General features: G+C 55.5%; 44 protein-coding genes and 1 pseudogene (1 of these 45 running past the window's edge). 22 read left to right on the top strand and 23 right to left on the bottom strand.

All coding sequences use genetic code 11. From position 1 onward, the window contains the following. Positions 1–851, top strand: the 3' end of a protein-coding gene (locus ALB80_RS19570) for a glycosyltransferase family 39 protein (protein ID WP_050605789.1). It extends 1,201 nt beyond the left edge of the window; 851 of the gene's 2,052 nt are visible here — the last part of the coding sequence; its start codon lies beyond the left edge, outside the window; the stop codon is at positions 849–851. A 10-nt stretch (positions 852–861) separates the two neighbouring features. Here the strand turns inward: ALB80_RS19570 and ALB80_RS19565 are convergent, their stop codons facing one another. From ALB80_RS19565 to rfbF, 6 genes are all read right to left on the bottom strand, one after another. Next, positions 862–2,898 (bottom strand): B12-binding domain-containing radical SAM protein, encoded by a 2,037-nt coding sequence (locus tag ALB80_RS19565; protein WP_050605788.1) that lies wholly within the window; start codon positions 2,896–2,898, stop codon positions 862–864. 104 nt (positions 2,899–3,002) lie between these two features. After that, entirely contained in the window at positions 3,003–3,404 is a 402-nt protein-coding gene (locus tag ALB80_RS19560) for a GtrA family protein (RefSeq protein WP_050605787.1), read from the bottom strand. Next, entirely contained in the window at positions 3,401–4,276 is an 876-nt protein-coding gene (locus ALB80_RS19555) for an NAD(P)-dependent oxidoreductase (protein ID WP_050605786.1), read from the bottom strand. Before ALB80_RS19555 ends, ALB80_RS19560 begins: the two co-directional genes overlap by 4 nt. Continuing rightward, the gene (locus tag ALB80_RS19550) at positions 4,276–5,517 is read right to left on the bottom strand and encodes a class I SAM-dependent methyltransferase (RefSeq protein ID WP_050605785.1); all 1,242 of its coding nucleotides are present in this window, start codon (positions 5,515–5,517) and stop codon (positions 4,276–4,278) included. Before ALB80_RS19550 ends, ALB80_RS19555 begins: the two co-directional genes overlap by 1 nt. After that, positions 5,514–6,608, bottom strand: a complete 1,095-nt coding sequence (rfbG, locus tag ALB80_RS19545; RefSeq protein ID WP_157054278.1) for a CDP-glucose 4,6-dehydratase — start codon at positions 6,606–6,608, stop codon at positions 5,514–5,516. Before rfbG ends, ALB80_RS19550 begins: the two co-directional genes overlap by 4 nt. Continuing rightward, positions 6,590–7,363: a glucose-1-phosphate cytidylyltransferase gene (gene rfbF / locus ALB80_RS19540; protein WP_050605783.1), complete on the bottom strand. Its 774-nt coding sequence runs from the start codon at positions 7,361–7,363 to the stop codon at positions 6,590–6,592. The genes rfbG and rfbF overlap by 19 nt, the downstream gene beginning before the upstream one ends. Before the next feature lie 671 nt (positions 7,364–8,034). On the opposite strand from rfbF, the gene ALB80_RS19530 reads away from it, so the two are divergent. The 3 genes from ALB80_RS19530 (at position 8,035) to ALB80_RS19520 (ending at position 12,683) form a co-directional block, all read left to right on the top strand. Next, positions 8,035–9,519 carry an NAD(P)/FAD-dependent oxidoreductase gene (locus ALB80_RS19530; RefSeq protein WP_253276932.1) on the top strand — a complete coding sequence of 495 codons (1,485 nt, stop codon included), beginning with the start codon at positions 8,035–8,037 and terminating at the stop codon, positions 9,517–9,519. A gap of 324 nt (positions 9,520–9,843) precedes the next feature. Beyond that, positions 9,844–11,808: a hypothetical protein gene (locus ALB80_RS19525; RefSeq protein ID WP_157054277.1), complete on the top strand. Its 1,965-nt coding sequence runs from the start codon at positions 9,844–9,846 to the stop codon at positions 11,806–11,808. A gap of 65 nt (positions 11,809–11,873) precedes the next feature. Next, positions 11,874–12,683, top strand: a complete 810-nt coding sequence (locus ALB80_RS19520; protein WP_050605779.1) for an FkbM family methyltransferase — start codon at positions 11,874–11,876, stop codon at positions 12,681–12,683. Between the two features lie 36 nt (positions 12,684–12,719). On the opposite strand, the gene ALB80_RS19515 is transcribed toward ALB80_RS19520, so the two are convergent. Continuing rightward, entirely contained in the window at positions 12,720–13,745 is a 1,026-nt protein-coding gene (locus tag ALB80_RS19515; RefSeq protein ID WP_050605778.1) for a glycosyltransferase family 2 protein, read from the bottom strand. After that, positions 13,742–15,250, bottom strand: a complete 1,509-nt coding sequence (locus ALB80_RS19510; protein ID WP_050605777.1) for a hypothetical protein — start codon at positions 15,248–15,250, stop codon at positions 13,742–13,744. Before ALB80_RS19510 ends, ALB80_RS19515 begins: the two co-directional genes overlap by 4 nt. A 917-nt stretch (positions 15,251–16,167) precedes the next feature. Between ALB80_RS19510 and ALB80_RS19505 the strand changes: the two genes are divergently transcribed. Further along, positions 16,168–16,701, top strand: a complete 534-nt coding sequence (locus tag ALB80_RS19505) for a VPLPA-CTERM sorting domain-containing protein (RefSeq protein ID WP_050605776.1) — start codon at positions 16,168–16,170, stop codon at positions 16,699–16,701. Positions 16,702–16,766: 65 nt separating this feature from the next. Here the strand turns inward: ALB80_RS19505 and ALB80_RS19500 are convergent, their stop codons facing one another. The 4 genes from ALB80_RS19500 to ALB80_RS19485 all read right to left on the bottom strand — a co-directional run bounded on the left by ALB80_RS19500 (position 16,767) and on the right by ALB80_RS19485 (position 21,038). Beyond that, positions 16,767–17,636 (bottom strand): glycosyltransferase family 2 protein, encoded by an 870-nt coding sequence (locus tag ALB80_RS19500; RefSeq protein WP_050605775.1) that lies wholly within the window; start codon positions 17,634–17,636, stop codon positions 16,767–16,769. Beyond that, complete coding sequence (locus tag ALB80_RS19495) at positions 17,617–18,444, bottom strand: CpsD/CapB family tyrosine-protein kinase (protein WP_050605774.1); 828 nt, start codon at positions 18,442–18,444, stop codon at positions 17,617–17,619. Before ALB80_RS19495 ends, ALB80_RS19500 begins: the two co-directional genes overlap by 20 nt. Positions 18,445–18,475: 31 nt before the next feature. Beyond that, positions 18,476–19,957 carry a lipopolysaccharide biosynthesis gene (locus tag ALB80_RS19490; protein WP_157054276.1) on the bottom strand — a complete coding sequence of 494 codons (1,482 nt, stop codon included), beginning with the start codon at positions 19,955–19,957 and terminating at the stop codon, positions 18,476–18,478. 61 nt (positions 19,958–20,018) lie between these two features. Then, the gene (locus ALB80_RS19485) at positions 20,019–21,038 is read right to left on the bottom strand and encodes an ExeA family protein (RefSeq protein ID WP_253276931.1); all 1,020 of its coding nucleotides are present in this window, start codon (positions 21,036–21,038) and stop codon (positions 20,019–20,021) included. A gap of 493 nt (positions 21,039–21,531) precedes the next feature. On the opposite strand from ALB80_RS19485, the gene ALB80_RS19480 reads away from it, so the two are divergent. The 5 genes from ALB80_RS19480 to xrtD all read left to right on the top strand — a co-directional run bounded on the left by ALB80_RS19480 (position 21,532) and on the right by xrtD (position 28,797). Beyond that, the gene (locus tag ALB80_RS19480) at positions 21,532–22,221 is read left to right on the top strand and encodes a sugar transferase (RefSeq protein WP_253276930.1); all 690 of its coding nucleotides are present in this window, start codon (positions 21,532–21,534) and stop codon (positions 22,219–22,221) included. Between the two features lie 67 nt (positions 22,222–22,288). After that, positions 22,289–24,748 (top strand): tetratricopeptide repeat protein, encoded by a 2,460-nt coding sequence (locus tag ALB80_RS19475; RefSeq protein WP_050605771.1) that lies wholly within the window; start codon positions 22,289–22,291, stop codon positions 24,746–24,748. Positions 24,749–24,861: 113 nt separating this feature from the next. Beyond that, positions 24,862–25,473 carry a polysaccharide biosynthesis/export family protein gene (locus ALB80_RS19470; RefSeq protein WP_050605770.1) on the top strand — a complete coding sequence of 204 codons (612 nt, stop codon included), beginning with the start codon at positions 24,862–24,864 and terminating at the stop codon, positions 25,471–25,473. Positions 25,474–25,713: 240 nt separating this feature from the next. Further along, complete coding sequence (locus tag ALB80_RS19465; protein ID WP_050605769.1) at positions 25,714–27,045, top strand: hypothetical protein; 1,332 nt, start codon at positions 25,714–25,716, stop codon at positions 27,043–27,045. Positions 27,046–27,177: 132 nt separating this feature from the next. Further along, complete coding sequence (xrtD, locus tag ALB80_RS19460) at positions 27,178–28,797, top strand: VPLPA-CTERM-specific exosortase XrtD (RefSeq protein WP_083445383.1); 1,620 nt, start codon at positions 27,178–27,180, stop codon at positions 28,795–28,797. Positions 28,798–29,047: 250 nt separating this feature from the next. On the opposite strand, the gene ALB80_RS19455 is transcribed toward xrtD, so the two are convergent. Beyond that, positions 29,048–30,298, bottom strand: coding sequence for a glycosyltransferase family 4 protein (locus ALB80_RS19455; protein WP_083445382.1), 1,251 nt, complete (start codon positions 30,296–30,298; stop codon positions 29,048–29,050). Further along, positions 30,291–31,553, bottom strand: coding sequence for a nucleotide sugar dehydrogenase (locus tag ALB80_RS19450; protein WP_050605768.1), 1,263 nt, complete (start codon positions 31,551–31,553; stop codon positions 30,291–30,293). The genes ALB80_RS19455 and ALB80_RS19450 overlap by 8 nt, the downstream gene beginning before the upstream one ends. Before the next feature lie 371 nt (positions 31,554–31,924). Between ALB80_RS19450 and ALB80_RS19445 the strand changes: the two genes are divergently transcribed. The 5 genes from ALB80_RS19445 to ALB80_RS19425 are packed head-to-tail and all read left to right on the top strand — an operon-like array spanning position 31,925 to position 37,235. Then, complete coding sequence (locus ALB80_RS19445; RefSeq protein WP_050605767.1) at positions 31,925–33,469, top strand: oligosaccharide flippase family protein; 1,545 nt, start codon at positions 31,925–31,927, stop codon at positions 33,467–33,469. A 56-nt stretch (positions 33,470–33,525) separates the two neighbouring features. Next, positions 33,526–34,590, top strand: a complete 1,065-nt coding sequence (locus ALB80_RS19440; RefSeq protein WP_050605766.1) for a glycosyltransferase family 2 protein — start codon at positions 33,526–33,528, stop codon at positions 34,588–34,590. Continuing rightward, on the top strand, positions 34,587–35,531 hold the full coding sequence (locus ALB80_RS19435) for a sulfotransferase (protein WP_050605765.1): 945 nt from the start codon (positions 34,587–34,589) through the stop codon (positions 35,529–35,531). Before ALB80_RS19440 ends, ALB80_RS19435 begins: the two co-directional genes overlap by 4 nt. After that, on the top strand, positions 35,531–36,553 hold the full coding sequence (locus ALB80_RS19430; protein WP_050605764.1) for a peptidoglycan bridge formation glycyltransferase FemA/FemB family protein: 1,023 nt from the start codon (positions 35,531–35,533) through the stop codon (positions 36,551–36,553). The genes ALB80_RS19435 and ALB80_RS19430 overlap by 1 nt, the downstream gene beginning before the upstream one ends. Before the next feature lies 1 nt (position 36,554). Beyond that, positions 36,555–37,235 (top strand): polysaccharide deacetylase family protein, encoded by a 681-nt coding sequence (locus ALB80_RS19425; protein ID WP_050605763.1) that lies wholly within the window; start codon positions 36,555–36,557, stop codon positions 37,233–37,235. Here the strand turns inward: ALB80_RS19425 and ALB80_RS19420 are convergent. Further along, positions 37,227–38,108: a sulfotransferase domain-containing protein gene (locus ALB80_RS19420; RefSeq protein WP_172677924.1), complete on the bottom strand. Its 882-nt coding sequence runs from the start codon at positions 38,106–38,108 to the stop codon at positions 37,227–37,229. The two genes, ALB80_RS19425 and ALB80_RS19420, sit on opposite strands and share 9 nt — an antisense overlap. A gap of 247 nt (positions 38,109–38,355) precedes the next feature. Next, positions 38,356–39,675 carry a hypothetical protein gene (locus tag ALB80_RS19415; RefSeq protein WP_050605761.1) on the bottom strand — a complete coding sequence of 440 codons (1,320 nt, stop codon included), beginning with the start codon at positions 39,673–39,675 and terminating at the stop codon, positions 38,356–38,358. 297 nt (positions 39,676–39,972) lie between these two features. Between ALB80_RS19415 and ALB80_RS19410 the strand changes: the two genes are divergently transcribed. Continuing rightward, positions 39,973–40,854 (top strand): capsular polysaccharide synthesis protein, encoded by an 882-nt coding sequence (locus ALB80_RS19410; protein WP_157054275.1) that lies wholly within the window; start codon positions 39,973–39,975, stop codon positions 40,852–40,854. Between the two features lie 12 nt (positions 40,855–40,866). Here ALB80_RS19410 and ALB80_RS19405 read toward each other — a convergent pair whose 3' ends face one another. The 3 genes from ALB80_RS19405 to ALB80_RS19395 form a co-directional block, all read right to left on the bottom strand. Beyond that, positions 40,867–41,763 (bottom strand): hypothetical protein, encoded by an 897-nt coding sequence (locus tag ALB80_RS19405; RefSeq protein WP_050605759.1) that lies wholly within the window; start codon positions 41,761–41,763, stop codon positions 40,867–40,869. A gap of 32 nt (positions 41,764–41,795) precedes the next feature. Continuing rightward, positions 41,796–42,587: a sulfotransferase family 2 domain-containing protein gene (locus tag ALB80_RS19400; protein WP_050605758.1), complete on the bottom strand. Its 792-nt coding sequence runs from the start codon at positions 42,585–42,587 to the stop codon at positions 41,796–41,798. A 166-nt stretch (positions 42,588–42,753) separates the two neighbouring features. Continuing rightward, positions 42,754–44,802 (bottom strand): right-handed parallel beta-helix repeat-containing protein, encoded by a 2,049-nt coding sequence (locus ALB80_RS19395; RefSeq protein WP_050605757.1) that lies wholly within the window; start codon positions 44,800–44,802, stop codon positions 42,754–42,756. A 459-nt stretch (positions 44,803–45,261) separates the two neighbouring features. Here ALB80_RS19395 and ALB80_RS19390 point away from each other — a divergent pair, with 459 nt between their 5' ends. Then, positions 45,262–46,536: a right-handed parallel beta-helix repeat-containing protein gene (locus ALB80_RS19390; protein WP_083445379.1), complete on the top strand. Its 1,275-nt coding sequence runs from the start codon at positions 45,262–45,264 to the stop codon at positions 46,534–46,536. Positions 46,537–46,657: 121 nt separating this feature from the next. After that, positions 46,658–47,062 (top strand): GtrA family protein, encoded by a 405-nt coding sequence (locus tag ALB80_RS19385; RefSeq protein ID WP_050605755.1) that lies wholly within the window; start codon positions 46,658–46,660, stop codon positions 47,060–47,062. Positions 47,063–47,074: 12 nt separating this feature from the next. Here the strand turns inward: ALB80_RS19385 and ALB80_RS19380 are convergent, their stop codons facing one another. Continuing rightward, a complete protein-coding gene (locus ALB80_RS19380) occupies positions 47,075–47,506 on the bottom strand; it encodes a transposase (RefSeq protein ID WP_157054274.1) in 432 nt (143 codons plus the stop codon). A gap of 198 nt (positions 47,507–47,704) precedes the next feature. On the opposite strand from ALB80_RS19380, the gene ALB80_RS19375 reads away from it, so the two are divergent. From ALB80_RS19375 to ALB80_RS19365, 3 genes are read left to right on the top strand one after another with little or no spacing between them, the layout of a single operon-like run. Then, positions 47,705–49,702, top strand: a complete 1,998-nt coding sequence (locus ALB80_RS19375) for an acyltransferase family protein (protein ID WP_050605754.1) — start codon at positions 47,705–47,707, stop codon at positions 49,700–49,702. A gap of 21 nt (positions 49,703–49,723) precedes the next feature. Beyond that, positions 49,724–51,475 carry a glycosyltransferase family 39 protein gene (locus ALB80_RS19370; protein ID WP_050605753.1) on the top strand — a complete coding sequence of 584 codons (1,752 nt, stop codon included), beginning with the start codon at positions 49,724–49,726 and terminating at the stop codon, positions 51,473–51,475. A 37-nt stretch (positions 51,476–51,512) separates the two neighbouring features. Continuing rightward, entirely contained in the window at positions 51,513–52,511 is a 999-nt protein-coding gene (locus tag ALB80_RS19365; protein WP_050605819.1) for a glycosyltransferase family 2 protein, read from the top strand. Positions 52,512–52,543: 32 nt separating this feature from the next. Here ALB80_RS19365 and ALB80_RS19360 read toward each other — a convergent pair whose 3' ends face one another. Beyond that, entirely contained in the window at positions 52,544–54,007 is a 1,464-nt protein-coding gene (locus tag ALB80_RS19360; protein ID WP_050605752.1) for a glycosyltransferase family 39 protein, read from the bottom strand. An 843-nt stretch (positions 54,008–54,850) separates the two neighbouring features. Between ALB80_RS19360 and ALB80_RS19355 the strand changes: the two are divergent. Beyond that, positions 54,851–55,658: pseudogene (locus ALB80_RS19355) on the top strand (YbhN family protein). Positions 55,659–55,912: 254 nt separating this feature from the next. Here the strand turns inward: ALB80_RS19355 and ALB80_RS19350 are convergent. Next, positions 55,913–56,746: a hypothetical protein gene (locus tag ALB80_RS19350; RefSeq protein WP_157054273.1), complete on the bottom strand. Its 834-nt coding sequence runs from the start codon at positions 56,744–56,746 to the stop codon at positions 55,913–55,915. 202 nt (positions 56,747–56,948) lie between these two features. Then, the coding region (locus ALB80_RS19345; protein WP_157054272.1) for an FkbM family methyltransferase at positions 56,949–57,671 on the bottom strand (723 nt) is incomplete at its 5' end.

Genomic DNA, 57,671 nt, shown 5'->3' with positions numbered 1-57,671 from the left:
GGTTGCCTGGCGGGGTCGGACAGGTGCTGGCCTGTGGCGTCGGGGGCATCCTGTCTGGATCCGCCGTTTTTCTGTTCAACTACGGGATCACGGGCGATCCGCTTTTGACAGCGCAGGCTGACTATCTCAGCCGTCTGTGGCCGGATACGCAAAACGCATTTGGATTTGGCGAGAATGTAGGCCCGCCCGCCCAAAGCTGGGGGGCGCTGGATATCTGGGTCGGTCACAGCCCGGCTGAGGCCGTGCTGAACCTGATCAATGCGATTGCGTCGCTCAACCTCGAGCTTTTGGGCTGGACATTCGGATCGCTGGTTCCGATCTGGATCGGCTTTATCTGGGGCAAAAAGCTAACCGGTTTTGACCGGGCGATGCTGGTGATCTTTGCTGTCCTCGTGGCCGTTCTGTTCTTCTATTGGTTTACGGGTACCTTCTATCTTGGCCCGCGCTATTGGCATACGGCATTGCTGCCTGCCCTGGTGCTGTCCGCTGCTGGAATCGAAGCGATCCATGACCGACTGTCCGGGCAGTATCGCGGCCGCCTGAACTGTGTTGTCCTGCTGCTCTGTGCCGTCTCTGTCGTCAGCTTCACATCCTGGCGTGGTGTTTCGAAATATGATGGGTATGGCGGATATACCGGCGACATTCGGCGACAGGTCGAGGCGGCCGATCTTGGCAACGCGTTGGTCTTTGTCTCGACAGAAGGAGATATCGGGTCGGCGCTTTATCTCAACGACCCGTTCCTGCCGGAGGGCAAGCCGATTTTCCTGCGCGATATGAGCCCTCAGCAGAATGCAGCCATCATCGCAGCCTTTCCCGGGCGCGAGGTTGTCTATCTGAGGGATAGCGAATAGGCCCGTGGGCCTATTCGGCCGCATGCTGGTTTTCGAGCGCTACGAAATCGCGTCTGAAATCATTGGCAAACATCGTCCGTGTGAACCGGCCCAGTCCCGAAGCGTGTTCACCAAAGGTGTCGATCCGGGACAGCAGAGTTGTTTTTACGCGTTGGTCGACCTGCGTCTGGAATTTGCGTGGCGCGTCGAACTGATGATCGGTCAGGGCACCCTCATATCCCGAGTTCCGCCAGGCCTCGACATCAAAGGATGAGCTCCAGACCGGTTCGTGCTCCAGGCTCTGTGAGAAGGGCACATGCAACATCACGGCACTGTAGTAGTTGATGATCGTATCCAGCATCGCATGCGCTTTGTGATCGTCTTCGTCCAGCAGGTCCGAGATGGCCCGCTTCAGGAATGCAAGCGCTTCGTCCAGCACAATGAACCGGCCAATCATCGAATATTTGCTGAGCAGATTGCCCCCAAGTTCTCCGTCGATCAGATTGTCATAGTTTTCCCGGGCCCAGGCCACGCATTCGGTGCGGGTTTCAAACAGCTCCTGCTGGTTCTCTTCCAGATAACCGGCCATCGCATTGCGGAACGGTTCCGGCGCCTGATCCAGAATCTTTTGCATATGCTCAATGATTTGAAACGGTCGGATGCCCAGAGAACGCGCCAGCCGGAAGGCTTCTTCGAAATTGTCTTCGTAATAGAAGATCGTCAGCAGCAGATGGAAAACACGGGTGTCCAGATAATCCTGGAACGAGAAATTCTCGGACTGGACCACCATTTCCTCGGTCTCGACCACGGTTGGACCGGTATATTGGCCCAGGCACCGGGCAACCACGCGATGGAGCGTTTTGAAACCGAACTTCTCGCGGCTGTCGGGATTGGCCAGCGGTGCGCCGTGCAGCAGCATCAACTGGTGCGCAGCCACCCGGCTGACGCCGGTTTCGATCAGTTGATCGACGGCACCCATGAAGGATTCCCTGGTTTCACCGGGCATGCACAGGATCAGTTCGCCATAGGATTGCATACCCTTTGAATGCAGTTCCTGTTGCACCTCGGTATAGGTGTCCAGGCTGATATTGTCGCGTTTGATGTTCTTCAGAACTTCCGGATTCAGAGACTGAACCGACGAGGTCATCGGCAACCGGCCCTTGGCCTTGCGCATCACCTTGATGATCCGGTCGCCGCGGTTCTTGCCCGTGGTTGTGCGGATGTATTTGGGCCAGTCGTACCGGTCCATCAGATGGCCCAGATAATCGGCCACTTCTTCATCCTGCACGTACATGCCGAAATTGTCGTCGGCAAAACACAGCGGGCTGGCATGGTTGATGCGGGCCACGATGTAATCCAGATCGGCCTTGGTGCGTTCAAACGAATGGCGGAAGACTTTCGAATTCGATTTGACCGCCGAGTTGCAGAAGGCACAGGTGAACGGACAGCCGCGTGCCAGTTGCATCAAAGCAAACAGGCCGGTATCGAAGAACTTGTCCATGAATCCGGCAAGATAGGGTGACGGAATCTCGTCCAGATCACGAATGCGGGGCGGTTCGCCCCCGCGCAGGATTTCACCGCTTTGAGGGTGGACGTAAAGCGCGCCATCGACTGCCTCTTCCCACATGCCTTCGCGACGGGTGCCGACATCGATGAAACGCTGCAACGTGCTCAGAAAGGCGCGCTCACCCTCATAGGTGGGGCCGCGTACATGCATGTCGATCTGCGGCATGGTCCGGATCCAGCTTTCCTGTTCGTCTTCGGTCAGTGGAAAATTGGGGCCGCCCATCAAGGTCAGACTGTCGGGATTGATCGTTTTCACATAGTCGGCAAAGGACAAGGCCAGATGGTGGTTCCAGGAGTAGCTGGAAAAGCCGATCACATCGGGCGGAGCTGTGTCGATTGCAGTTTTGAGCTCTTGGGGATCGCGGAAGATCGCAACATCAATCGGTGTTGGGCTTTTTGCATAAGCCTGGGCGAAAGTCGCAAGATTACCGACACCCAGCGGATAGGTGTCCGATGTTGCAGTAACGAGGTTATGGCCGAGATCGGCAAGGTAAAGACGCATTATTTAACTATCCTCGCGGTACAGTTCTTATGTCAAATTTCAGACTCCGTGGTCGGTTTGGTCTTCAATGGCTTATAAGCCAGAATATAATATTCGAGCATTTTTTACACCTCCTGTTGCCATGGAAAGCGATCTGTCAACACCCGGGAAATCAGGATGAAGGCCAGAATGGCGGCGGGTAAAACAAGTATCCCCTGCGCGACGATCGGTTGCAGGCCAGCGGACAGTAACCCTTCCAGAGACAAGGCGTTGAATGCATAGACCAACAGGTAGGACAGCACATAAAACGGCAGGCGCCCAAAACCCTTGGTGCCAAATACAAGCCGGGCATGAGTCATGAAATTCCATAGAACCCCGCCGGAAAACGAGATCGCAAGCGCGACCTGTGGTGGCAGGCCGAATAGATTGAGGGCAGTAAAGAGCGCATAGCCGAACGCCGTATTCAACACTCCGACCAAAGCGAAACGCATGAAGGATTTCTCGCGGGGGATAAGATGTTTTTTCATGTCACTTCTCCGGCCCGCAGAACCTCTGCTATCCCCGAGGCGATGTCATGCCTCGGAATGAAACCAGTCTCATCATGCAACCGGCCCACATCTGCTGCCAGCCGGGCAGGGTCGTCTGCTGCGCGCGTGATCGCACCCAGTCGGATCAGGTCGGGGTGATGCATTTGTTGCGCAACCTCTTCAATGAGTTCCCGAACCGGGATTGCGGCGCCGCTGGCGACATTGACCGCGCCGGTCACATTCGTCTCCAGCAGTTGTAACAGAGCGCGTGCCAGATCATCTACATGCAGGAAGTCGCGCTCCTGCAGGCCATCGGTGCAATCTACGGGTTGACCCGCTTTGAGATTCGAAATCAGATCGCCGAGCAACCGCCCCGGCGGTTCGCCCGATCCATAAACAAAAAAGATGCGGGCCCAGGCCAGTGAAAGGCCAAGCGAACCCTGTCCTGCACACAGCGCCAGACCGGTTCCGGCCTTGGCCGCGCCATACAAGGTGCGTGGCCGCAAAGGCGTTGTTTCAGTCAGGTCCGGCACTGACCAGTCATATTCGGCGCAGCTTCCGGCGCAGACCGCGCGCTGGCCGCCTGTTCGCGCGAATTCCCGCACCAGATGTAGCGTAGCGGCCATCCAGGCCAGATTGGCCGCAGAAGTCCAGCGGTCGCGCGGGCCATCATGCCAGGCCAGATGAACCAGATGGCTGGCGCGGGTTGCTTCAAGAGCTGTTGTGGTGGCACTGGGGTCCAGCAGATCGCAGGTGATGTCGCTTGCCGTGTTGCGTCCCAGCGTCACCACCTCATGGCCCGCCTCTGTCAGAGCCGGGATTGTCGCGCGTCCGATCAATCCGGTTGCGCCGGTCAGCAGAACCCGTGCCATCAGCTGATCCTGACCTCCGGCACGGCGGTCACGAACCGGGTACCGTGCGCCTTCAGGCCGGACAGTTGATCCGTGACCTCGTCCCGGATGTTCCAGGGCAGGATCAACACGTAATCCGGCGGCGTCTCGCGCAGCGCTTCGACCCCGTGCACGGGGATATGGCTGCCGGGCAGCAGCGTGTTCTGTTTGGCCGGGTTGCGATCAACGCAGTAAGAGATCAGATCGGGGCCGATCCCGGCATAATTCAACAGCGTGTTGCCCTTGGCGGCGGCACCATAGGCGGCAATGGTGTCACCCCTGGCATTTGCTTCGCGCAGAAAGGCGAGCAATCCGTCGCGCAGTGCTTCGACCTGAATGGTGAAATTCATATAGCCCTCAGGCCGGTCGAACTGCGCCGCGGCCTCATCCGCGCGAACCTTGGCCACACCAGAACCTTCGGAGTGGCTGGCCCCTTCAAGACAGGCGAACACCCGCAGTGATCCGCCATGGGTTGGCAGCTCTTCAACGTCAAACACACGCAGGCCCACCTTGGCAAAGATTGTCTCGACCGCCAACAGTGACAGATAGGAGTAATGTTCGTGATAGATCGTGTCGAACTGGACACTTTTGATCAGGTTCAGAAGGTGCGGGAATTCGACCGTATAGACCGCATCACCTGTCAGCAGGGTGGAGATGCCGGCAACAAAATCGTTGATATCGGGCACATGCGCCAGAACATTGGCCGAAGCAATCAGCGCCGGAGGTTTCTCGGTTTTGGCCACCTTTTGGGCCAGCGTATCGCCGAAATAGTCGACCAGCGTACGCACGCCTCTCTTTTCTGCGGCGGCAGCGACATTACCCGACGGCTCAATCCCCAGCACCGGAATGCCCTTTTCAACGAAATACTGCAACAGATACCCGTCATTCGAGGCAATCTCGATCACCAGATCGTCTGACCCGAGATCGAACCGCTTGATCATTTGTTCCACGTAATCCCGGCAATGGGCCAGCCAACTGTCCGAGAAGCTGGAAAAGTAAGCGTAATCGGTTGAAAAGATCTCTTCGGCGGGTACGGCGTCGTCCACCTGGACCAGCCAGCATTCCGTACAGACGCGGGCATGCAACGGATAAACCGGGTCCGGGGTGTCTGCCTGTGCGGGATCAACATAGGAGTTGGCCAGAGGGGACAGCCCGAGATCGACGAGCGTCATCTCAAGGCTCGCGCCGCAATGGCGGCAAGTGGAATGAGGTGCGCCAGTCATGTCTGCCCCTGACTTATGGTTTCAAACTCGGCGATCTGTGCACGACACAGCTCGGCGGGCGGTGTGCCCCGGGCCCAGCCTGCATACCAGTCCGCTGTCAGTCTCACGGTGTCCGCGAAGCTTAGAACCGGACGCCAGCCAAGCGTTGCACGCGCCTGCGATACGTCCAGCCGGAGCATATTGGCCTCATGTGGAGTATCTGCCGGGGTATCGACCTCGATCCGGCCCTGCCCAAGCGCTTTGATGACGGCCTGCGCCACATCCAGAACCGGGCGCTCATCGTCGCGTTCGGGGCCAAAGTTCCAGCCTTGAGCAAACGCGTCGCTTTGCTCCAGCTGCTGTGCCAGCATCATGTACCCTCTCAGGGGTTCAAGCACATGTTGCCAGGGGCGGATCGCGCCGGGATGGCGCAGCACGACGCGCCCCTCGTCGCTCAGGCAGCCACGCACGATATCGGGAAGCAATCGATCCTCAGCCCAGTCGCCGCCGCCAATGACATTGCCTGCGCGCGCGCTGGCAACTCGAGCTGGATGTGGATCGGCGGCATCTGGTGAATAATAGCTGCGCCGCATCGCCGCGACGGCTATCTCGGTCGCACCTTTCGATGCAGAATAAGGGTCATGCCCACCCATCGGGTCGGTTTCGCGATATCCCCAGACCTGTTCGACATTCTCGTAGGCCTTGTCAGAAGTTGCGACGACAACTGCGCGCAGGTTTGGAGCAGCGCGCAGGGCATCCAAAAGCTGAACCGTACCCAGAACGTTGGTGGCGAACGTATCAACCGGCGTTCGATATGAGCGCCGTACCAGGGATTGCGCGGCCAGGTGAAACACGAATTCCGGGTCAGCCTCGGCTATGGCATGGTCCAATGTCGATCGGTCATTCAGATCACCAATGATCGATCGTATTTTGCTCTGATCCAGCAAAGCCCAGAGACTTGGGTCGGTTTCGGGCGCATGTGCATAGCCGGTCACTTCGGCACCGCTTTCGGCCAGCCACGCCGCCAACCAGGCCCCTTTGAAACCGGTATGCCCGGTTACAAACACCCTGCGTCCAGAAAACGCGCCCGCACTCATTCCCAGATTTTCCACGGCGCATTGCCTGTGGCCCAGTGCTCATCCAGTTCCTGGCGTTCACGAATAGTGTCCATGGGCTGCCAGAAACCCTTGTGTTCGAAGGCCATCAATTCACCATCGCGCGTCAGATTCATCAAGGGCGCGCGTTCCCATGCGGTATTGTCGTCATTGATGTAGTCTCCCACTTTGGGGGACAGCACGAAGAATCCGCCATTGATCAATCCACCGTCGCCGACAGGCTTTTCCGAGAAATTCAGAACCTGACGGTTCTGCAATTCAAGTTGGCCAAAGCGGCGAGGAGGAGGAACTGCCGTGACGGTTGCAAGTTTGCCGTGGCTCTGGTGAAAATCGATCCCGGTCCGGATGTCGATATTGCCGACGCCGTCGCCATAGGTCAGGCAAAACGCCTCTTCGTCTTTGACAAGAGGTATGACCCGCTTCAGTCGTCCGCCAGTCTGGCTGTTGTCTCCGGTATCGACCAGCGTCACGCGCCACGGTTCCGATTTACTGTTTGCAATCTCAAGTCCGCCATTGGCCAGATCGATCGTGACGTCCGAGCTGTGCAGGAAGAAATTTGCGAAATATTCCTTGATAACGTAGCCCTTGTAGCCAAGGCAGACGATGAAATCGGTAATGCCATGGGCTGCATAAATCTTCATGATATGCCAGATGATCGGTTTTCCCCCGATCTCGACCATGGGTTTCGGTATCCTGACGGTTTCTTCGCTAAGCCGGGTGCCTAAACCACCGGCCAGAATAACGCACTTCATAAAATTGCTCCCTCGTTAACAACGAAGCCAGCCACCAATTTTCAGGTCCTGAACCCGGACCCGGCGTGACTTGATCCTACAAACACTCGCAAGCAGTAGGACGGGAGCGGTTCGCCCATGTCAAGATTCACAAGGTTCCGAGTTATGATGCATCCGATTTCCGGGCGCTCTGGCACCCGCGTATGCACAATATGATGGATGAGCGGGTATTGTTGATGCCCCCCCCCGCGTCAGAGCTATGGGCAGATCGTAACACATTCTGCGGCGCGAATGGATGGCGCGGTGGGTCAGAGACATGGTGCCCGTTGCAGCAGCGTTTTGGGTTTGACAATGGTGATTTCGAAACGTGGAAAGGCGGTTTTCAAGATGAATAACTGTTTTACTATTCAATACGTTGAAAGCCTCATCCGCTGTCTGGAAGGTACCCGCGATTGTGTTCCCTGCAAGCCGGAAACCCGTTTTCAGGAGAGGTGATCGAGGCTTCCAGGCGGTCCGGGTCTTTGGGTTCAGGCGCTGTCAGTGCCTGCTTACCCATGCTTCCATTTCGCCCTGCACAGGGGGATAGAAATGGCGGGCAAGCATTCCTTTTGAAGGGCCATTAGGAATTTGTTGTGAATCGACAATAACCTCTTGTACCGTGAGATAAGGGTTTTTGTATGGATGTTAGTGATTTGCCAAAAAATATTGTTCCAGTCGTAGTTATAGGGGGTGGGCCAGCGGGTCTGACAGCCGCCTACGAACTCCAGAAGCTGAGTGATACGCATGTTCCCCGGGTTTTTGAGGCCTCGGATATGGTGGGGGGCATTTCGCGAACCGAAACGCATAAAGGCTACCGCTTCGACATTGGCGGGCACCGGTTTTTCACCAAGGTGCAGGAAGTCGAGGATATGTGGCACGAGGTGATGGGCGATGACTTTATCACCGTGCAACGCCTGAGCCGCATCTTCTACCGTAACAAATTTTATGATTATCCGCTGCGTATCTTCAACGCTTTGGGCAATATCGGCCCTTATGAGACCTATAAGATCATCGGCAGCTTCATCAAATGGAAGCTGCGGCCCAAGCCGCAGGAAGATACCTTTGAAGAATGGGTAATCAACCGCTTTGGCGGGCGGCTCTATATGCATTTCTTCCACAGCTACACCAAGAAAGTCTGGGGTATCCCGCCCTCGGAAATCCGGGCGGACTGGGCTGCGCAGCGGATCAAGAACCTGTCTTTGCCCAAAGCAGTCTGGAACGCGATTTCGGGCGCAAATGACACGGCCAGCCTGATTGAGGAATTCCAGTATCCCCGCCTCGGGCCTGGTATGATGTGGGAAAAGACCCAGGATCTGATCAAGGAACAAGGCGGGTCGGTCGAAACCCGTTCCGAAGTGATCAAGGTAAACCGCGAGGGCAGCCGGGTCACCTCGATTGATGTTCGTCACTGGACGGAAGACGGCGAAAAACACATTGAGAAGGTGGAAGGCACGGAGTTCATCAATTCCATGGCGGTGCGCGATCTGATCCACGCTTTTGATCCGCCGCCGCCGCCCGAGGTTGTCGAGGCGGCAGACCGTCTGCGGTATCGCGATTTCCTGATCGTGACCCTGATTCTGGATCATGCTGACCCGTTCCCGGACAACTGGATCTACATCCACAGCCCCAAGGTGAAGGTTGGTCGTATCCAGAATTTCCGAGCCTGGTCCAAGGAAATGCTGCCCGATCAGAACACCGCGTCGATCGGGATGGAGTATTTCTGCCAGAAAGGTGACGGGTTGTGGTCATCCGCTGACGAGGATCTCAAGCATCTTGCCAGTGAAGAGCTTGAAAAACTCGGTTTGGCCAAGGCCGGTGATGTTATTGATTGTGCGGTTATCCGACAGCCCAAGGCTTATCCAGTCTATGACAGCGAGTACAAGGATGCTCTGGACACGGTCAGCAGCTGGCTGAAGACGCTCGAGAACTTCCAAACTGTCGGTCGCAATGGTCTGCACCGCTACAACAATCAGGATCACTCGATGCTGTCGGCGATGTATGCTGCCCGCAATATCATGGGTGAGAACCATGATGTGTGGGATGTGAATGTCGAACGGTCCTATCACGAGGAGTTCGAAGCCGACACCAAGGAGAAGTCGGCTGATAAGAAGGCTTTCCGCAAAAGCACCGCACTCTGATCCCTGACCTTCAGCCCCCGGGGCTGCGCATTTGCGGGTTCAGAGTGACTTGAGTTGGCCATGCCTGCCAGACGGTCTGAAATGCACATGAAACGGACGCAGGTTATTTGTTTCCTCAATTCCGTCAATGAAAACAGATTTTCTGTATTGATGCCGCATTGTGACTGCAATCCATCCGGCTGGCACAAAACACGCAACCTGACGAGAATTACATGGTATCAGTAAATCGGTTGATTGAAGAAGCCTACATTCAGCAGGAAAACAATATGGTTTTTACTGTACGCTTGGCGACTGCTGTATTTTGATGAGTTTGTATATGACGTGATGGTATTGCGGCTTTCAATATTCCTGATTGTACTAACTGGCATTGTGCTGGCTGGTCAGGAAGTTGCGGCGATACTGGCGGCAAAATCGGCGCTGGCAGATGGTGCCTCGCCCTACTTCATCGCAAGTGAAGTGCTGTTTTTGTATATCTGGGTGCCGTTGGCGGTTATGTCGGCATCAGCGTTGTTTGTTGCACCGGGCCTGCTTTTGGCATTGGGAATTGCAACACCCGGGGATCGTTTCGAACACTGGCTGCTCAAGGGATTCACGTTTTCCCTGTTTGGTGTACCCGCCGCCGCGGCTGCGGTACAGGCCATCAGTGGCATTCCCACGACTGGGGTGGCTTTCACTTTTCTGAGCGTTCTGCTCTGCCTGCCCGGCATTGGCCTGATCTCGGCCCGATCCAATCCGGATATCTTCCAGGGCAGGGGATGGGATGTCGCCGGTATGATCCTGCTGCCATTGGCGGTACTGATCCTGATGTCGCCCAAGTTCTATTGGGAGGCGCTGAATGATGACGGCGCACACAGTTTCCTGAACGCGATGCTGTTTGTAACCCGAGGCCTGCCGTTCTGGCCACCGGAGTCCGGGGCGATCGGTGACTATCCGACCCCGAAGATGGTGACGGAGACCTTCCTGCAAACCGGGTTTATGCGGTTCTTTGGGCCTTACGAAGTTTCCATTCGCCTGGCCTATCTGCCCGGTCTTTCGATCCTGTTTGGGGTCATGCTGGGTTTCGTACGCACCCCGGACAGGCGTACTGATGCACGCTCCGTTCTAGGGCTTGGGGCTGCGCTGTTGCTGTTTTCCTTCGTGATGGCGTTCAATCCGTCCTACAATCCGTATTTTGCTGATATCGCCCTGCCCATGACCCGCGAGCCGATGATTCTGCTGGGGGTGTTGGGCTATATCCTGTTCTTTACCGAGCAGAGATTTGGCTGGATGGCGGTTGTGTCCACGCTGGCGTTGCTGGCCGCCCCGAACGGTATTCTGCTGATTGGTTTCTTCCTGATTTCCTATTTTCTGCTGACCCGGCCCTTACCGTTCCGGCAGGTGATCGTCGGAGGAATGATCGCCGTTGGCGTCGTGATCCTGGCATCGCTACTTGAAATGGTGCTGCGGTCGTCGGGGCTGACAAGTGTGTCCAGTGAGTTCAACACGGGCAGCATCCTGCGGCGCCTACGGTTCGTCACGATCTTTGACACCGGACGGTTCCTGTTCTGGCTGCTGCCTTGCGGAATATTGCCCGGTCTCGCGTTGCTGGCGTGGCGCTGGCAGGACAAATTGTCCAAAGCCCTGACCCTGACCGTTATCGCCTATGTTCTGTTTTTCTATGTTCAGGCCTATCGCATCCTGCCGCATCATTTCGCACCCGCCGCAGTCATTCCGCTGATCATTTTCTGGCGCCTGCGCCCGGTTCAGGCTGCGCCTGCACCGTCTCTGGTCGGTGCTCTGACCGGGCTGGCGGTCAGCGCCTGGATCAGCTGGCCGGAAACCTTGCGCCCGTTCACCCTGACGCGGGACTTGGGGTATCGCATTGCTATTGAAACCGAGACCGCCCCGTTTCCTGATCTGGACGAGATGCGCGTCGTGCAGGCGCTACTCGGTGAAGCCTTCCCGCCGATCTGGACACAGGCCGAGCTTGAAAACCGCTTTATGGCCGGTGGGCTCTCGGTTTATGTGCATGCCGGAATGCCCGCACCGGACGACACTGTCGCGGACTATTTCATCCGTCCCGCATCCGAACCTCTGCAAGACGGAGAGGTCATGATCGGCGAAGTGGTCGAAGGTCGGGTCCTGGTGGTACGTGATCGGGCTGCTTACGAAAGCGACCTTGGGAACACCAACGTTCCGATCAGCATTGCGCGTGCCTATCATGTGCCATTTGACACAATTTTCGGACGTGGAACGCGCGAAACGCTGTATCCGGTGTGGGATATCGCGAAAATTGCAGGGTTAAGGTAGCCGATGTCTGTGCAACAATGTTTTTGCCCGAAAAGCCAAAAGCGGGCGGTTAAGTGGAGAACTTTATGAAGCAGAATCTCACCAAGCTGGTTGAAACCTATCCACTCCTCCAGAAGCCAGCCTATTTCGCTTATATCGGTGTGGTCAGCACCCGGAATTTCAGCCGTCGTTTTGCCATGAACAATCTTGGCTACCTGCCCAAGCAGGTCTCGGACCGTGGGCAGGATATGTGGGTGATCAACGAAGTCTATAACGGCAAGCGCAACGGTTTTTTTGTCGAATTGGGCGCCGCAGACGGGTTTTCCGATTCCAACACCTTTGCCCTGGAAAAGCATTATGGCTGGACTGGACTGTTGATTGAACCCAACCCTGTCAATTACAACAAGATTACCAACTGGCATCATCGTTCGGCCACGCCAGTCCCGCTGGCCGTCGACCCCGAACCCGGCCAGCTGGAATTCATGATCGACGGCCAACGCAGCAGTCTGCTGGTGGATGAAGCCGACAACATGACTGAGCGCCGCGCCGCGAAACTGGCCAGGTTCCGCGAGAAGGGCAAGGTTGTCACTGTAGAAGCCGTGCCTCTGGATGAGGTATTCGACCGCTATGACGCGCCAAAGGATATCGACTATTTCAGCCTGGATGTCGAAGGGTCAGAGACGCGGATTTTGCGCAATTTCCCGTTCGACAAGTACCGCTTCCTGGCGATGACAATCGAACGCCCGACGCCCGAGCTTAACGAGCTGCTGTTCGCCAACGGGTATCATTTCGTGCGCAATTCGCTTTACGACACGTTCTATGTGCACGAAAGCAACCCGCGTTTCGATCAAATTGAGAAACTGCCGTTCGAGCAGCTGCCCGCCAAGAAGTTCTGATCCCGACCCGATTACTCAGCCATGTCACGCGATCTGTCAGTTTCGCGTGACGCGCAGTTTCTGCTTTTGCCCCAGGACGTGATATTCGAACAGGCACCAGACATAGACGGTGGCGGAATAGACGTAATAGACCTGATGGTAGAGCAGGCATTTGAACGCAAACCACGGCCCGCCATGCCCGGCCATGGCACGAACCAGATCCAGATTGGCGACTAAAGCCGCCGCCAGCACCAGCAGGGGCAGGGGCCAGGTCCCCGGCCAGAACGGCAGGGCCAGAAGCGACAGCAGCAACAGCCCTGCAATTGCGGCCCGCGCCCGCTCGGCCATTGAAGTGTTCAGGTCATCTGTCAGCCCCTCGCGCGAGATCATCAGCCGGGCCCAGGGCAGGGCGCGGCAGAATATATCCGTGCTCAGGCTGTTGCGGATGGTCCAGACTTTCAGATGCTTGCCCTGTAAAAGCGGCTCAATCAGGATGCGACGACCGGTGGCCGCGATCCGATAGCCCAGTTCGATATCCTCGATCGAGGGGACCTCATAGGTTTTCACATCGAACCCATCGACCTCAAGAAACACGTCGCGCCGGATGGCACCGCAACCGGCCCAGAAGGTGTGTGCCTCGCGCTGCGCGCGCTGATGGTGATAGCGGTGCAGAAGGTTCTTGTAGCGCGAAAACCACGCCTGCCCGTCCGGGGCATCGTCATAAGATCCGAATACGGCACCCACATTGTCTTCGGACATCGCCCGGCGAATATGTTCCGGTCCGTCCGGCCATGCGATGACGTCTGAATCCACAAACCACAGGATATCGCCCGTGGCCTGTTGCGCGGCCAGATTGCGGGCAGCGCCGGGGCCGCCATTGACTGGTGTGGTCAGGACGGTTGCCCCCATCTCGCGCGCCAGTGCGGCGGTGCTGTCGGGGGACTGGTCATCCACCACCAGAACCTGCTGCACCTGATCGGTATGCAGCATTTCAATTAATGGGGGCAGGACGCGGGGCAGCAGATGTTCCGCATTGTAGGCGGGCATGATCACGCTGATGGAAAGGGATTGGTCTGAAGTCACGTGGGGTCTCCGGCAGTGGCGTGCGGCGGTCCTGTCCGCTGAACAAGAAGAAAGGCAGCCGTAAAGGGCAGCAGCCACATCACGCGTGCACCATAGCGGTCCGCGGGTTGTGAAACACCGCCGCAAACCAGTGCATTGACGGCAACTCCGATCAGGATGAACAGCGCAAACAGTTTCAGCGGCGGGGCAACCCGTCCGGGCCACAGCAGCAATCCAATCACGACAATCGCCGAGATCAGATAAATCGTCGCGTGGATGGAATTGACCGGGTGCAGCCAGGGCTGATCGCGGGTCAGAACAATATTGTCGAGAACCGCCAGCTGCGCCTCGGGCAGCCCCGAAAGCGATTTCGCATTTCGGATGACAGCCTCGTTCGGGATGGTCATCCTGATGCTGTTCATGCCCAGCTGCTCTGCCGCATTGCCGCCAAGGGCCAAGATTGTGCCAAAGGGACGCGCCGCCAGAACTTTCAGGAAGAAGGCACGCTGTTCGGCGGCCACGGCCTGCTGATCCTCGATTGGCATCAACCGGAAGGATCCAAGGTTTTCAGAGCGTTCAAAAATGATATGGGTGGCGGTCAGGCGATAAGGGTCATCGGACCAGGACAGCGCCTCATGCAGGGCGCAGGTCGCCAGATCGTCCCGGGGGCACACATCGTTGAGATATGCCAGTCCGGGACCATCCACAATCAGACGCGCAGTGATATGAGGGGTGTAAAGCACCTCTTTTTTGGTGACGGTCTCGGCCGCGAATTCGAACGCCTTGCGTTCGGCAATGGCCAGAACGACCAGCCCCGTGACAAACGCTGCCGCAAGCCACCGCCCCTGCCCAAGGCGCAGCAAGGCCGCCAGAACGGCAAAGGGCACCATCAGCACGGCAATCCCCAGATGTGAAGGGTGCAGCACAATGGCAAAGCCGGCCAGCGCCAGCGCCCCCAGCCATTCCAGCGGATGCATGTAACGGCCCGCGACAACAACCGCCGCAATCAGGATCAGCATCACCGATGTGAAAATGTCCGGCATGACATAGGCGACATAGAAAGGCAGCGCGGTCGTCGAGGCGGCCAACAGTGGAATGCTCACCAGCTGAAGCGTGCTGCGCCCTGTCTGCGCGGTACGTTGCAGCACCCGCATGGCTAACCAGACCGCAAGCAGCAGCATCGCCAGATGGGCGCCCGCAACCCCGCCCAATGCATCGGCGCGCCAGAATGCAGCAACCAGCAGCGCATAGGCCATTGAGCGTGAGCCTACGGTTGTCTGGTCCTTTTCACCGGCCTCTTCTGTCCGAGCGTGACCTGTCCCGATCTCTTTTCCGGAATCTTCTGACATAGGCGAGATCAGGGACAGCGCCGCATCGCCCTGCTTAAAATAACTTCCAGTGTCAAAATAGAAGAGTGGTCCGCGATTGATAATCAGAACCGCCAGACAGACGATTACTGTCGCAGCAAACAGCAGAATCCCTCTGAGCCATCGGGGCGATTCTTGGGACGCGTACTTCGCAGTCATTGCTGTCCTACAGCTCCTTCATTCCCAATACCGTGCGCTGGAAATATGCAATTGCCACTTTCATCCCGTCTTCCAGCGCCACCTGTGTTGTCCAGCCGACTGACGCCGCTTTGAATTGAATCTCATGTCGTTGGGATTGAAATCGGACGCGTTCATCAGCGTTCTTGGTTGCCTCCGTCAATCAGGCCATAGACAGGCTCATCTCGCCTCGGTTCCGGCTCAAAATTGCGCCAAGAAATCCGAAACTTGGCAAATCAGGCCATGGCCCATTTCATAAAGCGGCACGGACAGCTTGATGTGGTCGACAAAAGTATCGGGAACATTACCCCCAAAGGTCCAGTGTGCATTGTCTGCGGTTATGTTCTGGCCAACCCCCATTCGCAACATCTCCTCGTTAACAGGCGGGCACTACAAACAAACGACTAAACGGTAAATTCCGATAGAGAATGCGTGCCTGAACTTCTCATAATAACGGCTCAACGCTACACGAATCTTCCCAAGCACCGAAGGAGAAATATGGCCGGTTCCCTGCTTAAGTGCTTTTTCCCCGCCAGATGCGCATGACAAAGGTTCAGGAAGGCATTGGAAGCATACAATATCGACATACAAATGGCATTGTTTCCTATTCACAAAAATCGCAAAAGCCTGATCCTGAGGGTTGCCTCAAAATAAGATGACCTCAGGTCGGCGCGCCTCGCAAAAGCCGGATTCGCGCTAGATTCGTCACCAGATCGGAAACAAACTCAATATTATGCCCTTATTGCACCTCATGAAGCACCCTAATGCCCCAAAATTGCCGCATTTTTTCAAAAAAGTCTTCGCAAGAGGGTAAAGATAAAGTAAACATTTAGAGAGTTAGAGTTCACGCTATAGATGCGTGTAAATTGTGTGTGCAAAAAGGTCGAGGGTGGGAATTTATGCTCAAATCTTTGAAAATGATGGCTGCGGCGCTTTTCGCTGCCGTAGTGATGACAGGATCAGCCAGCGCGCTGACCGTGGTCCAGCCTAACAACAGTTATGACATTAAGTCTGATAATCTTTTTATCGGTACTGTCGGCACCAATGGTGGCCCCGGCATGTATTCGGTGAACTTCACATCACCGCTTGATCCGCTTAAAGCGACCGCGAACGCATCTGTTACAATCAACGTGCTGGGCACGTTCACCGGTCTGACAATGAGCTGGGTCGATGCGGCCAATCCTGGCAACGTTCTGGCATCGACCTCAATTCTGGGCGGCATTCAGACAACGCTCCGTACGCTCTTCAGCAGCGTAGCACCGAATAGCCTGAGCCAGAACCTGGTGTTCAGCTGGGCTGATTCACAGTCGGCAAACGGTGGCCCGATTACGTTTGACTTTGACGTATCGGCGGTTCCGCTGCCTGCCGGTGGTCTTCTGTTGCTGACCGCGCTGGGTGGTTTGGCGTTGACACGCCGCCGCAAGATGGCCTGAGCAAAACAGTAACTTGACCTTTCTGGATGAGGGGCCGCAGTGCGGTCCCTTTTCTTTTGGGTTATTCAGATATTGCCGCCAGCAGCCTGACGCAGCATCCAGACCATCCGCTGACATCTGAGCCTGAACAACGTGGATGTCGCTCGCAGAACCTCGCCAGGTGACGTGAGTTTGTTGCTGGATAAAACCTTGGGAGTATGTGCGATCGCACTGGCGGGCATGGCCAGTCCGCGAAACGCCCATCGAAGCCGTGCAACAGCATCTGTTCCGTTCAACTGATAGGCCTCTTGTGTCGTGCGACGCCATTTCGCCCTGAGGGCGGGCCAATCCTGCCGCGATGGGTGGCTGACCTGAAACGTGTCTTCGTAAATCAGACTGTAGCCCCGGGCGACCGCGCGCATGGTCCATTCGCGATCTTCCGATACGCCGTTGATGAATCCGCCGATTGCATCAAACACATCGCGCCGGGTCAGCAGGTTGCCCGCACCGGAAAACCCCTGCACCTCGATATAGCGGCGAAAGTTGAAGGCAAACACCGCCTCGAACGCCTCGGCGCCATTGCGTGGGGGCGGGGTTTCGTCAAAGACATCGACCCGCCCGCCAATCAGATCGGCGTGGTCCGCAATTCGGCGCCCGACTGTGAGCCAGTCCGGCGCGGGAACACAATCCGCATCGATGAAGAACAGCCGTGACGCAGTAGTTTCCGCCACGCCGCGATTACGGGCATGGGCCGCGCCTTTCTGGGGCTCCACCACAAAGCACACCTCGGGAAAGGCCCGCTGTATGCCGTCCAACGAAACGGGGGATGCATTATCGACAACAACAACTTCCGTCGCCGTCAGGTCATTCTCTCTGAGGGCCTGAAGGCATCTCTGCAGCCTGGGCAGATCGTTGTAGTGGGGAATAATGACCGCGTCAGTAGCTGCCGTACTCATGGCCGAATGCCCCGCTGATGTAACGGCATTTGTTCAACACGATCCCCATGACCTTTGTCAGCTCTGCCAACTGCTGCTCGGCAACATCGATGTGGTCGATGCTGGTCTCTTCTGCGGCTGCCAGAAGCAGGGCACAATTGACATTTCTCAGGAACCCGTGACTGTCGTCGCTCGCCATCAGCGGCGGTGTGTCGAACAACATGATATCAGGTTTGTATTCGGCTTCGATCTGCTCCAGTGTCTCGATCATCCGCTTGCTTTGCAGAATCTCGGCCGGGTTGCGTGTCGGCGTGTAGTTCAGGCCGAAAATCACGTTTTCCCCGTGGCGCAGAGCATGCTCATGAAAAGGCACGTTCCCCTGAATGACGTCCGCCATGCTGTACTTGCCCGATTGTTGCAGAATCTCGGCTAACCCCCGGCGTCGCATGTCGAAATCTATCACTATCGTCCGCAGATCTTCCTGCCGTCCCAGGCTAAAGGCCAGATTCGCTGCTGTCGTACTCTTGCCGCACCCGCTGTAAGGCGACGTGATGGCCACACGGCGCCAGCCGTTGGACTGGATCTGCTGTAACATCTTGGTTCGCAGCATGTCATAGGGCGTTGCACTGGGCCCGCCACGATATGACATCAGGCGGCTGCGGGATATTAGGCGTGACTCAATTTTGATCTCTGGTACCGACAGCCAGATATCCTCATCTGCATTCGTCTCAGGAACATGGCGCTGCTCGTCAGTCAACGGCAGAGGTTGTGGTTGGCGACTGTCGCGCGCCTCACGGGCTTTCTGAATCGCCTGCTGAAGACGTTCCATTACAGTTTCCCTAACTTAACGAGGACAGAAATCACCAATATACCTCCAGCTTGTCGATTACTCTCTCAGTAATCAAATCCAACGGTAGATAGTAAGTATGTACAGCCCAAACCCCTGCGGACACACCCACCAGGATCGCTAGAACAACGCTCACCCAGGTCATCCGCTGCATCACCACTTCGCCCTTGGAACGCACATAAGGGATGGTGGCGATTGGCCAAACGTCCAGCTTATTAATCAAGTCTTCTGGCCGGCGCGCAGCCTTGTTCAACAACTCCAGCAAGACAACCAGCCCCAACCCCAGCGCAATGCCAAATAACGTCCCGCCGCCTGCAATCATCAGGCGGTTGGGTTTGGTTGGCGAACTTGGCACGGCGGGATGTTCGATCACCGAAATACGCTGCCCCTGCGAGGTGACTTCAATGCGCTCGCCGGTAGAGGCCGATGCCAAGCGGCTGACTGCAGTGTTATACTGAGCCTGGATGTTACTGTGATCACGCTGCAGCTCCGCCAGCGTGATTGCGTTTGCCGGTGTCTGATCGATTGTCAGAGTTACTTTTCCAAGGCTTTCCTCAGTTATAGCCCGTTGGGATTCAAGTGCAGCTATCTGTGAATCAAGCTGGGCCAGTTGAAGATCGAGCGTCGAATTACCCGTCTGTTGGCCAGATGGCGCAGCGTTGGTGGCCTGTTCATTTGAAACAACTTCTTCCAGACGGCTTATCCGGGCCCGCAATATCTTAATCTGCGGGCTGGTTTCAGAATAGATTCCCAGCTGATTATCCAACTGGTTGCGCAACTGATTGAGCTGCTGCTGCGCCTGTGTCTGAGGCTGCTGTACGGCGGTCGTGATCTGGCCAGTCGTACTATAGATATTCAGAAGTTTTTCACGCTGATCGCGGAGCGAAAAAATCTGCTGATCCGTTTGCTGAAGGTTGGTCTGCAACGACGCCTGCTGTGCCATCCGGAACTGTAGGCTGGAAGGCAAAGCGCCGGAATTCTCCTGCTGGAACTCAAGAATCCGCGCGCTGCGTTTGTCGAGCTCATCGCTCAGACGCTCAACCTCCTGTTCAAAGAATTCCAGCGTGTCCGAAGCGCGTTCTTTGCGATAGGTAACATCAAGCTTCTGAATTTCCGTCAGGTATTCATTCAGCACCCCGGCTGCTATTTGCCCGGTTCTGCCTTCAAATGTGATGGTCATCAGGTTCGCCTGATTGCGACCGGCCGAGATACGCACACTTGTTTTGGCACGCAACTCATTGATGATATCGTCAGGGCTGGCTTCTTCCTGATTTGGCAGCACTGCGAACTTTCGGGAAATGTCCAGAAGGACAGGGCGCGTCAGTAGCCGTTGTTCGACGATCTGCAGTTGCTCGAACGCCGGTGTCGTAACGGTACTGGCGGCCAGACTGCCCGGAATCTGTGGAGATTCAACGATCAGCCGCATCTGTGAAACATAGGATGGTGGCAGGATCATCGCGACAGTGATCGAAAGCGCAGAGACAATCGTCGCCACAACGAGGAAATACTGAAACCGTCTCAGAAAAATGGAGAAGTAATAACGAACAGGGCTCATGTCAGACTATCAGCTCCTTCTCGAGTGAATTTCCTCCAAAGAACACACCGTCGTCGACCACTTGATTCACAACCCCCTCATCGACTCTTTCCGCTTCATTGGTCCAGGCATAGAGCAGGGCGAAATCGCAAAACTGATTTACCAGGCGAGGAACACCGCGGGTCTGCTGAAAGATCAGCTCGCAGGCTTCTTTTGAAAACTCGCCGCCCGAACCGCCAGCCGTTTTCATCCTGTGCCCAATATAGGCTTCAACCGACTCTTCATCCATCCGCTCCAGGTGAAAACTTGCGGCCACACGCTGCGTTAGCTGGCGCATTTTGGGATCCAGAACCATGTCGCGCAATTCAGGCTGGCCAACCAGAACAAGCTGAATCAACTCATCCGTGTTTGCATTGATATTGGTCAGCATGCGGATTTCTTCCAAACCTTCGACAGTCAGGTTCTGCGCTTCGTCGAAGATCAGAACCACGCGCCGCCCTTCTGCATATTCCGCGACCAGGAAATCCTGTAGTTCCCGAAACAGCTGCACATAAGGGGCGTCGTTGTCGATTGGCAGGCCTAAAGCATGCAGGACCCATTGTAATAGCTCTCCCCGACCGCCTTGCGCATTCGAGATCAGCCCAACGGTGATCGAATCTTCCATTTCACTGAGAAGATGCTGTACCAGGGTTGTTTTCCCAGCCCCGATCTCACCCGTAAGCACTGTAATTGGTGCGCAGCTCATTATACCGAATTGCAACACCGAATAACCGCGCTTGTGCAGCGGTGACCAGTACATGAATCCAGGATCTGGAAGCAGTGTGAAGGGCCGCTGGTTGAGCCCGAAATAATCTAGATAAAACCCGTCGCTGGACGCCATTGCACCTCGGTTACCTTCCGCCTTGTCAAACCTTGCACCGGCCCCCTGGAGATTATCCGAACTCATACTCTGAACCACCAGAAATCCTTCACATAAAGAACACATCACATAAACAAAAAGTACTTGGGTACGACTTTGCCACAAAATCAAGATAGCAGGCACCACTAAACTGCACACGCGGTGAATTGACCTGCCCTCCCCCTCAATCAGAATTATTTCCCGCAATTGTTTCCATCTACGCCTTTGGAAAAAGGCCGGCGATGGAACCGCAGAAATCTGGCCTGAACACGGGCAAAAAGGTCTCGAAGAGTCCAGTTTCGGACCTAAAAGCACAAAATTTCACCGATTGTTACTATATGTGAAACGGTGACTCGGTCACTTTCAACAGATCAGCTAGGCAAAGTTTCACGATACCGTCAGAAAACGCTTGTATTCAGTGGCTCTGAGGTGTGCGTGTCCGTATTATTGTTTTGCAAGCCAGACTGAATTTGTTAACACTTGGTTACGGGAAAGTGGCCCCGCGAGGGTGTAAGCGCAGGGTCGAAGTAACATAAAAAAACAAGACTTTTAGTATATGTAATTGAGGTCGAGCGTGTTCTGTTCCTAAGTTTGGTAAGTGGTTCGTGAGTATTAGTGTGTGTTGGGGGTTTAAATAGTGACAAGTCATTCGAAAGACGTGGCCGACGCTGGCGCGGGCTACTCTAGCATCTCTGTTATGCCAACCTCAGTGCAATATTCGGGGTTCTACAGGGGTGCCGGAAAACGCATCTTTGATATTGCGTTTACGCTGCTTGCAGCGCCGTTCGTCGTTCCAATGATTGCGCTTTTGGCCGTATTTCTGGCCTTGCAGGGCGTGACGCCGTTTTACCGACAGGAGCGAGTTGGCAAGAACGGCAAGATTTTCAAAATGCTGAAGATCCGCACAATGGTGCATGACGCTGATGCGGTGCTCCAGAAGTATCTGGATGCCAATCCCGAAGCGCGTGAAGAGTGGAACCGAAACCAGAAGCTGCGCAATGACCCACGCATCATCAAATTCGGTACTTTCCTGCGCAAAACTTCGATGGATGAGTTGCCGCAGTTCTGGAACGTTCTTGTGGGTGAGATGTCCATGATCGGCCCCCGCCCGATGATGGTGAACCAGCAGGACTTGTATCCCGGTGAACTGTATTACTCGATGCTTCCCGGCATCACGGGGCAATGGCAGGTTTCCAAGCGCAACAATTCCTCGTTTGCCGAACGGGCCCAACACGACGCTGAATATTGGAAAGGCATGTCTCTTTCCTCCGATCTATCGATCCTGGTGCAAACGGTCTCTGTTGTTCTGCGCGGCACCGGCTGTTGACAGCAAGGGCTGCGCCCGAGCCTAGTCGAGCAGGACTCTGTATTTTTCGTCGCCGGGAACCCGTTTTATGACCACAGCAAGCAAATCCCGCTTTCCGATCGGCAATCATCTGGCGATTGTCTTTCTAAGCCTATCTCTGCTTCTGAGCGCCTGCGATACCGCTGAGGAGCGTGCTGAGGCTCATTTCCAGGCGGGGTTGGCGCATCTGGAACAAGGTGATGTCGAACGTGCGCTTGTCGAATTCAAAAATGTTTTCAAGCTCAACGGTCAGCACAAGGAAGCACGCCTGACCTTTGCGCAGCTGGAACGAGAGCGGGGCAATCTGCCTCTCGCCTATGGTCAATATCTGCGACTGATAGAACAATATCCCGACAACCTCGAAGGGCAACGCAGCCTGGCCGAAATCGCGCTAGAGACAAGCAACTGGGATGGTGTGCGGCGTCACGGCGCTGTGGCTGCCGCGCTGGCACCAGATGATGTCGAGATCAAATCCATCAACAATACGCTGGCCTATACGGACGCGGTCAGGAACGGCGACGCCAACCAACTGGAGTTTGCCGTACACACAGCCCGTGAGATGCTGGGTGCCCATCCTGATCTACTTACGGCGCGCCAGGTCCTGATCGACCACCTTATCCGGGAACGTGACTGGCATGGAGTGCTGGAAGAGACAGGCGCGGCCCTGAAATTTGCACCGGAACAGCCAAATCTCTATTCGACCCGGCTGCTGGCGCTGCAAGAATTGAACCAGCCCGCTGAAATCGAAGCGTTGCTCAAGCAAATGACCCAGGTTTTTCCCGACGATCAGGGCATCGAGCAAGTGCTTGTTCAGCATTATATTGATCAGAACAACCTGAACGCCGCAGAACGGATACTGCGCGCCGAGGTAGAGGCGCAAGTCGAAGATCACATGCCAGCCCAGAGGCTGATCGCTTTTCTGAATGAACACCGCGACACCGAATCCGCGATTGTCGAACTGGACGGGATCATCTCGCAAGGTGGCCCCAACACCTCGCGGTTCAAGACACTCCGCGCGACACTGAAATTCCGCTCGGGTGATCGGGAAGCTGCTATTGCCGATATGCGCGCCTTGCTTGAAGGCGCGGAAAGAACCGAGCGGACCCGAGCAAACGAAGTGGAATTCGCCCGGATCCTGTTCCAGACCGGTCAGTCCGAGGAAGCACGGCTTCTGATCGAAAATGTACTTTCCGAAGACGCCACGCAGGTGGATGCGCTCAAGTTCAAGTCGTCCTGGCTGATCGATGAAGACAATATTGGCGACGCCATTGTGCTTTTGCGCGAAGCCCTTGGTCAGGCCCCCCGAGACCCGCAACTGATGACACTGCTGGCGCAGGCTCATGAACGCAACGGGAACCGGGAACTGATGGGTGAAATGTTGGCACTGGCGACCGAGGTCTCCCGGAATGCGCCGGAAGAGACGCTACGCTATGCACAGTTTCTGATCGCGGATGGCGATCTGGAAATCGCCGAACGCGTTCTGGTTGATGCCCTGCGTCGGGAGACAGATCAGCCAGAGCTGCTTTTCCTGCTGGGCGAGATTTACTTGGCAACACAGGATTGGGATCGTCTGGAGACGGTACAGCGCTCGATCAGCGAGCTCGGCACCCCCGAAGCACGGCGCTTGGCAAATGAGCTCAAGGCCCAGAGGCTGGCAGCTCAGCAACAGACGGACGACCTGACGGTGTTCTTGAAGGAGTTGGCCGAAGATCCCGAATTCGGACTGCCCGCCGATATCGCCCTGATCCGCCTGATGCTGGTGCAGGGGAAGGCAACCGAAGCGTTTGCCCGCCTTGATCAATTGCTTGAAGAGGATCCCAGGTCGTTACCGATCCGCCTGATCAAGGCCTATGCCCTGACCGGAAACGGAGAATATGACGAGGCCGCGCAGCTTTATCGCGCCGTTCTCAGAGAACGTCCGGATATCACCAGAGCGTGGATTGCGCTGCATGCGCTTGAGACCGAACACGGCACCTCCGAAGCAGCCCAGAATATCCTGATCGAAGCGCTGGCCGCACAACCCGAAAATCCCAATCTTCTGATGCTGCAGGCGGCGGTTCATGAAGGCGCTGGCGATCTGGATCAGGCCATTTCGGTCTATGAAATCCTTTACCCGCTCAGCAACCAGTCTCTGATTGTCGCCAACAATCTGGCAAGCCTGCTGACGACACATCGCGAAGATCAGGAAAGCTTGCAGCGCGCTCAGGTTTTGGCGCAGCGCCTCCGCGGCACTCGCGAACCTGCGTTCCAGGATACCTACGGTTGGCTGGCATACCGGCTGGGAAATTATGAAGAAGCGGTGACCTATCTCGAACCCGCCGCCCGCGCGATACCCGACCATCCCTTGGTGCTTTACCATCTGGGCAAAGCGTATGATGCCGTTGGCCGGAGAGAAGACGCCGTGCAGGCATACCGGGCCGCTCAGGCGACAGGCATCCCGCTGGATGTTTCACCCTCACTGGAGGAGGAAATTAAACGTGCGAGCGTTGCCGACAATCCGGGGCAATAACACCCCGGGAAAGAGCGCTGCATTTCTGCCGCATCTCACAACCGCTGGACTCACAGCGGATTGTCTGAGGCTGCGGGAAGAGGCATAAACAGAAAAAAGTGAGAGATTTGAATATGCGTACAGTAATCGGGTCCTTGATCGCTCTTGTCATTACCATGCTTGCGGCCACCGGGTCATGGGCGCAATCATATCAAATCCAGCCGGGCGATGCGCTTCAGGTTGAAGTGCTCGAAGACCCCACCCTGAACCGAACGATCTTGGTTCTACCGGATGGATCTATCAACTTTCCGCTTGCCGGCTCACTTCGGGCAGCTGGTCAATCGACCAATGGGCTCAGTTCTTCTCTCGCATCGGCGTTGTCCTCGAATTTCAACACGCCGCCAACCGTCTTTATCTCGGTCGCATCGCTGGCACCCCCTCCTCTTCTGGGTGGGGTGGGCGCAACCGGCCCAACCATTGATGTTTTCATCATGGGTGAAGTCAACATACCCGGAAAGTTTCTGGCGAGCGAAGGTACGACCATTCTTCAGGTTTTGGCTCAGGCTGGAGGCCTGACCAATTTCGCGGCTCGCAAGCGCATCGAATTGCGCAGAGCTGACAGTAAAACAGGCGTGGTGAACAAATATATCTATAACTACAATGGATCGGGCGGTGGCATCCAAGGCAATACAGTGCTCAGAACCGGAGATGTTGTGGTCGTGCCATCACGCCGCTTGTTCGAATAGGGGCTGATACAGGTGGGGAAATCGAAATTCAGGCTGTCCACCGTTCTGGGGGGTGGGGCTGCTTTAATAATTTCAGTTATGCCAGTTGTTGGGCAGCAAACCTCAACAACGCAAACGACAACACAGCAGACGACCGTACAACAGGCACCGGTCTCATCAACGCTTGTACAGCAATCACCCAGCCAGCAGCTTATTTCGCAGCAGGCGCTGAGAAACCCGGCGCGGCAGGTCGGACAACCATTGACCGGTCAACCGACCGGCACCGGAACCGGCCTGACTGTTACGTTGGACTACCTGACCTCGCTCAGACATGACGATAACCTTCGTCTGACCGACCCATCGCTGGGGGCGACCACCTGGTGGGAAAACACACTTGCCCTCGGAATTCTGAAGCAGACGACGGATTCGACGCTGAGATTCGACCTGTCGGGGCTATACCGGATCGCCAATGAACCGATTATCGGAACGGACTCCAGCTTCTCGGACCCGCTCGCACGGCTGGACTATCAGCGTATACGCGCAAACAGCCGGCTTGGTTTGCTGGCTGAATATCGCGAGAGAGACCTCGCCTTCAATCGTTCGCTGACGGACACGAACCTGGATGGCGTCATCGACGCCTCGGACGTGATCGGCACCATAGGTGATCAGGTCAACACGCGAGGGAACCTAGATTGGGAAACCGGCCTGACCGATCCTTTGGGATTCCGCTTCACTTATAGCCACCGTGAACGCAGCTATACGAACACGATCGATCCGAGCCTGTTCGACAACCGGTCCGACGATTATACGGCTGCGGTTCTATTTCGGTTTTCTCCGGTTCTGCAGGGGAACCTGAGTGTCGATTACCGGGATTTCGTGGCTGATGACAACGTCCAGACTGATCGGCAAACAACAGTCGTATCAACGGGTGTGACGTATAACATTTCCCCCATCACCACCCTCAGCGCGAACATCGGTTACAGCCAGGTTGACGACACACAGCGTGCGAACAACATAAATGACGTGACCGAAGATTTTGTCTGGAGTTTTGCCTGGAGTAAGACGCTGGCGGATGGAACCGCCGATGTTCTGTTTGACCAGACCTTCGGTGTGAATGGCTCCAGAATTAACGCCACGGTTGGTCGAACTTTCCAACGCTCCAGCGGGTTGTTCGGCTTCAATGTCGGTTTCACTCGGGGGCCTTTTGACGAGGTGACGCCAATTGGTCAGATCGACTACAGCTATCAGTTGGCCAGTTCTCGGATCGGCGCGACGATTCAACGGCGGGTCGGCACCAGTACACAAAGTGTGGAAACCCGGCAAACCCTAGCTTTCCTGACGTATGATTATTTTATCAACCCAGTATCCGGCCTGTCTTTTAGCGTCAATTTCATCGACCAGGAAGACGAAGGGACGGGTTCATCCAATCCAAGACAGCGCGGCACATTCAACGCCTCTTATACGCGCGCGATCACAAAGGATTGGGCGCTCAACGTAGGCTATCAGTACGAGATGGACGACCAGAACGGCTTTAAGGCGACCTCAGACTCGGTCTTCCTGACGCTTGGGCGGAGGTTCACCCTCAAACCCTGATTTTCTTTGGCCAGGTTCGCGCCGTCAACAAATACTCCAACCACTACGTATTGTATCGGCCTCGGATCAAAATCACGGGAGCTTGGGTCACCATGATTTCGGGACGCGCTTTATTATGCATGATGGGCAGTGATGCATCGTTTCGATTCGAAAAACGGCCGCGACAATATCGTTGAAGCGGCCCGAGGCGGCCTGCCGGTCATAAACACCGCAGGGCTGTTCTGGTTTGCCCTGTTGTTGCTCGGGTCGGTGCCCGTCTTCTGGATCGGGATCGTGTCGCTGGGAGCTGCCTGGAGCACACCGGAATACAGCCATGGTCCGCTGATCCCGATTATCTCTCTGTATCTGTTCCTGCGTGAACTCAGGGACATGCCGCCGCCCAATCCGGTTGTGCGCGATCGCTGGCCGGGTGTGGCGGTGATCGCCATGGCCCTGATCATTGCCATTCTGGGAAATCTGGCCCGCATCCCCGATATCGTCACCTACGCCATGATCATCTGGACCGGTGGCGTCATGTTGACCGTATTCGGCTGGCAGCGAGGCAAATACCATCAGCTGCCTGTACTACACCTGGTGTTCATGCTGCCCCTGCCGCAGTTCGTCTATTGGAAGCTCACGATCTTCCTGCAATGGATTTCCTCCGAGCTGGGCGTCTGGTTCGTGCAATTGGCCGGTGTCTCGGTCTTTATTGAAGGCAACATCATCGATCTGGGCGTCTATAAACTGCAGGTGGCCGAAGCCTGTTCCGGGCTGCGCTATCTGTTCCCGATCCTCAGCTTTTCGTACCTCTTTGCCCTGCTTTACCGTGGCCCGATCTGGCATAAGGTGGTTCTGCTGGTTTCAGCAGCCCCTCTGACCGTGCTGATGAACTCGGTCCGCATTGGCGTGATTGGCGTACTGGTCAATCAGCACGGCATTGAGCAAGCCGAAGGCTTCATGCATTTCTTTGAAGGCTGGATCATCTTCTTGCTCTGCGTGGCCATTCTGTTCCTGATGGCAATCGGGTTGCAGCGCCTGACCCCAAACCCGCAGCCTTTTGCCGAGACAATCGATCTGGACACTCAGGGGCTCGGCACCGTCGCATTGCGTTTTCTGGGTATCCGCACCTCGGTCGCGCTGGCTTTCGCGGCACTTTTGACATTGGCAGTTTCAACCGCCTGGACTCTGCGGCCCGCCTCGGAGGTAAAGCCAATCGAGCGGGATCCCTTTGCCCTCTATCCGCGCCAGTTGGGCGACTGGTCAGGTTCCACCACCAGCCTTGATCCGCAAGTCGAACAGACACTTGGCGCCAGTGACTACCTCCACGCCACGTATATCGACAGCGGGTCGGGCGATTTCGTGAACATGTTCGTGGCCTTCTACAACAAGCAGACCGATGGCGACGGCATCCACTCGCCCGAGGTTTGCCTGCCGGTTGGCGGTTGGGAAATCTTCAGCCTCGAGCCGTATGAGATCAACCCGGGCAACACCCCTTACGGCAGCTTCACCGTCAACCGCGCGGTCATCCAGAAAGAGCTTTCAAAGCAACTGGTCTATTACTGGTTCGAACAGCGCGGCAAACGTATAGTCAATGACTTCCGCGCCAAGTTGAGCGTTATCCAGGACGGTTTCACCATGGGCCGCACCGATGGTGCCTTGGTCCGATTTGTGACGCCGATCCTGCCGGGCGAGACCGAAGCGGATGCGGATGCAAGGCTGCAGCGGTTCATGGAACCCAGCCTGACCCGCCTGCCGCAATTCGTGCCGTTTTGACCTTAGGTAAAATCAGGCTTTAGATTTACCTTGATTTTAATCGACAAGGACTGCGGTGCGTCCAAGGACAGACGAACAAAACGACACCAGAAAGCCCACCCAATCAATCCATGGCTGAAATACTTTGTAACACAACCACCTTATCCTGTCATAATCATCAAGCTCGACTGGAGAAGCCGAGTTGCCGAAAGTCTGAACTTAGGTAAGAGCACCTAAACGAAAGGACCGCCAGCAAGCGACTTTTAGAGTCTCAGTCCTTCCAGATCCGCTTATAAGCCGCAATCAGTGCAGGCACTTGATGCGGCCAGGCCATTTCAGCCTCGACCCGGGCACGCCCATAACGGCCCATGACGGCGCGGCGTTCATCATCGGCCAGCAGTTCGGTGATCTTGTCGGCCATGTCCACCGGATCATTGGCCTTGGCGTAAAGCGAGGCCTCCTGCGCCGAGAACCGCCCTTCGGTCACGTCGAACTGAACGATGGGCTTCTCGAATGCCATGTATTCGAGGATCTTGTTCATGGTGGATTTGTCATTCATCTCGTTCACCCGGTCCGGGTTCACGCAGACATCCGCGGTCGACAGGATCTCGAACAGGTCCTGATCCGGCGCGCGGCCGGTGAAGGTGACGTAATCCGACAGGCCCATATCGACCGATTGCTGTTGCAGCTTCTCAAGGCTGGGACCACCGCCCACAAGGCAGAACTGGATGTCGTCACGCCCCTGAACCTGCACCAGATGCGCCACGGATTCCAGCAGCAGATCGATGCCTTCCTGATCACCCATGACGCCGACATAGCCCACCATATATTTGCGACCATTGCGCCAGTCCGGGTTCGGCGGCAGATGCTGCAGCCGGCTCAGATCAGGGCCCGAGCGGACGATAAACACATCCTCGGGCGCCATGCCGCCGCGTTCGATGGCGATCTTGCGATAACTTTCATTGGTGGCAATCGACACCCGGGCCGAGGCGAAAGTCAGCCGCTCGAACGTCTTCATCAGCTTCCAGAAGAAGCCGCGCTTGTCGAACTTGGCCTCATAAAGCTCGGGGTTGATGTCGTGGTGATCAAACAGATAGCGCACGCCAAACAGCTTGAACGGCAGCGCCACCAGAAAGATCAGATCGGGCGGGTTGCAGCCATGGATGACGTGAAAACCGCGCGTGAACTTGATCTTCAGCGACAACCAGCTTTCCCAGAACAGCGCCGCGCCATATTCCAGCAGATACCCCAGCGCACCGCTGGCATCCAATGGCAGCGGGTGGCGATAGACCTTGATGCCTTCATCTTCCCAGACACGTTCCTCGTGCCCCTTGCCGGTGGGACAGATAACTGAAACCAGCGCGCCTGCGGCGGCCAGCGTACGCGCCTCCATCCACACACGGCGGTCGAAAGGCACAGGCAGGTTCTCGACCACGATCAGAACCTTCAGCCCTTTCAGGGGCTGGCTCTGGCGCAGTTCCTCGAACGAGATCGGCTGAACGGCGGGGACGGGGCTAGTCATATTCATAGGTTCTTACCACCTCTGCATCGCCCAGGTTCAGCTCGTTCACGATCCGATTCGATCCGATCACCAGGTCCCAGGGCCCGGCCTCGGCCGTGGCGCGATCCACCAGCAGGCTGCCCACTGTAGGCAGATGGGTAAAGGTATAGCCCAGGTTTTGACCCCGCAGATCAGCCGGGCGGATCGCAGGATCATAGACCGACAGCTGATACCCTGCCTGCAGCAAGCGCCGGGCGATATCGACATTGGGGCTTTCGCGCAGATCGTCGGTTCCCGCCTTGAAGGCCAGCCCCGCCATCAGCACCCGGCCGCCATCAGGCAACCGCGCCATGATGTCCTGCGCCTGATAGGTCTTGTGCGCCTGATTGGTCTGCAACAGGCTGTCGATCAGATGGGTATGGGCCCCCACCTCGCCGGCGATATGCTGCAATGCACGCACGTCCTTGGGCAGGCAGGACCCCCCGAACGCGCCCCCCGGGCGGGTGTAATAGGGTGAGATGTTCAGCTTGGTATCCGAGACGAAGATCTCGTGCATGGTTTTGGCGGATACGCCCATGCTGTGGCAGATGCGGCCAATCTCATTGGCAAAAGCCACCTTGGTGGCGTGCCAGGTATTGTCGACGAATTTGGTGATCTCGGCCTCTTCAAAGGCGGTGTAGAACACCGGCGCGTCCAACCCTTCGTGCATCTCGTCCATCACCGCTGAGCGATTGCCATCGACCGTGCCCACAACGATCTTGGGCGGGTTGAAGAAATCATCCACCGCCGAAGCCTCGCGCAGGAATTCCGGGTTATAGACGATCTCGACCGCCTGCGCCGTCTGATCCCCTAGATAGCTTTGGAAGATCGGCTCGATTAGCTGCCGCACGGTGCCCGGCCGGAAGGTCGACCGATACGCCACGGTCAGCGCCCGCGCCCGGTCGGGTGAGACGGTTTCAGCAATCTGGCGCGTCACCTCGGCCACGAAACTCATGTTATGTGAGCCGTCGGTGGAACTGGGTGTGCCGACACAGACAATGGCCAGATCCACATCCGACAGGTCCGGCATTTCAACCGAGGCACGGATCAGATTCCTGGCCAACGCTTCGGTCAGCAACTCGGCCACCTTGGGTTCCTTGATCGGAGGCTGCCCGGCGTTGATTTCAGAGACCTTGTCGGCATTCACATCGATGCCGATCACCTCGTGCCCTTCGCGGGTCAGACAGCACGCCGCCGTGAACCCCACATACCCCAACCCGAAAATTGCAATCTTCATACTATTTTACCGTTTTAAAACTGTCAGGTGGTGTTCTTGCTGCTGATACAAATATCAGGTGCCCTGTAGTAAGCGCCCTTGCATAGTCAGAGAACTATCTGGGAAACTTTCAAAAAAATACCCTGTAAAGTGCTGCATTTTTTTGACACGGAACAAGAGTGCACATTAGAAACCGGTTCAACATTCTGACTCAAAACGAAAAACATGGAATTTCCAATCGCAACACACCAACACTCGTTTGAATATCAATTCGACCACCGGTTTACCAGTGTGGCGACTCCGTGTGTTCAGGCCCGGCTGTGGCAAAAGAAGAAAACGAAACATTTGTCTGCTATGCTGTCATTTGTCTCTAAATTGGAAAGATAGTACTTTTGGAACAACCCAATGAACCCAAGTCGAGCCGCAGTTCCGCCTTGGCCGTGGGCGCGGCGACGCTCCTTGCATCAGGCTTGTTCCGGCAGGGGCTTGGGTTGGTCACGCTCGCCATTACGGCGCGTCTTTTAACACCTGAAGATTTTGGCGTAGCCGCCTATTTTCTGATTGCAACAGCCTTTCTGGAAATGCTGCAACGTCAGATCGCCATGGTACTCATACGGCTGGATGACGTTACACAAGATCACCTGGAAACAGTTTTCACCTTTCAGGTGATCTTTGGAATGACGGTCGCCCTTTTTTTCCTTGCGTCCCGGCCGCTGGTCGCTCTGATTGGCATCCCCGAGCTGGTTCAGATCACACCCGCTCTTTGCCTGCTGGCCATCACGGTCGCCTTCAGAAGCCCGCGCTTCATACTCTTTGAAAGAAAACTTCGCTTCGGCTATGCCGCTGGTGAAGAAACTCTCATTCGAGTCATCTATTCGATTACAGCAATTACGCTTGCCTGGATCTGGCGCGACTTCTGGGCAATTGTTGTAGCCAACTTCTGCGCTCTGACAGCTCGCGGTATCTGGACGTTTAGCATGGCCCCAATGGCTCCGCGGCTGTCGCTAGCGCGGTGGCGCGACAGTCTGTCGTTTTCCACGTGGTCCCTGGGTGCCCAGATCGCTCAGTTCTTTTCAAAAAACATGCCGCAGCTGATTATCGGCGCGACCTTGGGGCTGGCTGATGCCGGGATATTCCGGCTCGGCAACCGCATCAGTACGCTTGTAACGACCCAACTTTTTGCCCCCATGCAGCGGGTGATCTATCCGGGCCTTGCTGATATTGCCCGGAATACGGACCGCAAAGACGAAGCATTCATCCGGCTTAACGAATTGCTCATTGCAATTGTGTTGCCGATGTCGGTCGGCATGGCTCTGGTGGCCAACCACATCATCCTTGTCGTTTTCGGTTTTAAATGGCTTGCGGCCACGCAGGTGATATGGGTTCTGGCTCCGCTCAAGGCCCTGGAGACCTTGCAGGCGAATGTTCGGGCAGCAACTTATGTCGAAGGATCGACAAAGCTCCTGTTCGCGCGAAATACCGTTCTGCTGGTACTGGTTTGCCTTTTCATGTTGATCGGCGTCAATCTCGGGTTCACCGGCGCACTGATCGCAGCCGGTGCCGCAAGCGTTGCCGCAATTGCGATGACCCTCACGATCGCCAAACGGCACGGAACACGTACGTTCTTTGGCCCCCTGACTGTGGCCTGGAGAAGCATCGTTTCCTGTATCGCCATGGTCGCCGTTGTTTTGTTTATTGCCAGCGCATTTGGAACACCGGTCCATGTTGGCTGGGCTTTCGAATCCTGGGATGACGTCCCAAGGCTGCTTGTCATCTTCCTGACAAAAGTGCTGGCCGGAGCGTTCACTTACGTCGCAACACATCTGTTGCTTTGGCTGCTGGTCGGTCAGCCCGACGGCGTTGAGAAGGTCGCGCTTCAGTTTCCAAAGCGCGTACTTAAACATTATCTGGATTCGAGCACGGCAAAGCAACGTTAGGGCAATCCCGGCCCGGGGCTTATAAGTTAAACTAGTAAACAGTGACAGATCATTCGATGTACATAGCCAAAGAACCGGACAGGATGGAACACGCGCAAAACGATCAGAGGCCGGGTTCATCCGTTTCCGATACGACATCCGTTCTTCCGGAACTGGATCTGAGCGTCATAATCGTGAACTACAACACCCGCGATGTGACCTCCAAGGCGGTCCAGTCAGCGCTGGATCATCGGGGAAATCTGAAACTCGAAGTCATTGTCGTCGACAACGATTCAAGCGACGACAGCGTCACAGCCTTGCGGGCGGCTTTTCCCGCAGCGACAATCCTGGCCGCAGGACAAAATGGTGGCTACGCTTGGGGCAACAATATCGGCATCCGACAGGCGCGAGGGCGCTATCTGCTGATCCTCAACCCGGATGCGCAGGTTTATGACGGAACGCTTGAGCGCGCTGTCTCATACCTGGAAAACAATCCAGACATTGGCATCCTTGGTGGGCATGTCTCACTTGAAAACGGCGCACAACAGCCCACCCTGTTCCGTCAGGTTTCCCTGAGCAGCCTTTTCTGGAACATCCTGATACCAAACCGCATCATCCGCGAAACCCGTCTTTTCGGGGATCAGCGCTATGCCTCGCGCGCTCGTGATACCGTACAGGATGTAGATGTCGTCGCCGGGTGTTTCATGATGGTCCCAAAAACGGTCATCAACACCGTTGGCGTCATGAATGACCGTTTTTTCATGTATAGCGAGGAATCCGAATGGTGCTGGCGGGTCCGTCAGGCCGGTCTGAAAGTGTGCTACAACCCGGACATCCGGCTTCTGCATTACGGCGCAGTTTCCACCGGACAAACCTCGCCCTGGAAATCCGTCGAGATCGCCAAGGGGCATATTCTGTTTCTGCGCTTCTCACGTGGTCCACTGATCGCATGGCTGGGAACCGGGCTCATGACAATCGGTGATCTGTTGCGGGGCGTCTGGTTCCTGCCGATAAGCCTGATAAAGCCCCGGCACGAAGGTGCCCGGGCCTGGCGAGCGCGATTTGCGTTTCTGCTGGGGGCCCTGATCAGGCCTCCGCATGGGCAGGTGCCGCCGCAACCCGCCCCGGACATGCTGGCATGAAGAGCCTGGCGAAACCTGTATTGCGCGGTATTGTCCACACCGTTCTCACCCCACTTGAACGCCGGATGCTTGCGCAGCAGCCCGTCGCGCGGTGGCCGCATATCTTCATTCTGGGCGCCCCCCGATCCGGTACGTCTCTGTTTTACGAGCTTATGACAACCGGCTTCGATTTTGCCTTTTTTTCCAACCTTGCGCACCGGTTCTACAAAACCCCTCTGGCCGCGACCCGGATCGGAGGGAAACTGATCTCGGACCACACGCCCGCCTACCAAAGCGACTATGGTCATATTTCGGGATGGGCTGCCCCGAATGAAGGCGGCTGGATCTGGCAGCGATGGCTCGAGGATGGCCCTTGGGTGGATGAGCAACACCTTGCTTCCCTACCTATTGCGGAAATCCAAGCGACGCTGGCGGGCATGTCGGCCTTGTCAGATGCCCCGTTCATCAACAAGAACGTGATGCATTCCAACCGCGTGCGATTGCTGGATGCGATGTTTCCAGGCTGTCTTTTCATCGAGATCCGGCGCGATGCCAAAGACACTGCCAGATCCATCATCCGGGCCCAAAGGAGGAACAAGGGGCCAGAGCGGGACCATGAGGAATGGTGGTCTGTCCGCCCCTCAAATGCAGGTGGCGATACCGATATCGAACACGCCTGCCGACAGGTTGTCGGCGTTGCCAATGATATTGAACGCGATTGCGCCCATATCGGGGCTGACAGGCATTTCAGGGTCGAATATGAAGCGCTTTGCGCCGACCCGAAACGCATCTTGGCCAGCGTTGCAGCGTTTCTAGAACAGCGCGGTGTACCGGCCAAATCACGCCCCGGGGTCTCAGTTCCTGAACAGTTTACGCTGCGGGCCTCCAAACCGCTTGAAGCAGAGGAAGAGGCCGATCTGGACCGGATGCTGACGCCCCATGCGGAAACTGCAGTGATCTGATGGTTGATGGCACCCTCTCTGTGCGCCGGGTTGCGGCGGAAGACTGGCCCAGCCTTAGCAGCAGGTTCGAAGACCTCACCTATGAGCAAAGCCTGACCTATGCGCAGGCCGCCGCCAGACGCATAGGGGCAACCGCCGAATTTCTCAGCCTGCATGATGCGCAGGGCGCACCGGTGGCTGCGGCATGTCTCAGGATCAAACGGGTTCCGGTTCTGAGCCGCGGTATCGCCTGGATTGCGGCCGGGCCATTGATCCACCCCAAGGGGCGGGGTACCCCCGATGCAGCCATGGTCCGCGCAATCCTCTCGGATCTGCGTCGGCACGTACATGACAGCGGTCATGTCCTGCGCCTGCGCTTTCCGATCATGGCCACCCCCACCGACGACGCGATAACAGGTGCCGGTTTTGTGCCCACCGAGCAGGCAAGCTCATATCGGACGGTCCTGATTGATCCCGATCAGGACGACGATACCCTGATGCGCACCCTGCACGGCAAATGGCGCAACCCACTGCGCAATGCACTCAAGACGGGAATGGAGCTTGAAACCGGTCCGATTGCAGAGTTGTCGGGGCGATTTCACAAGCTCTTCGAACAGGTGCAGGCCGCCAAGGGCTTCCAGCCCGACATTCCACCGGAATTCTACTATCCGCTCGCGGGGCCGGATTTCGAACACGATGTTCTGATTGCGCTCAAGGACGGTGCCGATATCGGCACAATGACCATCGGACGCACTGGCACAAACGCTGTCTATCTGTTCGGGGCAACTTCGGAAGCGGGGCGCAAGCTCAATGCCGGGCACTATCTGATGTGGCAGGCCATACTGCATTGCCGGGAACACAGGATCAGGTGCTTTGACCTGGGCGGAATAGATCAGGACGCAAACCCCAGCGTCACCCGTTTCAAATTGCGCACCGGCGGTACAGATACCACGGCCGCAGGCCCCTTCGAAGCCTGGCCGGCAGACCCCATGGCAAACCTGATCGGTCTGGCCGAAGCTCTGCACGGGAGGCTGAAGCGCTGAAATGGCACGTCGGATCGGTCTCAATTTTCACGGCATTGGATCTCCGGCCCGCGACCTCGAAGAGGGAGAGGCCCCCTACTGGTTGTCCGAGGCGCAATTTACGGAAATTCTTGACCGTGTCGCTGCAGCCCATGATCCGCAGGCCTTTGTTCTGACCTTTGATGATGGCAACCTGTCGGATTATGACATCGCGCTTCCAGCTCTGGTCGAACGGGGCTTGTCCGCGCGTTTCTTTGTTCTGACTGGACGGCTGGACCAGCCCGGATCGTTGGGGCGCGATCACATTTCGGCCCTGCTGGATGCCGGGATGCGCGTCGGTAGCCACGGCATTGCACATGTCGGCTGGACCGGGCTGGACCGGGATGCACTCAATAGGGAACTCGGACAATCCCGCAGCGTACTGCAGGACATCTGCGGCCTTCCGATTACCGAGGTGGGCATCCCCTTTGGCCTGTACAACGCCCGTGTCCTGCGCGCGCTACGACGCAACGGATATACGGTCGCGTTCTCAAGCGATACAGGGCAAATGAACAACAAGAGCTTCCTGCGTGCCCGTACATCCCTACGCGGAGATATGAACTCGGCTCAGTTCGACGACATTCTGGCCAGCCGAATGCCACCGGCAAAACAGTTGCGCCGTATGCTTGGAATGACAAAAAAGCGGCTTTTACCGTTAACCTGATCGGGTATACCCAAACTTGTCCAGAATATGCCCGAGCTCCTGCTCGATATAGGCGATATGTTCGGGCTCCAGCTCATCTTTCCACTGACCGCTGCGACCGCTGCGGATATGTGCGCGCTCATTTGGTTTTGTCGCAGAAATCTTGCTGCGCTTACCGGCCTCGAACAGGCGCATCAGCCGGACACCCAGTTCATGCACCCTGCCAGTCATCCCAAGGAAGGTGAAGATTTCCGCATAGATCTCATCCCGGCGGGGGCCCATCAGATCACCATACTGCAGCTCGAGGATATCCGGGTCGGACAGATCCCAGTTCTCAAGATTCTCGCGACTGAAATATATGAAGTGACGGATCTCCATGAACAGCCCTTCGATCTTTCCGGCAGCCTGCAGCTTTTCCTGATAGGTTTTTCCGGTCTCGTCCGGCACATGGACCCAAAGTTCGTTGGTCCACAGATGGTAGTGATAGGAAGATACGATCATGTCGCGCGGATCGCGCATAATATGTATACCCCGATACGGTCCGATCTCGGCCAGCGGCGTCCGGCTGTGCGGCGACAGGAAAACACGGGTTTCCGGCCTTGGTGCTCCTTTGGAAATATCTTCGAACCGCACCCCCAACCCAAGGGCCATCAGCTTGAGCACCGCCTTAAAATAGGTGGTCATAGCCTTGTGATGCGTTCCGACAAAGATCTTGGTCCGGCTTTTGGCAAAGTCTCGGTCGCTGAACCTGCAAATAAAAAGCAAGGGAAGCATCTGCCAGAATTCCGGGTTCTTCAGCAGCCCGTAATTTTTTCGGAAAGAAATAGGAACCTGAGTAATTTTCTTACGCAGTCGCGACCGTTTCGGTTTATGCCCCAGGCCAGCATCTGTCATCACCTTATTGTCCTGAACCGTCATCTGGCTGGCTTCCCTCATCTCATCGCACCGACATCGGTGCCGTCCCGGGCAGGTCCCGTTTGCCCGGAGGTATTGAAGAGATAAGTCTCTAAATCTCTTGAGAGCTGTTTCAATCGAAATTCCTCTACCATTTACTCTGACTGCACCAAAAACAAATCAATTTTCCGCACCCTGATCGCCATTACGAAGGCATCAATGATATCGTCGGAACACCTACAGCATTTCATTCAAACCGAGTATACCTGATCCGCCGCGCGCGCCCGGATATAGGCTCTGATTTCTCCGCATCATCTTCGTCACTGGCGTCGATGAACCAGATGCCCGCCCCCAGCATGAACATCAGCAAACAGAAGATCGCGTCCCACAGGTGAACTGAGATGGCCGCGATACATATACCGGCCAGTGAAAAAAGATACCCCAACCGATAACTTGCCAACTTTCCCGTCAGAGGTGCCCGGCCTACATCGCGGAAAATCAAAATAACGGGAATAAGCAACAGCAAAAAACCCAGGATGCCGTTGCGCATCGCAAGAACCAGCCAGAAGTTGTCCACACTCGAGAGCATCCACCGCGGTCGCGTCCAATCCTTCAGACCGATGCCGAACACAGGGTTGCGCATGATGTCGTCGGTGACGTTATTGAAGATATGAATCCGATTCCAGGCCGTAGACGGTTTCAGCGTCAAATATGCTGCAAACATCTGAGCCGGGGACCGGTTCGAAAAAACTTCGATAAACACATACAAACCCGCGAACATGTAAAGCAACAGATTCCATTTCTTTTTCACCGAAGCCAGAACTGTCGACCACATCATCAATGCGAACTGCACTGCCACTGACAGCCATGCCCCCGAAGACAGTGATGAAAAGACGGCTAAGGTAACAAGGCCGACCCTTGGGAGTTTGTAAAAGAAACTCTTGTCGTATCCGAGAACGTACCATGTCAGTGCAAAAACCGGGCTACAGAACAGTCCGTAAAGGATTGGGTGCGGCAAAGATCCTTGTGCACGATACAAACCCAATCTCGGCGCATGTTGTACTGTGCGATACACGTCACCAAAATTGCTGAAAAAATCCAGTAATATAGATCGGTTCGTATAGTTCTGATGAATACTGAATGGCAGCATCACCAAGACAGAAATGAAAAGCCAAAGGGCCAGGAACCGAAACGCATCCGCATCCCTAATAACCCAGCGCGCGATGAAGTAAGGCGATAGCGTCTCAATGATCCGGATGCCAATAAACTGCCACTGGGAAAATCCGTGATTGACGAAAATGGCCAAACCACCCCACAGCGCGAAGCAGACCATCAGAATATCGATCGCACGAACCCGATCACTCCCGTCAAGCCAACGAACGATAGCCGGCAAGAAAAATATAATTAATACAATTCGATAGCCACCCAACCTCAGCCCGGCCACATCAAAATAATAGGGCAGGATAAAGCCAAGGATAAGCGCTGGCACAAGGTAGAGCGAAGGCTTGGCGCTGTTGGCACCATGCCCTTTCCGCGACCTATGCTGTATATCAGCCTGCGTTACCAAAACGCATCCACTTCCTTTATGAGCTGCTCGTTTCGGTTTCGCTCAGATATCCGATGCGCACCAGACACCCGCAAAATAGTATACCGACACCATTGTCCCGGTCGCAACGCAGAACTGAATCGCACCGCTTGCGTTGGAACATGTTCAGGACAATGGTCGTCAAATCGCCGCTCTGTTTCCATTTTACATCCACGAAGCAACAGTGTCAGCGAATGGTATTTCACTTTTTGACAGACGTCTGGTGCCACATCGAATTGGCAGCTAAAACACCTGCGGGTGACCATAGGAGCGACTAAATTGGCGAGAAACCCTTGGATTTTGTTTTTTGTATCTCTGGTTAAAGTTAAGAAGCTCCGCAGCCTGGTGCGCAAGGTCACTCGGAAAATCGGAAAAGCGCAACCGGATGGCTTTGAAGCCGCAGTCCCGCGGACAATTCCGCGCAACATCTGGATGTTCTGGGACAAAGGTATCGACGAGGCCCCGGAAGTCGTGAAAATGTGCATCGCGTCCTGGCAGGCCAAAAACCCGGGCTGGACGATACGTGTTCTCGATCGGAATACGGTCAAGGATTTCGTCGATCTGCCTCCCTTGTCGCCGGAAATGTCGATTCAATCCTATTCCAACATCCTGCGCTTCAAACTGCTGAAAGACCATGGCGGCGTCTGGGCAGACGCGACGGCCTTTTGCATCAAACCGCTGGACGAATGGCTGCCGATTGTCGGGCAACGGGGGTTCTTCGCGTTCTTCTGGACCCCGGAAACCCGGTGGTTCACCTGGCCCGGATATACCCGCGAGGTTGCAACCTGGTTCCTGGCCGCGGAACCCGGCAGCCCGATCATGGTGGACTGGTACAACTACAGCGTCCGCTACTGGGAAAAACGTCAGAAACCCCATCTCTATTTCTGGTGCCAGACACTCTTTGAGCTGCTGATCTACATGCGCCGCCCATTCCGCCGCGCCTGGCGTCAAGTTCCCAAAATCGGGTGTTTGGGGCCGCATCTGGTCCATGACTGTGTCATTCGCAACCGCGACACCGCCAGAATAGCCCGCATTCTGGATAATGGCGCAGCACCGGTACAAAAATTGCGCTGGCAATGGGATAAGCAGAAACTGGCAATTGCAAAATCCCTGCTGCATGTTGACGAAACCGAACCCCTGAAACGCCCAAAGGCCGTTTGACCTTTTCGCGGCTCAGGGCGCCTGGAACAGCATCCCAGGATATTCACGTTCGATCCGTTGCAGGTCTTGCGCATATTTCTGCTGTAAGGCGGCGACGGTCTCGGGCCGGTATGGGTGAAACCGAGACCGGTCTGGTCCGGCGGGCAATTCTTCGTAGTAAATACGTTTGACGCAGGCTCGCCGCTCCTGAACCGATAAGGACCTGTCCAGATCTTCCGCTCTGCGGATCGCCTCATGTGATGGCGAGGTCGTGCGTTCCGGCGGGGGCAAGTCCGGAAAGATCCCGACATCCCGACCCGCGAATTCCGTCAAAATCTCCTGCCAGCACACCCGATAATCTTCGTGTTTCCAGACCTGAAGGCTGGCGTTGGGAAAAGCGGTCAAAAGCCGTCCGATGAGGTCGGGCCAACTGGGCGGCGCATCAAGAACTGCGTCACCGATCCGCAAAGCCCATTCCGGTCTGGGCGCAAAAGTCTTGAGCATCTGAGCATAAGCTGATGGCAGCAGCTTGTCATAAGCCCGGATACCGAGAAAAAGTTTGACCGTTCCCCCACCTGACAGCGCATTCACAAGATGCTCTCCCCGAAATGACGGATAGAGACCGGGTGCAAGCAGATCGTCGGAATATCCAAGCAAATCCTCATCCGACAACAAGACCGTTTCAGCACCATTGCGCAACGCATCGACATAACGCCGGAACTGATAGGCCAGCGGTGCAGACCAGAACCGCCGCCGCCAGTGATTTGGGTTGGAATAGCGTCGTTGCAGAGGTCCGAATACCTCTCTGGGAACGTAATCTATGCCTTTTTTCGCCAGCTGATCCCGATGCGCGAGCAATGTGTCCTGCAGATGCGTCGTCGCCGTCTTATGCGCCCCAAAATGTATGCGCCATTCCTGTATCGGTCGCACCCGCTCACTCCACTTTTCACCCGAACCTCAAATCACGCGGCCACATCTGCCAGAACCTCCTGATATAACGCAATATCGGCAGCGTAATATTCCCGGACAAAGTTCTGCACATCGGGTTCACAGAAAACGGGATGCGGCTGGATGCTCCCCGGCTTCATCAACACGCGCCGGGCAGAGACGCGCAAGGTTTCATGCACTGGGGCAGGCAATAATCGCCGGGCCAGCGCACTGCCTTTATATGTGGCGCGTTTCAGAGCCGGATGACGAAATACAGTTGTCTTGTTTGCGTGCCCGATTTCCAGCATGTCCGTGCCGATCTGCCGGGAAAGCGCCTGAACGAGCAAATCAAGCCGTTCAACCGGATAGAGGTGCTGCACCAGCCGCTCACCATTGAACCTGATAAAATCGGATTGCCGCGAGAAGTGAATGTAATCAGAGGCAACCACCTCAGGACCGGAACGCAGGTACGCAATGACCTTTTGGGTTTCTCCGCGCAGTTCATCATCATCAAGTTGCGCAAACTCCTTGCCCAGATACATCTTGGCCCGTTGCGACATCGCAGACTGGAAACGCCGGAACGGATCACGCAGCAAAGCGTAGCTGTCATAATCCTGCAGCTTCCGGAAGGCCTCGGGATCGAGATCGTGCAAAAGCGCAAGGGGCAGATGGCGGTAATCTATCTCACCCAGTTCCGGGTGACGTTCGACCTCTTTCAGAAATCTTACATCTGCATCATGAAAGGGCAGAACCGCATTGCGCACCGACGTGCCGGCGCATTTGGGTATATGAATGAATACGAAGCGGTGATTATCAGATAAAATCATAACTCAAAAAAAACCCATAACTTTCAGCATCGCCTGTATCCATTGCATCAGATGCGCACACCTACGATGGAGCTATCCTTCAATGCTATTTTGGCCAGGTGCAAGTTTACACCCGGCCAAAATGCTTTTTCATTTGTTCCATGCGCGCCTGTGACGCGGTGTTGGATTACCCCCCCAACCAATCGCCCTGTGTAGCTGACGAGTCAACGAAGGTGACGTCGTCATCAACGGCAAAATGGCTGATTTCACCGTCTACGTGATCCTTGCGGGTTGATCCGAGGTTCCAACCCCATTGTCTGCCGCCATGCGCATCGGAAAAGTCGAAATCCACCGAGGTTTCTTCAAGGACCAGCACATCGTCGACCAGAACCTGAAGACGATCCGCCGTTTCATCGACCAAGACTGTAATCTGGTGCGTATCGGTGTCGTTGAGACCGATATTATCGACCTTGAACCCTTTGCTGAACTTGGCATCATTGTTCTGAACATGCGCAACCAGCCCGTCATCCTCCAAGGTCAGACCCACGCGGCCTTTGTTCCAGACCAGGCGCTGATCGCTGCCATCCGCCTCATCTCTGGTAAACTCGACGGTAAATGCCAGTTGGTCCGAAGACTCGAACTCCTGCAGGCGACCGAGTTTTACCGCATCACCCTTGCCGTCAAAATGAATGGCAGAGCCAGAGGCCGTGTCCACAACTGAGGCATCCCCTATAAATTCTGCTTGGCCGTTGCCGGGCAAGCCAGCGATATCGAGTGCATAATCATCGACTATCACCTGCCCCTGTGCAGTCCCCGTGCCGCCAGTATCTGGCTGGGTCGGAGGCGTACTGCTGTCTGGCTGCCCTGTTCCCGTATCCGGCTGGGTCGGAGGCGTGCCGCTATCCGGCTGCTCTGTTCCCGTGTCCGGCTGGGTCGGAGGCGTGCCGCTGTCCGGCTGGGTCGGAGGTGTGCTGTTATCCGGCTGCGTTGGCGCCGGGCCGGGATTGATCGACGCGGGTGGCGCGCTGACCCCTGTGCTACCAACCCATGCATCGTAAGACATAGGAAATTGCATCGCGAGATCCGAACCGGCATTCATCGTATCAACTGCACTGCCCGGAATAACACCGTATTGATTGTACCCGTCCTGTGCCGCAGTCGCATAATAGACAAACATGTTGTCGTAGTGGTTAGGCGCGCTCGGGTCCGTGTTTTGAACATAGACATTGTCAATGACCGTCCAGTCCGATTGACCGTTATGCCCGGCAACACCGGAAACGACATTCCCGTCAATTGTAACGTCCTGCGAGGTCGAGCTTACGTTGATTTTCGGAATCGTGATCCCACCTGTCTTAGCCCGGTCCACGGCCAGAATAGTGTTGTGCGAGATCGTCAGGTCCTTGGCACCGGTAACCGTGATCCCATGAGTGTGGGCGTTGTAGATTACGTTATCTTCGATCAGAATGTTCGTGTAGAACATGGCAGGATCGTTGGGATCGGTTTTACCGTTGCCCATAAAAATCGTCTGAGCGTGTGTTCCCGTCCCCATGTCGAACACGTTGTCCCGGATGATCACACTGTCACTGGGTCCAAGCCCCTTTGAAAACTGGATCATGTCCCGGTGGTCCGCGGAATTGGGCGAAGCGCGGAAATCGTGAAGGTAGTTGTTCTCGATCAGAAGGTTTTGGTTCCCGCCAAACGACATCCCATCAGAACGGAGCGAATGCACATCATTACCCGAGACAGTGACGTTGGTGCTGGCGCCGACACTCAGCCCCTTCCACCAGTCATAGAATTCATTGTTGTCGATAACGATATCCGAGCTGTCCCGCACCGCCAGGGCTTTCCCCGTTCCATAACCATCGTCAATGGCAGAAACACCCCGGGCCAGATCACCATCAAAGATTGAATCCTTGATCGTGATGTTTGCGCTGTTTTTGACTTCAAACGGTTTATAGCTCGTTGATTCACCGTTGAACGTGTAATCGAACGTAATGTTTTCGAAGGTTATGTTCGATGCGCCATCCAGCGTCATCTCTGAGATTGTGGCAGGCGCATTGGGGTCTGCCGATTTGATCGTTACGTTCGATGCGTAGTTGATGTTGAAACCTGATTTCCCATCCAGATTCAAAGTCCCGTAATCACCTGCCGCAAGCAGTATTGTTTCCCCACCTTTCGCCTGAGACAGAGCCTGGTTCAGTTCCGCTGCAGAGGTTACCGTGATTGTCGTCGACATATTTCACCTTCTGTTTCATAGGCGCTGTGAGTGGCAGCGCACGAGATCCCGCACACCCAGGACAGAAGGAACAGCCGCACGAAGGCGACAGAGGGGCCAGAATATGGCTATGTTTGGAAACTGTTGCCTGTATTGGGACAATATTGCCCAATTGCTGTCATTTCCGAGTGAACTCGAGTACTCGATACCGGGAATTGTTCCTCTTCCCTTGGCGGTGACATCAGGTTTTACGAATTGATTCTCAAGTCGCAACAATGGTCACAGAAAAGCCTTTTTTCAGGCGTGTCCTCGCGTATCACCAACTGGCGTCGGCGGTGAATTGCCCGGTACCCTTACGTCACCCGGTGCAATTTGCCTGCCAAAACACCCCAAGCACCGCTCATACACGGTTGTGGACACGACTCATCCGCACTCGTAGCCTTTTCGCATAGTAGTAGCGATTAAAGCGGGTCCCTTCTTATGCAGCGACACATATACACCTCTGTCGGAGTACTGGCTTGCGCCTGCCTGATTCTGCTGTCCCTCCCAGCATCGCTATCTGCGGCCTCGGCCTGTACGAACCCAAAGATCACAACGAATGTGGCCAAAGCAGCCAACGGCCAGAGCATCCGCACCCCTTCAGAACTGTCTGCTGCAATCAAAAAAGCGAAGGGCGGTGAAACACTCGTTCTGGACGGCGGCAATTACGGCTCTTTGAAAATCAAAAAATCTTTCCCCAAACCTGTCACGATCCGGTCAGCCGCTCCCGGATCGCCCGCCTGCTTCACCGAGCTGCGCTTGAACAAAGCTGGCAATGTCACGCTCGATGGGCTGGCCTTCGACTACGTCTACTCTCCAGGGGACAAGGATTCGATCAACCCGTTCAGCATCAAAGACAGCCACAGGATAACAATCGCCAACTCTGTTTTCGACGGGGACCACAATTCCGGCGTCGGGCACGGGCGCGGTCTGCGCTTCAAGGGCAGCTCCTCGGTCAATATTCTGAACAACACTTTCAGGAAGTGGTGGAAAGCCGTGACCGGTGGCCACGGCACAGACATTACATTGAGAGGCAATGAAATATACGACATCCGGTCAGACGGTATGGGATTTGGCGGCATCGCAGGCCTTTTGGTCGAAGGCAATCGCCTGCACAACTTCCGGGGCGTCCCGAACCGCGATCACCGGGACATGATTCAGATCATGCGCAGTTCCGGCCTGCGTAGCTCTGACATCGTCATCCGCGACAATGTCTTCGATATCGGTCGCGGGGATTACACTCAGACCATATTCATTGGCAGCAGCGGCAAGAACATGAACGACCCCCAATTGCGCCACCAGAATGTCCTGATCGAGAACAACGTCATCTATAATGCGCATGTTCACGGCATCTCGGTGGACGGTACCGACAACCTGTCGATCCGCAAGAACTCAATCATTCGGGTGCGGCGCAGCAAGGACGGAGGCATCACTATTCCGCGTATCAACATTGCGTCCTCACGCCATGTCGTCATCGAACAGAACGTCGTCAGCGGCATCAAGGGGTTCGAAAACCAGCGCGACTGGGTTGTCCTCAATAACGCTATTGTTCAGGATCAGTCCCCTTCAGCACAGGGATACTACGATCGCGAGTTCATTTATTATGCGACCGGGCCTGCAAACGGATTTCATGAATATGGTGTGCGCCCAGACAGCGAGATCGAACGCCTCAATGCTGGCTCATCATTGGTAAAAAGCTATCCAACCCGACGATAGGCAGTATCCGACCGGAACCCTGCGGTCGCGCTGTCCTTATTCTGTCCATCAAAAACCCGTTGAACCTAAGCCGATTTTATCCTCTCTCTTCCGCCAGTGATTAGCCCGAGGCGCCAAAGCCATGATCTCAAATCTCAAAGACAAGCACCTGTTCTTCAGGTTTCTGAGTATCAGCGTTGTCGGGACGATTGCGGATTATCTGCTGGCACTGCTGCTCGTCCTTGCCTTTTCCGCATCATATGTCTTCGCCTCGACCTGCGGCTTTGTCCTAGGGTCGGCAGTCAATTACTGCGGACATAATATCTTTAGCTATGAACACACCGACAAAAGCACAATCTCGCTCCTGGGATATGGGAAATACCTTCTGGCGGTCCTGTCATCTTTGGTGACCCGTCTCGCAGTAGTGGCAGGACTGGGATATGTGACTGCCCTGCCTTTCTGGTTTATCCTGTTGGTTGCGATCGGCGCCTCATTTGTTACTAACTATGTGATTTCGACGCTCTGGGTGTTTCGCAAAACGAACTAGAGCGACCGAGTTTTAACCTGAGACATATCCGGCGGCCTGAAAGTAGTTCCGGCACTCTTCGGGTGAGAAGAGATCGCAGATTTCCGAGAGGGCATCGAACATGTCCGTGAAGGTGCGTGCCCCGACCCGTCGCAGGTGCGCCTTGAGCTTCGAGAACGCCATCTCAATCGGGTTCAGGTCGGGGCTGTATGGTGGCAAAAAGAGGAACCAACAGCCCGCATCTCGCATGGCTTTGGAAACAGCAACGTTCTTGTGCGTGGTGAGGTTCTCGAGGATGACAACTGTTCCCGGCGCCAATTCAGAGACCAGAACTTGTTCGACGTAAGCGGCAAAGGCCTCTCCGTCCATCGCACCTTTGATAGCCCATGGTGCGATCAAGGCATTCACACTCAGGCCTGCAATAAAGGTCTGCGTCCCCATGATCCGAAGGGACGTCCATGACAAGCCTTTCTCCACGCTGTGACCAGTCACGCTGGCGGGTCAAATTGGTTTTGACAGAAGTTTCATCTTCTATCATTCATATCATTTTTAAGTATACAGGCACGCATTCTGCGCATGATGATAACCTGACACAACCACACATAAGTATTTGCAATTATATTTCATTCTAACACAGAATATGCATTCAAAGGGGGGACGTAGATGAAATATCGCCCGGATATTGACGGCCTCCGGACTGTTGCCGTTTGCTCTGTTGTGCTGTTTCACACCGGGCTTGGCTTTCCAGGTGGGTTTGTCGGTGTCGATATCTTCTTTGTCATCTCCGGTTTTCTAATCACGACAATTCTCTGGACGGATCTGCAGACCGGCCGCTTTTCAATCATGAACTTCTATGAACGCCGGGTCCGGCGTATTCTGCCAGCACTGTTTGTAGTCATGCTGGTTTCAACGGTGCTTGCCGTTTTGCTGTTTCTGCCAGACCACCTGGCTGATTTCGGAAAAAGCATGTTTGCCGCGAATATTTTCCTGTCAAACCTCTATTTTTATTTTGAAACAGACTATTTCACCGAAGCAGCGCATCTGAAACCAATGCTGCATACTTGGTCTCTGGCGGTGGAAGAGCAGTATTATATTCTGTTTCCACCAATACTGGCCCTGCTGTTCAGAATGTTCCGCCCCTCAGCCGTTCTGGGCTGGCTTGTCGCCGCTGCAGCCGTTTCGCTGATCGTGTCAATCTGGATGGTTCAACGCAACCCCCCTGGCGCCTTCTATCTGCCCCAGGCCCGCGCATGGGAATTGCTGCTGGGGGCCATGACCGCGATCTGCGTCGCACAGGGATGGGGGAAAGTCATTGAAACACGGCCCAACCTGACCTTCTGGCTGGTTCTGCTGGCCATGGCTTTAATCGTCTGGCCGGTGGCGACCTATGGTCCGGAAACCATTTTTCCGGGGCTGTCGGCAGTACCACCGTGCCTTGGCACGGCCATTCTCATTCTGACTGGCGCCTACAGAAAGACCGTCGCAACCCGGCTGCTATCCATACCGCCAATGGTCTTCATCGGAAAGATTTCCTATTCGCTCTACCTGTGGCACTGGCCGGTTCTGGTCTTTGCTATTTATGTCTCGGTCGACCCTCTGACATTTTCAGAGATTCTGGGATGTATCCTTCTGTCCTTTCTTCTCGCCACTTTGTCGTGGCGCTATGTCGAAGCCCCTTTCCGGAAAAGCCCGGGTTTCGGCCGACGGCAGATCTTTACCTTCGGCAGCGTATCCGCAGTTCTTATTGCCGGGATTGGCGGCGGTCTGGTTGTCACCAGCGGGCTACCTGCACGGATGCCGTCCGACATTACAAGACTGTTGCAGGAAGACCGATTCCTGCACGATCAACGTAACTGTCATTTCATCACACCAGAGCGTGCAAAAGCAGGAGATATCTGCCTGCGTGGCGCCCCTGACGTCACCCCCAGTTTTGTTCTTGTCGGAGATAGCCATGCCGATGCTTTCAGCCCGGCGATCTTTACAGCCGCGCAATCCGTCGGGCTGAGTGGCTATCAATACACCCAGGCCGGGTTTCGCCCTCTGCCCCGAATCCAGAAAAAGGGCGATCCGTCATATGCCGCCCAGACAGAAGCTTTCATGAGCTTTCTTGCAGACAAGCCCGAGATCGACACAGTCATCATCACCGCGTTCTGGGAGCATCAGATAACCGGCGCAACCTACCGCCATAGCGGTGACATCTGGTTCGATGCCGGGCAAACCGACTGGAATGGGCAAACAAACCGCGAAGCTTTACTTACAGGGATTGGCAGGCTGGCGGAGGCCTTCCCAAAGCGTCGGTTCATTCTGCTGGATGACGTACCCAGCAGTGATGATCTTGACTTGAAAACCCACCTGCGCTCACTGCTTTTCCAAGCTCACGATCAACATGAAGAGATCGGCATGCATGCCGAAAGCTACGCGGTCCAAAGGGCAATATACGAACCTCTTCTTGTACAGGTGGCAGAAACGCATCCCAACGTGGTTTATCGAACATTCTTCTTATCTCTTTGCAACACGGACATCTGTCCCTTGTTCAAAGACAATGAACCGGTCTTCCGAAACGGGGATCACCTCAGCGTGCAAGGTGCTCACTTATTGCGGTCCGAAGCCAAAGTGCTTTTACAAGATATCTTCGGCCTGCCACCCGCAGCTGACATGTAGCAATGCAAAAAACTTGGCCCCATGACGTCATCAGATAACGAACATATTCTCTTCATCCGGCGCGAGTACCGCACTCAGGCCGTTCTGTGCGCCCTTGGCATCGCCCTTGTACTTGCCGTCATATTGCGGCTTTGGGGGATCGAACCGCGCAGCTTGTCCCACCCCGAAATCTACGTACCCGGCATAAATCTTGTTCCCGGTATTTCCGAACCACCGCCGCGACATGGCTTTGCCGAAACGCTCTGGTGGCATTTTCACGACGAACCGCACCCCATGGGGTGGTATATGGCCATGCTGGGCTGGACCAAGACATTCGGAACCTCGCATTTCGCGCTGCGGGTTCCAGGAGTTCTGTTTACCCTGGGGTCGATCCCGCTGATCTTTCTGATCGCCCGCAGTGTATTCGGATCGACCATCGGCTGCCTTTCCGCACTGCTGCTGTCACTTCACGGCTTTCACGTCTTCTGGAGCCAGATGGCCCGCATGTATGTCGCCGGAGCCTTCCTGTCCCTTCTGGCAACCTGGCTGTTGTTGCGTCTGTTCAGAACACCCAGACCACGACCCTGGATCGAAATTGCCTATATCGCAGCGGTCCTGGCCGGGGTTCTGACGGTCGAGTTGTTCTGGCCCCTGATCCTGATCCATCTGTTCTGGGCAGCGCTGGTTCTGCCCAGAACAGATGTGACATCCGGGCCGCTTCTACATCGGATCGGCCTGAGACAGGCGCCCCGGCTGTTTCAGGTGCAGGCTCTGGCTTTCATCCTGTCCGCCCCAGCCTTGACCCATGCTGTATATCGTGCGCGCAAGGGCGCGGCTGCAGACCCCTCACCGGACTTTCTGAGCGAGTATTTCTCCTTCGGGTTTCTGTTTGCGAAAGATGAATTCACCATTCCGTCGCTACAGCTCGGATCGATTTGGACCTGGCTTCTTCTAGCCTTTGCCCTAGTGTTGCTGGCAGCCAGCCTGAAAGCCCCAAAACGCGAAGCGCCGATCTATACCCCGGACCCTAAAATCCCTGCATGGGTGTTGGGTCTCGCCGCCTTTTGTTCAGCCTGTTTCATGGTCTGGCTGGCCTCAATCGCCCACCGCCGAACCGAGGCCTTGATGATGATGTCCATCCTGCCTGTTCTGGCGCTACTCATTCCCGTTCTGGGCGGGCTCTGGGGTGCCCTTATCCCCCGTCTGCCATCGGATACCCTGCACTACCCCCAGGAACGGACACTGCTTTTGTGGCTGCTTGCTGTTGTTGCTCCACTGATCCTGTTTGTGGCCTCCTATGCGGTATCCATTCTGGCTCCGCGGGCTTTTCTGATCTTTGTACCCTACCTGCTGATCCTCTGCGCAGCGGGTGCAGTCTGGCTGTTTCAGAACAGCTTTCTCCGACTGACCCTGACAGGCCTTTGCGTGCTGGTCTTCGTCGCCAGTATTCCCTACGCCACCCAAAAACCCGGCTCTCCCAACAATTACCAGGGCATTGCACAAGCCATGCTGCCTGAAATGCTGCCCGATGATCTGGTTTTTTTAAGGGATCTGGATTGGATCGATACGCCCCTGTTTTACTACATCAACGAAGCAAATTTCATTGTTTCAGACCATGAAGCCGCCTTGCGGAACAATCCCGAAGCCCGCGTCTGGCTGATTACATGGCCCCATGAGGAAATGCCCGTCATCACCGATGCGCGACGCGAGGCGCTGAGTGGTTATGAGAAAACACTGGAATTCGAAAAGCTACGGGCCCATGCAGAACTCTTTGAGCCCCGGGCAAAACCATGATCATCTGTGCCGGACCAGACAGGAAAAGGCTTTCGTCATGGCGTCGCAGAACGTGAACACCCGCCCCCCCTTGCCCCAGGCAGAGACGCCGACGCTCAGTATCGTTGTGCCGATGTTCAACGAAGCAGATGTCCTGCCGTTCCTGTTCGATCGTCTGTGCAGCTTCCTTGAAAATCTCGGCGAAAGCTATGAAATCATCTGCGTTAATGACGGCAGCACGGATGCAACCACCGGGCTTCTGGCCGAGGCGCATAAGCGCGATAATCGCATCAAGGTGCTGAACTTTTCGCGCAATTTCGGCAAAGAGGTTGCCCTGACTGCGGGACTTGATTTTGCCTCGGGTCAGGCTGTTGTTCCCATAGACGCGGATTTGCAGGATCCCCCCGAACTGATTGAAACCTTCCTGGAAAAATGGCGCGAAGGATATGATGTCGTCTATGCCGTCCGGCGTCACCGCGACACCGATACCGCGATGAAACGCTGGTCTGCGATCAGGTTCTACAAGGTCATCAACCGTCTTTCAGGTGTGCCAATTCCGGCCGATACCGGTGATTTCCGCCTTATGGATCAACGTGTGGTTCGGGCCATCGTTCAGCTGCGCGAACAAAACAGATTCATGAAAGGGCTTTTTGCCTGGGTCGGATTTCGACACACCGAAGTTGCATATGACCGTCCCGAGCGTGCGGCGGGAAAGACCAAGTTCAACTATTGGCGCCTTTGGAACTTTGCACTGGATGGTATTACCGGTTTCAGCACCGTACCGCTCAGAATTGCAGGCTATATCGGCATGCTGACTGCATTGGCCGCGATTATCTACGGTATTTTCCTGATCTCACGCACCCTTGTTTATGGGGCGGATGTGCCCGGCTATGCCTCATTGATGGTTGCAGTATTGTTGATCGGCGGCCTGCAGCTTGTCGTGCTGGGCGTGATCGGGGAATATCTGGGACGGCTTTACTCAGAAGCTCAGAAGCGGCCGCTTTATATTGTCGAAAGCAGCCTGGGGCTTGAACCCCAAGACAGTCATTCACCCTGATCCCTCAGCCGCGCTGCAAATCCGCGTGCAGTTCATCTGCGCCGATAGACAAGAACCTGCCCGTCCCCCAGTGTTCCGGCGAACTCATGCACGCGTTCCAATTGCCCTTCAGCATCACGTTTCAGATCAGGAATGGCGCGGAACATCCGGTCTGGGAACAGAACAACCAGCATGGCGGGACCTGGCTGTGCCATCGCTTCGGAATAGTCGTGCACATCCCCGATGGTTCCCCAGTCGGCGTTGAAGTGACTTTCGAAAAGGGGGCCGCCCGGGTTGATCGCATATATGCGTTCTGACGGGCTGCGGGTTTCTTCCACAAGCGCAAAAGCCCCGGCCAGGTTTTGTTTCGGAGCAGAATAGTTTCGCTGCACCAGAAACACGGACACCACAATCATCGCCAGAATACCCAGCGCAAAGAGCGGCTGTCCGAACCGGGGCTGACGGAGCCACCGTGCCACCACATCAGCACCGTACCGACACCCCACAACGGCCAGAATAAGGATGAGGCCGATATCGACGAAAAAGAACCTCGGCCAGATCCGCATTTCAAGCGACAGAAGAAGGGCCAGCGTCACGGCGATATGCATGGCGATAGACGGGAAAAACAACGGTTGCGTCGCATGCGCCCCCACTGCACCAAATACGATGACCGCCAGCCCGCCGATGGCGATGAACAGCATCAGCGGACCAGTATTTCCAACCGCAGTCCGCAGGCCCTCGACAATTGCCCAAAGCGGGTTCTGATATTCCTGCATGGGGTCTACTGCGGATGTTGCCGAAACCTCGCTCACGGTGCTCGCGATACTTGGCAAAATCGGCAGATATGCGAGCAAGATCAAAACCAGCGCGACCGCAACACCCATCAGCGGGTGCAGTACCCATTCGCGAGTAAGAGTACCCCGGCCGAACCCGGTCGCCAGGCAAAGCAGCCAGATAATTCCCAGAGCGACAAAGAAAAACGCACCGGTCAGATGGGTGAAAACAGCGGCAGCGGCAGTAAAGCCGAAGGCAACCCAGGTCCCGGTCGCCGGCTGGCGCATCCCCCGCAGAAAGAAAATGAAGCCAAGCGTGCTCCAGAACGCAAGCTCGGTATACCCGCGCGCGTTTTGAGAGAACCAGACCTGATGATAGGACAGGGCCACCAGCAAGGCAGAAACATGCGCAATCGTGCTGTCTGCAACCTCCTTGGCCAGCCACCAGATTACCCCGACAAGACCAACACCAAACAGAACGGCCGGAAACCGATATGCCCAGGCCTGATCTCCGAAGATCTGGGAAACCAGCTTTGCCTTCATGCTGAAAAAATAATGATGGTTCATCGAATATTCGCGCATCATCTCATTCCACGGAAGGCTGACATGCGTATCGACGGTCCGGATCTCGTCATACCACAAGGGCGCATTCAGCCCTGCGCTTCTGAGAACTGCGGCAAGGAGAAGGATGAGCAAAAGTATTGCCAGATCATTGCGGCCAAGCACTGCAGACGGTTGGGTCATGGGGCTTCTCCGGTCAAACTCTTGATCACTTCAGGTATCAAGCAAAAAAAACAATCTTATTCCCATATTCCGGGCAGGCGGAACCCGCCGCCAAATTCTCCCGAATATCCCTCATCAGGCACATTGGCACAAAGAGCGGATGCCGTCGCATTTCATCTGGAAAATGTCATCCTGTCACGGACATTTCCGACGGCCAGGGCATGATTGTCGAGCGATCTGCAGAGGTCATCCCAACCTCTTTCCACCGGATCTGCCTGTGTAAAGCCATCCAAGCCTAAGGTAGAAACATGTCGGAGAGGAACAGCCCATCCACCGCATATAAAGCAAGGCATGAATTGAACCCCTTCAGGATTGTTGATCAAAAAGCAACAATCAACTCAAAACAGGCGATGTGTTGAAGGTTCTGCGGGCCACCATCAAGCACATGGATTTGGAAAGCATGCATTACATGTCAATTTTCCCTCTGTCTACAGGATGAATTTCAGGGCGTTAGCGGTTTTTCCTTAATCTCATGATGTTTCAGAACCACAGCCCGTTAAAAAGCACGATTGCCGTTGGTGACAAACCGCTCAACCCACGCTCATTCTGCCGGGATACGTTTCAAATTGTTCAAACGATCTGCCAGATGCATCTGAACAAGAAAGTGAATTGATACAACTGACAGCAGAAGGCACGCTCGATTGGGGTGGTGGGGTGTAAGTTTGCAGCCTCTGTCACCGAAGTATCGCAACTGGCTTTTACGGGTCGGCGGATCCTTAGTTGCCCTGTTCTTGCTTTTCTGGCTGCTTTCCGATGAACAGGTCCTGACCGCCTTCCGATCTGTCTATCTGTCAACTTTCTTCATTGTGGTTGGCCTGTTCATCATGGCACTATGTCGGTGCGGCGCTGAAATGGCGGTATCTGCTGGATGGCGGGTTGCCTGTATCGACAGCCATTCGGGCGCATTTTGCCGGGCTGGCCGCCAACCTGTGCCTGCCCGGTGCAATTGGAGGCGACGCGGTCCGGGCCGCTGTGGCATACCGCTCGATCGGAGACGCCCCCAGAATCGTAAGTGTGGCCGCTGTTGACCATTTCCGCCATTGGCATCGTATATGCGTCGGGCCGGTCGGGGGAGCGGCAATTGCTTTTGCTGACAGGCTTATCGCTGGCGCTGGTTTTCATCTGTCTCGTCATGTTGTCAAAGCTGGTGGATCTGGTCTGGCGGATCTTCCCTAGCCTTCTCGGGCGATCTTTCGCAGAAAAACTCGCTGGGCATTTCTCATCCATTTCGCGGCAGCCCAAACGGCTTTTGGTGGTCTTCCTGTCATCTGTCACCATTCAAACCGCGCTGGTGCTCATGTCCTGGTGGCTGGGCAAGGCGGCAGGCATTGGTACCGATGTCGGGCCCTGGCTGTTCGCACGGCCGCTGGCCAAGATCATCGCCGTTCTGCCAGTCACACTGAACGGGCTGGGTATGCGCGAGGGGGTACTGGCATCAATGCTTTTCCCGTTCGGGGCTGACGCGGCGGCGATCGTCGCTGCCGGTCTGGTCTGGCAGGCCGTCATGTTTACGGTCGGCGGGATCGGCGCGGTCTTTCTCTTCATCACCAACCGGATCGACCCGGCGGCGCAGGAAAGCTGGGCCGCAACAAAAGATCAGCAGCCCGGGTGACAGGCCATTTAAAGACGCCACATCCCGCATTTGAAGATGAAGCGGTTTGACTTGCTCCCAAAAGCGCCCCTCGGTTTAAAGTAGGGTTTGCTCACCCCTTCAAAGGAGCAAGCCAAATGCGATCACCGCAGGTCGAATTCGTTGCGATACCTTTGAACAATCTCAGAGTTCGCAAACGAAGCCTGAGTGCAACTCCAGACCCCCGGTCCGCGCTCAACACCTATTCCGCACTCAGCCGGAGTCACCTACTTTTTCTACATTTCACGCAGCCATTGGTCACTGTAAAGCGGGCCTAAGTCGCTCAGCAACCGTGTCTGCCCTGAGAGTAGATCAATCACGGGGGTATCCAGAATAAGGTCGGCACGCTTGGTTCCGCGGACAAATGACATACCTGAAGTTTCATCACGGGAGTCTCGGTGCCGGGATGGCCATGCGCGACATGTATCAAGCGCAGTTTTGATATGTAGGGCGAGGTTATCACGGATAAAAAATGCATTCACGCCCGCCGAATTGGTTCCGACAAATTGATATCCTTTGGCAGCTGCCAGCTTTTTGAATGCACCTAAAGATGCACCATAATACTGGCCTGAAAAATGCCCTGAGAAACGTTCAAAACTTGGATCGTAAGGGATTGTCAGATCATGCAGATCACCAAAGATCGCATTGTATTCGACAATGAGTATCGCCGGAGATACGGATTTTATTGCATCCAGAACCCAGTAGTCGTTGCCGTCTATATCTACACTGAGAATGCCGATTTCGCCTGTCAGACCATGGTCAACCAGAAGAGCGTCAATGTTCTCGGCTGTAACAAAGGCTTCAACCGGCGTTATGTCGTTCAGAACGTGGATTGGATCGGCACGAACATGCGCAATATTCGCAGCTGACCCGTCCATCACAAGGCCACGCCATCCCCGGTGACGCACCAGGAAACGTGTGTTTGCTTCAGCATAGTCTTCAACACCAAACTCTACAAAGACACGTGGAATGTTTGGGAGGTGCGAAATAAGCCACTCAATAATTCCATCTTCACCAAACTGAGAATAGATGCGGAATTCCGCGTTCGCGAGACAACCAAGCCGATCCATCGCCTGGACCTGACGCGCAGCAACCTGCCCAGTGGCCAGAAGCAAACGATCCTGGCGCCCGGCAAGGTCGGCGTGCTGTGCGGCAGTCATTAGCGTCGACGTCGGGACAGGCGCAGGTGGGATCTCGGAAGGGCATATGAGACGAGACAGGGCTTGACGTAGTTTCACAAACGGCATCCGTAATTGCGGAAGAGCAGCAGCATTAAGACGCTGTGCGGATTGGTATAAGCAAAAGGTCAGTATGCGGAGATCCGGCTTTGGATTCACCCTGCCTCAAAGCGTCATACATCTGATCAAGCTCATCAAGAGACCGATAGCTCAAACTCTCTGGACTGGAGGTTCCAAGATCGATGATCTGCACGTCGTCGCGTGACGCGAGAGCTTCCCGCAGCATCTTATAGCCTCCTGAACGCTCAAGGCCGTAGGGCCAAAACTCCAGTACAACCGGGCAGCGCATTTTGGTCAGACTCTCTGCGTAGCTCAGCACATGACCTTCATGCCCCTGCGTATCGACCCAAATCAAATCTGGTCCGCCTTCAGGCAACAGGCCGTCCTGTACCAAGCTATCAAAGGTGCGCACCGGCACCTCCTGAAGAGCCCAGTTTTCTTCGTCATGCAGGTTTGCGGCTATATCGTCAGAGACGCGCAAACGGTGATCCCCGAAATTTGACGGGGAAAGTTCCATCTGCATCGTACCGTTCTGGTTCGACACAGCCATCTGGTGGCAGGTTATTTTGTGCTCTACGTCATTCAGGACTGTGTTCGCGCGCAAAATACGAAAGTTCTGCGGATCTGGTTCGAAGGCAATAATTCGGTCAAAGCCGCGTCGCGCTGCGTGGATCGAGTGGGATCCGATATTTGCGCCGATATCCACGAAACAGGACGTCGCAACATCATGTCCGTTTCGCCCGAGGATTTGCATCAC

It is taken from the genome of Ruegeria sp. 6PALISEP08 (assembly GCF_001238295.1).
GTDB lineage: Bacteria > Pseudomonadota > Alphaproteobacteria > Rhodobacterales > Rhodobacteraceae > Ruegeria.
Note: the sequence above shows the minus strand (reverse complement) of the source record. Positions and strands in the feature narration are given on the sequence as shown.

What these genes read in the sequence shown, in the direction of transcription:
- ALB80_RS19565 (WP_050605788.1), bottom strand. Translation starts at nt 2,898, where the DNA reads ATGCGTCTTTACCTTGCCGATCTCGGCCATAACCTCGTTACTGCAACA.
- ALB80_RS19560 (WP_050605787.1), bottom strand. Translation starts at nt 3,404, where the DNA reads ATGAAAAAACATCTTATCCCCCGCGAGAAATCCTTCATGCGTTTCGCT.
- ALB80_RS19555 (WP_050605786.1), bottom strand. Translation starts at nt 4,276, where the DNA reads ATGGCACGGGTTCTGCTGACCGGCGCAACCGGATTGATCGGACGCGCG.
- ALB80_RS19550 (WP_050605785.1), bottom strand. Translation starts at nt 5,517, where the DNA reads ATGACTGGCGCACCTCATTCCACTTGCCGCCATTGCGGCGCGAGCCTT.
- rfbF (WP_050605783.1), bottom strand. Translation starts at nt 7,363, where the DNA reads ATGAAGTGCGTTATTCTGGCCGGTGGTTTAGGCACCCGGCTTAGCGAA.
- ALB80_RS19525 (WP_157054277.1), top strand. Translation starts at nt 9,844, where the DNA reads ATGGTATTGCGGCTTTCAATATTCCTGATTGTACTAACTGGCATTGTG.
- ALB80_RS19520 (WP_050605779.1), top strand. Translation starts at nt 11,874, where the DNA reads ATGAAGCAGAATCTCACCAAGCTGGTTGAAACCTATCCACTCCTCCAG.
- ALB80_RS19510 (WP_050605777.1), bottom strand. Translation starts at nt 15,250, where the DNA reads ATGACTGCGAAGTACGCGTCCCAAGAATCGCCCCGATGGCTCAGAGGG.
- ALB80_RS19505 (WP_050605776.1), top strand. Translation starts at nt 16,168, where the DNA reads ATGCTCAAATCTTTGAAAATGATGGCTGCGGCGCTTTTCGCTGCCGTA.
- ALB80_RS19500 (WP_050605775.1), bottom strand. Translation starts at nt 17,636, where the DNA reads ATGAGTACGGCAGCTACTGACGCGGTCATTATTCCCCACTACAACGAT.
- ALB80_RS19495 (WP_050605774.1), bottom strand. Translation starts at nt 18,444, where the DNA reads ATGGAACGTCTTCAGCAGGCGATTCAGAAAGCCCGTGAGGCGCGCGAC.
- ALB80_RS19475 (WP_050605771.1), top strand. Translation starts at nt 22,289, where the DNA reads ATGACCACAGCAAGCAAATCCCGCTTTCCGATCGGCAATCATCTGGCG.
- ALB80_RS19470 (WP_050605770.1), top strand. Translation starts at nt 24,862, where the DNA reads ATGCGTACAGTAATCGGGTCCTTGATCGCTCTTGTCATTACCATGCTT.
- xrtD (WP_083445383.1), top strand. Translation starts at nt 27,178, where the DNA reads ATGCATCGTTTCGATTCGAAAAACGGCCGCGACAATATCGTTGAAGCG.
- ALB80_RS19455 (WP_083445382.1), bottom strand. Translation starts at nt 30,298, where the DNA reads ATGACTAGCCCCGTCCCCGCCGTTCAGCCGATCTCGTTCGAGGAACTG.
- ALB80_RS19450 (WP_050605768.1), bottom strand. Translation starts at nt 31,553, where the DNA reads ATGAAGATTGCAATTTTCGGGTTGGGGTATGTGGGGTTCACGGCGGCG.
- ALB80_RS19440 (WP_050605766.1), top strand. Translation starts at nt 33,526, where the DNA reads ATGTACATAGCCAAAGAACCGGACAGGATGGAACACGCGCAAAACGAT.
- ALB80_RS19435 (WP_050605765.1), top strand. Translation starts at nt 34,587, where the DNA reads ATGAAGAGCCTGGCGAAACCTGTATTGCGCGGTATTGTCCACACCGTT.
- ALB80_RS19430 (WP_050605764.1), top strand. Translation starts at nt 35,531, where the DNA reads ATGGTTGATGGCACCCTCTCTGTGCGCCGGGTTGCGGCGGAAGACTGG.
- ALB80_RS19425 (WP_050605763.1), top strand. Translation starts at nt 36,555, where the DNA reads ATGGCACGTCGGATCGGTCTCAATTTTCACGGCATTGGATCTCCGGCC.
- ALB80_RS19420 (WP_172677924.1), bottom strand. Translation starts at nt 38,108, where the DNA reads ATGACAGATGCTGGCCTGGGGCATAAACCGAAACGGTCGCGACTGCGT.
- ALB80_RS19400 (WP_050605758.1), bottom strand. Translation starts at nt 42,587, where the DNA reads ATGATTTTATCTGATAATCACCGCTTCGTATTCATTCATATACCCAAA.
- ALB80_RS19395 (WP_050605757.1), bottom strand. Translation starts at nt 44,802, where the DNA reads ATGTCGACGACAATCACGGTAACCTCTGCAGCGGAACTGAACCAGGCT.
- ALB80_RS19390 (WP_083445379.1), top strand. Translation starts at nt 45,262, where the DNA reads ATGCAGCGACACATATACACCTCTGTCGGAGTACTGGCTTGCGCCTGC.
- ALB80_RS19385 (WP_050605755.1), top strand. Translation starts at nt 46,658, where the DNA reads ATGATCTCAAATCTCAAAGACAAGCACCTGTTCTTCAGGTTTCTGAGT.
- ALB80_RS19375 (WP_050605754.1), top strand. Translation starts at nt 47,705, where the DNA reads ATGAAATATCGCCCGGATATTGACGGCCTCCGGACTGTTGCCGTTTGC.
- ALB80_RS19370 (WP_050605753.1), top strand. Translation starts at nt 49,724, where the DNA reads ATGACGTCATCAGATAACGAACATATTCTCTTCATCCGGCGCGAGTAC.
- ALB80_RS19365 (WP_050605819.1), top strand. Translation starts at nt 51,513, where the DNA reads ATGGCGTCGCAGAACGTGAACACCCGCCCCCCCTTGCCCCAGGCAGAG.
- ALB80_RS19360 (WP_050605752.1), bottom strand. Translation starts at nt 54,007, where the DNA reads ATGACCCAACCGTCTGCAGTGCTTGGCCGCAATGATCTGGCAATACTT.
- ALB80_RS19350 (WP_157054273.1), bottom strand. Translation starts at nt 56,746, where the DNA reads ATGGATCGGCTTGGTTGTCTCGCGAACGCGGAATTCCGCATCTATTCT.